51 protein-coding genes and 1 pseudogene (1 of these 52 only partly in view) are annotated in these 57,671 nt (G+C 39.7%); 18 read left to right on the top strand and 34 right to left on the bottom strand.

All coding sequences use genetic code 11. The features are described 5' to 3' along the window. Window positions 1-174 precede the first annotated feature (174 nt). The 4 genes from EP737_RS14600 (at window position 175) to EP737_RS14585 (ending at window position 3,167) form a co-directional block, all read left to right on the top strand. Window positions 175-660: a hypothetical protein gene (locus tag EP737_RS14600; RefSeq protein ID WP_129728704.1), complete on the top strand. Its 486-nt coding sequence runs from the start codon at window positions 175-177 to the stop codon at window positions 658-660. Further along, a complete protein-coding gene (locus EP737_RS14595; RefSeq protein WP_165350805.1) occupies window positions 650-1,810 on the top strand; it encodes a LuxR C-terminal-related transcriptional regulator in 1,161 nt (386 codons plus the stop codon). The genes EP737_RS14600 and EP737_RS14595 overlap by 11 nt, the downstream gene beginning before the upstream one ends. A gap of 82 nt (window positions 1,811-1,892) precedes the next feature. After that, window positions 1,893-2,348, top strand: a complete 456-nt coding sequence (locus tag EP737_RS14590) for a DUF2269 family protein (RefSeq protein ID WP_165350804.1) — start codon at window positions 1,893-1,895, stop codon at window positions 2,346-2,348. A gap of 12 nt (window positions 2,349-2,360) precedes the next feature. Next, window positions 2,361-3,167, top strand: coding sequence for an arylamine N-acetyltransferase (locus EP737_RS14585; RefSeq protein WP_129728701.1), 807 nt, complete (start codon window positions 2,361-2,363; stop codon window positions 3,165-3,167). 175 nt (window positions 3,168-3,342) lie between these two features. Here the strand turns inward: EP737_RS14585 and EP737_RS14580 are convergent, their stop codons facing one another. After that, window positions 3,343-4,578 carry an MFS transporter gene (locus EP737_RS14580; RefSeq protein WP_129728700.1) on the bottom strand — a complete coding sequence of 412 codons (1,236 nt, stop codon included), beginning with the start codon at window positions 4,576-4,578 and terminating at the stop codon, window positions 3,343-3,345. 50 nt (window positions 4,579-4,628) lie between these two features. Continuing rightward, window positions 4,629-5,084 carry a CBS domain-containing protein gene (locus EP737_RS14575; protein WP_129728699.1) on the bottom strand — a complete coding sequence of 152 codons (456 nt, stop codon included), beginning with the start codon at window positions 5,082-5,084 and terminating at the stop codon, window positions 4,629-4,631. 192 nt (window positions 5,085-5,276) lie between these two features. On the opposite strand from EP737_RS14575, the gene EP737_RS14570 reads away from it, so the two are divergent. Next, a complete protein-coding gene (locus EP737_RS14570; protein WP_129728698.1) occupies window positions 5,277-5,699 on the top strand; it encodes a MarR family winged helix-turn-helix transcriptional regulator in 423 nt (140 codons plus the stop codon). 199 nt (window positions 5,700-5,898) lie between these two features. Here EP737_RS14570 and EP737_RS14565 read toward each other — a convergent pair whose 3' ends face one another. Both EP737_RS14565 and EP737_RS14560 read right to left on the bottom strand, forming a co-directional pair. Then, the gene (locus EP737_RS14565; protein ID WP_129728697.1) at window positions 5,899-9,072 is read right to left on the bottom strand and encodes an MMPL family transporter; all 3,174 of its coding nucleotides are present in this window, start codon (window positions 9,070-9,072) and stop codon (window positions 5,899-5,901) included. A 6-nt stretch (window positions 9,073-9,078) separates the two neighbouring features. Further along, the gene (locus tag EP737_RS14560; RefSeq protein WP_165350803.1) at window positions 9,079-9,528 is read right to left on the bottom strand and encodes a MarR family winged helix-turn-helix transcriptional regulator; all 450 of its coding nucleotides are present in this window, start codon (window positions 9,526-9,528) and stop codon (window positions 9,079-9,081) included. 181 nt (window positions 9,529-9,709) lie between these two features. Between EP737_RS14560 and EP737_RS14555 the strand changes: the two genes are divergently transcribed. Together EP737_RS14555 and EP737_RS14550 are read left to right on the top strand one after the other, a co-directional pair. Continuing rightward, entirely contained in the window at window positions 9,710-10,939 is a 1,230-nt protein-coding gene (locus EP737_RS14555) for an aminopeptidase (RefSeq protein WP_129728695.1), read from the top strand. 357 nt (window positions 10,940-11,296) lie between these two features. Beyond that, on the top strand, window positions 11,297-12,421 hold the full coding sequence (locus tag EP737_RS14550; protein WP_129728694.1) for a GerAB/ArcD/ProY family transporter: 1,125 nt from the start codon (window positions 11,297-11,299) through the stop codon (window positions 12,419-12,421). Window positions 12,422-12,720: 299 nt separating this feature from the next. Here EP737_RS14550 and EP737_RS14545 read toward each other — a convergent pair whose 3' ends face one another. The 3 genes from EP737_RS14545 to EP737_RS14535 all read right to left on the bottom strand — a co-directional run bounded on the left by EP737_RS14545 (window position 12,721) and on the right by EP737_RS14535 (window position 16,348). Then, window positions 12,721-13,599 (bottom strand): LysR family transcriptional regulator, encoded by an 879-nt coding sequence (locus EP737_RS14545; protein WP_129728693.1) that lies wholly within the window; start codon window positions 13,597-13,599, stop codon window positions 12,721-12,723. A gap of 398 nt (window positions 13,600-13,997) precedes the next feature. Beyond that, the gene (locus tag EP737_RS14540; protein WP_129728692.1) at window positions 13,998-14,714 is read right to left on the bottom strand and encodes a LytR/AlgR family response regulator transcription factor; all 717 of its coding nucleotides are present in this window, start codon (window positions 14,712-14,714) and stop codon (window positions 13,998-14,000) included. Window positions 14,715-15,148: 434 nt separating this feature from the next. After that, window positions 15,149-16,348 carry an MFS transporter gene (locus tag EP737_RS14535; protein WP_129728691.1) on the bottom strand — a complete coding sequence of 400 codons (1,200 nt, stop codon included), beginning with the start codon at window positions 16,346-16,348 and terminating at the stop codon, window positions 15,149-15,151. Window positions 16,349-17,046: 698 nt separating this feature from the next. Here EP737_RS14535 and EP737_RS14530 point away from each other — a divergent pair. Both EP737_RS14530 and EP737_RS14525 read left to right on the top strand, forming a co-directional pair. After that, on the top strand, window positions 17,047-17,694 hold the full coding sequence (locus EP737_RS14530) for a trimeric intracellular cation channel family protein (RefSeq protein WP_129728690.1): 648 nt from the start codon (window positions 17,047-17,049) through the stop codon (window positions 17,692-17,694). Window positions 17,695-17,923: 229 nt separating this feature from the next. Further along, window positions 17,924-20,113, top strand: a complete 2,190-nt coding sequence (locus tag EP737_RS14525) for a DNA topoisomerase III (RefSeq protein ID WP_129728689.1) — start codon at window positions 17,924-17,926, stop codon at window positions 20,111-20,113. Window positions 20,114-20,223: 110 nt separating this feature from the next. Here EP737_RS14525 and EP737_RS14520 read toward each other — a convergent pair whose 3' ends face one another. The 11 genes from EP737_RS14520 to EP737_RS25640 all read right to left on the bottom strand — a co-directional run bounded on the left by EP737_RS14520 (window position 20,224) and on the right by EP737_RS25640 (window position 32,562). Further along, window positions 20,224-21,333 (bottom strand): GerAB/ArcD/ProY family transporter, encoded by a 1,110-nt coding sequence (locus EP737_RS14520; protein WP_129728688.1) that lies wholly within the window; start codon window positions 21,331-21,333, stop codon window positions 20,224-20,226. 4 nt (window positions 21,334-21,337) lie between these two features. Next, complete coding sequence (locus EP737_RS14515) at window positions 21,338-21,580, bottom strand: hypothetical protein (protein WP_129728687.1); 243 nt, start codon at window positions 21,578-21,580, stop codon at window positions 21,338-21,340. A 7-nt stretch (window positions 21,581-21,587) separates the two neighbouring features. Next, window positions 21,588-22,787, bottom strand: coding sequence for a Ger(x)C family spore germination protein (locus EP737_RS14510; RefSeq protein ID WP_246040265.1), 1,200 nt, complete (start codon window positions 22,785-22,787; stop codon window positions 21,588-21,590). Between the two features lie 19 nt (window positions 22,788-22,806). Further along, the gene (locus EP737_RS14505) at window positions 22,807-24,399 is read right to left on the bottom strand and encodes a spore germination protein (protein WP_129728686.1); all 1,593 of its coding nucleotides are present in this window, start codon (window positions 24,397-24,399) and stop codon (window positions 22,807-22,809) included. A 276-nt stretch (window positions 24,400-24,675) separates the two neighbouring features. Further along, window positions 24,676-25,335 carry a thiamine phosphate synthase gene (thiE, locus tag EP737_RS14500; RefSeq protein ID WP_129728685.1) on the bottom strand — a complete coding sequence of 220 codons (660 nt, stop codon included), beginning with the start codon at window positions 25,333-25,335 and terminating at the stop codon, window positions 24,676-24,678. Between the two features lie 13 nt (window positions 25,336-25,348). Then, window positions 25,349-26,161 carry a bifunctional hydroxymethylpyrimidine kinase/phosphomethylpyrimidine kinase gene (gene thiD, locus EP737_RS14495; RefSeq protein ID WP_129728684.1) on the bottom strand — a complete coding sequence of 271 codons (813 nt, stop codon included), beginning with the start codon at window positions 26,159-26,161 and terminating at the stop codon, window positions 25,349-25,351. A 9-nt stretch (window positions 26,162-26,170) separates the two neighbouring features. Next, window positions 26,171-26,983, bottom strand: a complete 813-nt coding sequence (gene thiM / locus EP737_RS14490; protein ID WP_129728683.1) for a hydroxyethylthiazole kinase — start codon at window positions 26,981-26,983, stop codon at window positions 26,171-26,173. Window positions 26,984-28,333: 1,350 nt separating this feature from the next. Further along, a complete protein-coding gene (locus tag EP737_RS14485) occupies window positions 28,334-29,758 on the bottom strand; it encodes an ATP-binding protein (protein ID WP_425455912.1) in 1,425 nt (474 codons plus the stop codon). Between the two features lie 705 nt (window positions 29,759-30,463). Further along, a complete protein-coding gene (gene desB / locus EP737_RS14480) occupies window positions 30,464-31,558 on the bottom strand; it encodes a Delta(10) desaturase DesB (RefSeq protein ID WP_129728682.1) in 1,095 nt (364 codons plus the stop codon). 513 nt (window positions 31,559-32,071) lie between these two features. Continuing rightward, window positions 32,072-32,302 carry a hypothetical protein gene (locus EP737_RS14475; RefSeq protein ID WP_129728681.1) on the bottom strand — a complete coding sequence of 77 codons (231 nt, stop codon included), beginning with the start codon at window positions 32,300-32,302 and terminating at the stop codon, window positions 32,072-32,074. A 92-nt stretch (window positions 32,303-32,394) separates the two neighbouring features. Continuing rightward, window positions 32,395-32,562 carry a hypothetical protein gene (locus EP737_RS25640; RefSeq protein ID WP_165350802.1) on the bottom strand — a complete coding sequence of 56 codons (168 nt, stop codon included), beginning with the start codon at window positions 32,560-32,562 and terminating at the stop codon, window positions 32,395-32,397. Window positions 32,563-32,879: 317 nt separating this feature from the next. On the opposite strand from EP737_RS25640, the gene EP737_RS14470 reads away from it, so the two are divergent. Together EP737_RS14470 and EP737_RS14465 are read left to right on the top strand one after the other, a co-directional pair. Next, entirely contained in the window at window positions 32,880-33,677 is a 798-nt protein-coding gene (locus EP737_RS14470; protein WP_129728680.1) for a formate/nitrite transporter family protein, read from the top strand. A gap of 436 nt (window positions 33,678-34,113) precedes the next feature. Next, window positions 34,114-35,031, top strand: coding sequence for a glycosyltransferase family 2 protein (locus EP737_RS14465; protein ID WP_246040264.1), 918 nt, complete (start codon window positions 34,114-34,116; stop codon window positions 35,029-35,031). A gap of 180 nt (window positions 35,032-35,211) precedes the next feature. Here EP737_RS14465 and rfbD read toward each other — a convergent pair whose 3' ends face one another. From rfbD to EP737_RS14425, 8 genes are all read right to left on the bottom strand, one after another. Then, entirely contained in the window at window positions 35,212-36,054 is an 843-nt protein-coding gene (rfbD, locus tag EP737_RS14460; protein ID WP_129728679.1) for a dTDP-4-dehydrorhamnose reductase, read from the bottom strand. After that, entirely contained in the window at window positions 36,054-37,076 is a 1,023-nt protein-coding gene (gene rfbB / locus EP737_RS14455) for a dTDP-glucose 4,6-dehydratase (protein ID WP_129728678.1), read from the bottom strand. The genes rfbD and rfbB overlap by 1 nt, the downstream gene beginning before the upstream one ends. A 10-nt stretch (window positions 37,077-37,086) precedes the next feature. Then, the gene (gene rfbC, locus EP737_RS14450; protein WP_129728677.1) at window positions 37,087-37,644 is read right to left on the bottom strand and encodes a dTDP-4-dehydrorhamnose 3,5-epimerase; all 558 of its coding nucleotides are present in this window, start codon (window positions 37,642-37,644) and stop codon (window positions 37,087-37,089) included. A 9-nt stretch (window positions 37,645-37,653) separates the two neighbouring features. Further along, window positions 37,654-38,526, bottom strand: a complete 873-nt coding sequence (gene rfbA / locus EP737_RS14445; RefSeq protein ID WP_129728676.1) for a glucose-1-phosphate thymidylyltransferase RfbA — start codon at window positions 38,524-38,526, stop codon at window positions 37,654-37,656. A 224-nt stretch (window positions 38,527-38,750) separates the two neighbouring features. After that, the gene (locus tag EP737_RS14440) at window positions 38,751-39,464 is read right to left on the bottom strand and encodes a glycosyltransferase family 2 protein (RefSeq protein WP_165350801.1); all 714 of its coding nucleotides are present in this window, start codon (window positions 39,462-39,464) and stop codon (window positions 38,751-38,753) included. A 15-nt stretch (window positions 39,465-39,479) separates the two neighbouring features. After that, a complete protein-coding gene (locus tag EP737_RS14435) occupies window positions 39,480-40,313 on the bottom strand; it encodes a glycosyltransferase (RefSeq protein WP_129728675.1) in 834 nt (277 codons plus the stop codon). Between the two features lie 29 nt (window positions 40,314-40,342). Next, on the bottom strand, window positions 40,343-41,686 hold the full coding sequence (locus EP737_RS14430; protein ID WP_129728674.1) for an O-antigen ligase family protein: 1,344 nt from the start codon (window positions 41,684-41,686) through the stop codon (window positions 40,343-40,345). Window positions 41,687-41,740: 54 nt separating this feature from the next. Beyond that, window positions 41,741-42,523 (bottom strand): glycosyltransferase family 2 protein, encoded by a 783-nt coding sequence (locus EP737_RS14425; protein ID WP_129728673.1) that lies wholly within the window; start codon window positions 42,521-42,523, stop codon window positions 41,741-41,743. A gap of 1,200 nt (window positions 42,524-43,723) precedes the next feature. On the opposite strand from EP737_RS14425, the gene EP737_RS14420 reads away from it, so the two are divergent. Beyond that, complete coding sequence (locus EP737_RS14420) at window positions 43,724-44,440, top strand: M15 family metallopeptidase (RefSeq protein ID WP_129728672.1); 717 nt, start codon at window positions 43,724-43,726, stop codon at window positions 44,438-44,440. Window positions 44,441-44,805: 365 nt separating this feature from the next. On the opposite strand, the gene EP737_RS14415 is transcribed toward EP737_RS14420, so the two are convergent. The 3 genes from EP737_RS14415 to EP737_RS14405 form a co-directional block, all read right to left on the bottom strand. Next, on the bottom strand, window positions 44,806-45,693 hold the full coding sequence (locus EP737_RS14415; RefSeq protein ID WP_129728671.1) for a glycosyltransferase family 2 protein: 888 nt from the start codon (window positions 45,691-45,693) through the stop codon (window positions 44,806-44,808). Window positions 45,694-45,723: 30 nt separating this feature from the next. After that, entirely contained in the window at window positions 45,724-46,977 is a 1,254-nt protein-coding gene (locus EP737_RS14410; RefSeq protein WP_129728670.1) for an oligosaccharide flippase family protein, read from the bottom strand. 298 nt (window positions 46,978-47,275) lie between these two features. Next, window positions 47,276-47,572 (bottom strand): Dabb family protein, encoded by a 297-nt coding sequence (locus EP737_RS14405; RefSeq protein WP_129728669.1) that lies wholly within the window; start codon window positions 47,570-47,572, stop codon window positions 47,276-47,278. Window positions 47,573-48,020: 448 nt separating this feature from the next. Here EP737_RS14405 and EP737_RS14400 point away from each other — a divergent pair, with 448 nt between their 5' ends. From EP737_RS14400 to EP737_RS14380, 5 genes are all read left to right on the top strand, one after another. Next, window positions 48,021-48,815 carry an amino acid ABC transporter substrate-binding protein gene (locus EP737_RS14400; RefSeq protein WP_129728668.1) on the top strand — a complete coding sequence of 265 codons (795 nt, stop codon included), beginning with the start codon at window positions 48,021-48,023 and terminating at the stop codon, window positions 48,813-48,815. A 12-nt stretch (window positions 48,816-48,827) separates the two neighbouring features. After that, complete coding sequence (locus tag EP737_RS14395) at window positions 48,828-49,514, top strand: amino acid ABC transporter permease (protein WP_379947663.1); 687 nt, start codon at window positions 48,828-48,830, stop codon at window positions 49,512-49,514. A gap of 12 nt (window positions 49,515-49,526) precedes the next feature. Then, complete coding sequence (locus tag EP737_RS14390) at window positions 49,527-50,273, top strand: amino acid ABC transporter ATP-binding protein (protein ID WP_129728667.1); 747 nt, start codon at window positions 49,527-49,529, stop codon at window positions 50,271-50,273. A gap of 302 nt (window positions 50,274-50,575) precedes the next feature. Next, the gene (locus EP737_RS14385; protein ID WP_129728666.1) at window positions 50,576-51,022 is read left to right on the top strand and encodes a YsnF/AvaK domain-containing protein; all 447 of its coding nucleotides are present in this window, start codon (window positions 50,576-50,578) and stop codon (window positions 51,020-51,022) included. A 180-nt stretch (window positions 51,023-51,202) separates the two neighbouring features. Next, window positions 51,203-51,619 (top strand): YsnF/AvaK domain-containing protein, encoded by a 417-nt coding sequence (locus tag EP737_RS14380; RefSeq protein WP_129728665.1) that lies wholly within the window; start codon window positions 51,203-51,205, stop codon window positions 51,617-51,619. 165 nt (window positions 51,620-51,784) lie between these two features. Here the strand turns inward: EP737_RS14380 and EP737_RS14375 are convergent. From EP737_RS14375 to ttdA, 5 genes and pseudogenes are all read right to left on the bottom strand, one after another. Further along, a pseudogene (locus EP737_RS14375) lies at window positions 51,785-51,979 on the bottom strand (NCS2 family permease); the annotation flags it as partial. Window positions 51,980-51,992: 13 nt separating this feature from the next. After that, entirely contained in the window at window positions 51,993-53,042 is a 1,050-nt protein-coding gene (locus EP737_RS14370; RefSeq protein WP_129728664.1) for an NAD(P)/FAD-dependent oxidoreductase, read from the bottom strand. Between the two features lie 680 nt (window positions 53,043-53,722). After that, window positions 53,723-54,520 (bottom strand): fumarylacetoacetate hydrolase family protein, encoded by a 798-nt coding sequence (locus EP737_RS14365; protein WP_129728663.1) that lies wholly within the window; start codon window positions 54,518-54,520, stop codon window positions 53,723-53,725. A 334-nt stretch (window positions 54,521-54,854) separates the two neighbouring features. Further along, a complete protein-coding gene (gene ttdB, locus EP737_RS14360; RefSeq protein ID WP_129728662.1) occupies window positions 54,855-55,466 on the bottom strand; it encodes a L(+)-tartrate dehydratase subunit beta in 612 nt (203 codons plus the stop codon). After that, entirely contained in the window at window positions 55,463-56,389 is a 927-nt protein-coding gene (ttdA, locus tag EP737_RS14355) for a L(+)-tartrate dehydratase subunit alpha (protein ID WP_246040262.1), read from the bottom strand. The genes ttdB and ttdA overlap by 4 nt, the downstream gene beginning before the upstream one ends. A gap of 1,181 nt (window positions 56,390-57,570) precedes the next feature. Here ttdA and EP737_RS14345 point away from each other — a divergent pair. Then, window positions 57,571-57,671, top strand: the start of a protein-coding gene (locus tag EP737_RS14345; protein WP_129728661.1) for an MFS transporter. It continues 1,246 nt past the right edge of the window; the window shows 101 of its 1,347 coding nt (coding positions 1-101); its start codon is at window positions 57,571-57,573; its stop codon lies beyond the right edge, outside the window.

Genomic DNA, 57,671 nt, shown 5'->3' with positions numbered 1-57,671 from the left:
CTACTTCCAAAAAACAGGATAACCCACATACAACCACGTTTATTGAACCATGTTTTTTTCATCCTTAGACAGTAATTGTGAGATAATTGTTAAAATTCCCACTACTAATAAACCAACTATAAATAAGTTGTTTGTAATTAAGTTTGCTAGAAAAATATAATTCTGGAGGACTTTATGATTTTAGATGAAACAGTTATCCATTTTTTAACAAAAACAGAACCAATATATATCCACCTTGCTGTCTCCAATTTTGAAGGCCAGTCTTATTCTGTACGCGGATTTGGTTTGAAATGGATTAAGGGGACAGACCATCTTAGTATTTATATACTCAAATCGCAGACAGAGAAAGTCCTCTCCTACATCAAAAATGGAAATAGTATGATAACTTGTTTATTTACAGATGGTTTTTCCAATGAATCCTATCAACTAAAAGGGACTATTATTGGTACGAGAACAGCTTCAATCGAAGATGATCTCGAGTATTTAACCCGTTATCGTAATGGCAGTCTTAAGCTTTTTCCAAAAATGTATTCGAAATTTCCACTTTCACCAGCTCTTTGTGATGTATTTACCTACAAGGTGAAGGAGATATTTATCCAAACTCCTGGTCCATATGCAGGAAGCAGGTACCAAAGGGGGGGAGTTGGGGATGGTTCCTGAAGAGATGAAGCCTGCGCTAATGGGGGTGGTGCCTTCCACTTTAATTACCAGCAGCAAAGCCGGTGTACCAAACATTACAAATATTTCGCGGGTATGGTATGTTGACAGCTCTCATGTCGCCATAGCTAACCACATGCTGAATAAGAGCGTGAAAAATTTAAAGGAAAATCCTTTAGCATTTATTCGAACAATGGATACTGCGACTTTTTCTACCTGGGAGATAGAGGTAGAGTATGTAGGATCGAGGACGGATGGGGAAATTTTCGCTGAAATGAAGAAGCAATATGAAGTCCTCTCGATAATGCTCGAAACGGCGATACCGATTAAAGTAAATAGTGCCGAGCTATTCCGTGTCAGGTCCGCCCGTGTTTGCGAAGAAGAGAATAGCCATCTGTTATCACCTGCGGATTTATATACTCTCCTTTTAGAGCAGTTAGAGCTGAAATTAGGCTGGGATGTATCTGCTGTGTGGATAGTCGAGGAGCCCTCAAACAATTTACAGCTCGCAGCACTTAGAGGATTGGATGAGGAATCCGCCGCACAACTGCTTAAGCGTGTAGCCCAATGGTCTGTTCAACAGGAAAAGCCAGTACGCATTTTTAATATTCGCTCACAATATCAATATGCAATTACTACCTTCCTTCATCAAGAGGATGATAAAAAGAGCTTTTCACATCAGGATTACAGGAATGTAAACCATAACTATATAGCTATGCCAATTATAGGAGAAGATGAAAAGGTTATTGCTGTAATTTGTAGTCAAAGTAATGATTCCCAAGGATTTAGTCATTTTAATGAGGAAATATTATTGGTTGTCTCAAAATTTCTATCCAAACTTATTGAGAGACTCCCCAGGCTTCAAGACCAAATCGAACGAATACGAGCCACTGAACAAGAATTAGAACGGATTCATTTAGAAGTTTCAAAACGAAAAGGCGAGATAAAAACACATTTGAGTCCCCGTGAATTACAGGTATCTCTCCTAATAGCAAGGGGCCTATCAAATGACGAAATTGCAAAAGCTCTATTTTTAAGTAAACGGACAATCACGACACATTTAGAACGCATTTATCAAAAATTAGAGATTAATTCCCGTGCTGCATTAGCAAGCTATGTTATCGAGAATGGTCTTTCAGACTCTTCCAAGTAAAATTACGTATTTCAACCGATATTTTAAATGTTTTACACCACCTATTATAAGTTTAAGACTTATGAATAGGTGGTGTTTTTTGATGAAATGGCTTGTATTGTTGCATGTAATATCAGCAGTCGTTGGGCTGGGCCCTGCATATTCTTTTCCTCTGATTCTAAAAAAGGAAAAGTCTCTAACGGAAGTAAAAAGGATGGTGGATTTGGTAGCTCGTTTAGAAGTTCTTCCAAAAATGTTTGGAGGCTTAACCCTAATTTCCGGGCTGCTGTTAGTTTGGCTTGGTAACTATGGGACATTTTTTACGTTGTGGATTGGTGGAGCATTGGTTCTATTCATTCTAGCCGAAATAGTTATCATTGGTTATTTAACACCAGCAGCTAAAAGGCTTTCCATCTTATTATCAGAGTTATGTAAACAAGGTGAAACTAAAACAAATGAGCATTCGTTGGCATTGTTAGCTAAGGTGCGAAATTATCATATTACTTCCTGTGTGATTGTATTAGTCATTATTGCACTTATGGTAATAAAACCAGTATAAGGTGGGGAAATAATGAATTGTTGGACAGAGCAATATTTAAATTACTTGGGTTTAGAGAAAAGAGAACCTAATTATGTTTATTTACTACGTCTAATCGAAGCACATTTGCAGCGGGTTCCATTCGAAGTCATCAGTAAATACCATTATTACACTTCGAAGAATAGGCATGATTTAATTCCAACTAAAGAAGAATATCTTGAAACCTTACTTAAAAGAGGATGGGGAGGCAATTGTTATATTCTCAATATTCATTTTGGTAATTTACTCCAATCCCTGGGATTTGAGGCAGAGTACGTCCGTGCCAGAGGTGGAAATAATCATCTCGCCTTGATGGTTACCGTCGAGGATAAAGTATATTATACCGATGTCGGTTATATGGCGCCATTATTTGAACCCCTTCTCATTGAAAAGGAACCTTACTTAGTCGGCTGTGGTGAAGAAATCATTATTAAACGGAAAAATAATCGGGAATACTTGATTGATAGAAGGACAGGAGGGCAAAGCTTCGTTACGAAAATAATTGAATGGTTTCCTGTAGAACTTGAGAGTTTTCGTGAGGATATCATCCATTCACACCGGGATGAAGATGAAAATCCTTTTATGAGAAGGATTGTAGCAACAATATTTAAGGACCGTGTCAGCTATGCAGTAATGAATTCTAAATTAATTATAAAATCCAACACAAGCATCCAAGTCAAGGACTATGAGGATAAAAATAGCTGGCTCGAGATGATGGAAATAACCTTCAATCTTCAAAAGCAGGATTTAGAATTCGCTTTAAACTTCTTAGAAAAACGAAGCGTACAGTTGTTTATTTAAAGAAAACTCGCTGATTGGCGAGCTGTTAGGCGAAGCCAGAAGCGTAGTTGCCCTTATACTCTACGTCGAATTGCCTTCCAGCTAGAAATTTATGCTTTCTTAAAGTGTAAAAAGTAGAAAAAGGTGTAAGGCAACATTACTAACCTACACCTTTTTCCATTCTCAATGATAAAAATTAATGCCCTGATTTCACATGATCAACATGCTTCACATGCTTAGCATTCATACCGATAAATACTACTGAAATCATAACAAACACTGCACCTACAATAAATGGAACCTGCGAATTGTACCATTCTGCTAATTTACCTGCAAGAAAGGGAGCTATAGCTCCTCCAATGAAGCGTAAAAAGCTATATGCAGCCGATGCAGTCGCCCGTTCAACAGGAGCTGCATTCATCACAGCGGTTGTAATGAGTGTATTATTATTTCCCAATAATGCCCCAGCTAAAATAACCGCGGTGATAACGACCCATTGCGTAGATGTCCAAATACCCATAGCAACTAGCAACAGCGCAAACAAGGTCAACATCGCACACATCGATTTAATGGTTCCAAACCATTGCTGAAGTTTGGGAGCCATGAAGACCGAAGTAACAGCCAGCAGTATTCCCCAGCCCAAAAATACATAACCAAGTCCATGTTCATCTAACCCCATTACAAAAGGAGCGTAAGCCAGCAAGGTGAAAAATCCAAAGTTGTATAGGGCGGCTGCAATACCGAAGACTAAGAGTGAACGATGCTTCAAAGCACGGAACGGGTCCAATAGAGATATTTTTGATTTTACCGTGTTTTTAGTATTAGATCTTGGCATCAATACAATAAGGCCAATGAAAGCAACTACCATTAGTGTAGCAACCCCAAGAAATGGACCTCTCCATGACATAGCACCCAGCCAGCCGCCAAGAAGCGGTCCTACTGAAATCCCGAGCCCAATCGCTGCTTCATACAAAATAATCGCCTTCGCAGTTCCGCTGTTTGAAAGCGACACAATAGCAGCTAAAGACGTTGCAACAAACAGTGCATTCCCTAATCCCCAGCCGCCTCGCAAGCCTACAAGTGCCCAGATATCGTTCGAAACTCCTCCGAGTGCTGAAAATAAAGCAATAATGACGATACCGGCAAGCAGTGTCCACTTGATTCCAAGTCTCGACGAAACTGCACCAGTAATCAGCATTGCTACCGCCATAACCGCATTATAGCTCGTAAACAATAAGGTCACCTCACTATGCGAGGCATGCAAGTTTTCAGCAATAGCTGGTAAGATCGGGTCAACAAGCCCCAGTCCCATGAAGGCAATAATACACGCGAAAAAAACAGCCCATACAGCCTTAGGCTGCTTTAAAAGACTCGCTTCTTCAGTTTTTATTTTTGATGCACCTGATACTATATTTTGAGTGGTAGACGACATCTACTCTCATCTCCTTAGTTTAAATTTATCGTAAGGCATTCATTTTTTTGCTACATTATGGATTTGAATGACTGCCTGATTACATCGCCGCGGCTAATGATCCCAACCAAGACACCGTTACGCTCAACCGGCAATTTTTTAATTTGTTTTTTTCCTAGGATAGAGGCAATATCCTCAATTTCTGCATCCCATGAAACTGTAATTACCTTTCTTTTCGCAATTTGCAGCACATTCAAATTCAGCAATTCCTTTGCTCGCTCTTCAAACTCCACATCATCGCCCTTGATTGTGACAACATGATAAAAGAAGTCAAGGATCCTATCCTCGTGCTTGCCGATATATCGCATAATATCCCCATCGCTTACATAAGCAACGATTTCGTTTCTGTCATTGACTACAGGAAGACCGCTAATACGATGCTCAATAAATCTTTCAATAACAGACCGTACAGTGTCATCCTCCTTTACTTTATAAACAGGACTAATCATAATTTCATGAGCCTTCATCACTATTCCCCCTAGCCTATATTGCCTACCCGCTCAGAAACAAGTTGTATAATGAAAGTATATAATTGTATTATACAACTATAAACTAAAGTGTCAATGGGCCCTTCATTAAGGGGCACAACTTACAAAAACAAAGATAATTGTGCTATCATAAGGCATAGAAAATACGGATAATAGCGAGGTAGTGAAATCATGGATGAACATGCATTGGAAACCATTGAGCTTGAAATGGCGATTCTCCTTCGCCGTGCCACATCGATTACAACCTCTAAAAAAATCGGCAATCTCGATCGGTCCGCCTATCTTTTGTTACACCAAATAGCCTCTCATGGATCCGCTGGAGTAAAGGCTTTGGCGGATGAATTCCATTTAGATATTTCCACCGTAAGCAGGCAGGCTGCTGCTCTAGAGCAAAAAGGATATGTGTATAGAGTGCCGGATCCATTGGACGGTAGGGCCTATTCCCTGCAAATAACAGATTTAGGAAAGAAGGAATTAAATGAATACAAGCAAGCACGACTTGTAAGATTTGAAGAACTTCTGAAAGACTGGTCTGATGAAGAGCGAGAGGTATTCGGGCAGCTTTTAAAAAAGTTCAATCGTACGTTCATATAAAGTTTCTAATAAAACAATCCTTCTGTATGACAATTAAGAGAATGCCCAAGCTATAGATAACTACCTACGGTAAAAGGGTATCAATATGAGCATCTACTTAAATCAATTGCTGGCGGCTGACAGTTCGTAGAGGCAGATCAAATGAATGTAAGAAAAGAGCAGTCTGCCATATACAGACTGCTCTTTTCTCGGGAAATAATTATCCCGAAATATCTTGGTTGTTATTTTTACGCATCTCTTGATTTCTATCAAATGGAAACCAATTTGCCCGTCCGAAAACTTTCACCATTACCGGGACAAAGAATGGCAGGAAAACGAATGCATACAATACAAGTCCAGCCAAGACAATGGTCGCAATTTGAGCGAGGGACAAGACACCTGCCGGATACATTGCTGCAAATGTTCCTCCCAAGATAATAACAGCGGAGAAAATTACTGTTCCCATGTTTCGCATTGCTGTTAAAATTGCTTCTCCTACTGGCATCTCTTTGTACTCATTAAAGCGATCCATCAAGAAAATGCTGTAATCAACGCCAAGTGCCATCAGAAGCACAAAGCCAAAGAACGGCATTGTCCAGTTGATGCCATCGTAGCCGAGAATGTCTACGAAAATTACTTCATTGATCGCCAATGAGCTGTAGAAGCAAAGCAGGAGCGATACAACTAAGTAAAGAGGCATAACGATAGAACGAAGCAGAATAATTAAAATAATCGAAACACCGATAATCATGTAAATGACTGTTTGCGAGTAATCTTTGTCAGAAGCAGCAAGCATATCGGAGGAAGATGCTGACATACCGGATACCCCGTAATTTGCACCTTTTAACTCAGTTCTGGCAATTGCCCGTTCTACAGTTGTTTTCACCTCACGCGACGCTCTCAATGCTTGGTCAGAATATGGATTGTGTTTTAAAACTACTTCAAACTTTGCAACCTTTTTATCAGTTGATAAGTAACGGTCAAATACTTGCTGGAAGTCGCTGCTTTCAAGCGCCTCACTTGGTACATAAAAACCGCTCATTTCCGGATCAGTATTATTTGTCAGCTTTCCTAGGTAATCCTGTGCGGAGCCGAGTCCTTTGGATACTTCCTGTAAGCCCTCCACACTTTGACCAAGTCCATCCGTTAGAGATTCTAGCTGGGAGGCCATTGCCGCAAAGCCTTTCTGCGCTTGGCGTTGGCCGTTCTCGATTTGGGATAGACCGTTTGAGAATTCTGGAAGCTTGCTGACAACCTGGCCTTGCCCATCAGCTGCCTGACCAATCCCTGTTTCTAAAGCAGCCGCGCCCTTCTCAAGCTCTGCCAAACCAGCAAGCAAGGCCTTTTGACCCTCTGCAGCCTGCTCCATTTGCTGGCTCCCAGCACTTACACCTGCAGCTGCAGCGCTAATTCCTTGATTTAGTTGCTTCAAATTGATAATCAAGCTTTCAGTACCTTGCGTTGTGCCCATTACAGCCTTTTTAATCATTTCATAATTTGGATCAGTAACAAAGGAAGCATAATCCGGGTTCCTCTCAAGTGCAGCAAAGCCGGCATCTTCTTTCAGTACTGCATTAAGCCCAACGGAAAGCTGCTCTAATCCGCCTTCTATGCCTGTATAGCCGTTGCTCAAATTCTGCAGGCCGCTTGCTAGCTTGTTATACTCCTCAATCATTTGTGCGGTACTACCGCTTGATTGTTGGATTTGTGCCTGAATTTGAGCCAAGCCCTCTCTTAGCTTTCCAGCACCGATAGAGCCGTCGCGCATTCCCGATTCAAGCTGAGATAGCGCATCCTGTATTTGAGTGAAGCCATCCCGCAGCTCCTTCGTACCGTCAGCCAGATTGCCGATACCTGTTACTGCTGCATCAAGCTGCGGTTCAGAGGAGGCAAGGGATACCTTCGCTTGATCTAAACCGTCACCAATCTGGTTAATGCCGTTGGCGCCCTCACCAAGGCCATCCTGTAATGTTTTGGCTTGATCCGCAACCGTAAATTCCTTCACCGGCTCGCCAAGCGGCCGCGTTGCGCTTCGCACCTTGTCCACTGCAGAAATGCCCGCCAGTTCACGGCTTACCTTTTCAATCGCCGCTAAGCCCTCTGCAGAATCTAAGTTTTTCTCGCTTTCAATGACAACCTGTACCGGCATGACTTCACCCGGTCCGAAGCTGTCCGCAATCGTATTAAAGCCCTTTACAGATTCGTAGCTTTCACCGATTTCACTTAATGAGTTAAATGATAGCTTGCCATTATAGCTTACAAGAAGCGGTACAACAATAATCGCTACAAACAAAAGGGCACGAAACGGCTTGCTTAATGAAAATTGTCCAAGCGCTCCCCACATTTTGCTTTCGCCGTGACCGCCAACAGACTTGGTTGGCCAAAATAGGCGCGGCCCGAGCACCGCCATAAAGAACGGCACAATCGTTACAAACGCTACAAGCAAAACAGCAATCCCAATCGCCACACCTGTTGCGGAGCGGTATAAGGAAAACTGTGAAAGGCCGATCGATGCAAACCCAATCAAAACAGCAAGGGCACTGAAAAATACCGTTCTTCCTGCTGTTTGATAGGTGCGAATAATTGCCTCCATTACTGTCTCATGCCGCGGCAATTCTTCTTTAAAGCGGCTCAGCAGCAAGATGCAGTAATCTGTTCCAATTCCAAACAATACGGCCACCATAAAGATTTGCGTAAAGTTTGAAAGCGGAAAGTTAAACCACTTTACTAAATATGCTACAATTGCAGCGCTTGCTGCATACGAAATCCCCACCGTAATAAGAGGAATGAGTGGTGCAATAGCAGAACGAAATACGAGAACCAATACAAGCAGAATGAATACAACAGTAATTTTCTCTGTTTTATGTAATCCATTTTGCGAACTAACGACAACATCTTCCCCAATAAAGCTCTCGCCGGTTAAGTAATGCTCTACCTTCGTTTTTCCAATTGCCTTCTGTAATTCCTCACGTACTTCTCCGGCAGTTCGTTTCTTTGGCTCTATCGAAATGGGTGTTAAGATTGTTTTATTATCCTCGGAGACAACCTGCTTTTTCACTTCTTCACTATCTAAATATGTGGTTATCTCGGTAATCCCGAGCTTTTCCTTTTCATCCTTTAAAGTATTAAGTACCTTGTTAATCTCTGCCTTATCTTGTTCACTAATCCCTTGCTTGTCATGGAACACAAGAACAGCGGAGATACTATTTTTCTCTTCTGAATTATGTCTCTGCAAAATTTCTTTTGCATTTACTGAGGAATAGCCTTTCGGGACTGTAATACCGCCTTTATCACGAACGAGCTGCTCCATACTAGGCTGAAAGCCAAGCAGCACAGCCAAAAGGACAATCCAGAAGAAGAGGAAAAACCATCGAAGCTTGAGTAATATTCGCATCGCCTGTTACTTCCCTTCTTTCTCTTGAATAATATTCCAAATCCTTTCATAAACCGAGATAAAACTTTCCAATTCTTCTTCTTCTAATTCATCTAGATACGTTCTAACAAACTGACGCAAATTTTCTTGCCCTGCCTGCAGCACCTGCTCTGCATCTTCCGTTGCCTGAAGCAGGATAACGCGACGATCCTGGGAATCCGGCTGGCGTGTGACGTAGCCCTTCGCAACCAAGCGGTCCACCATTGCCGTGGTAGCACTGCGGTTCACACAATTCCATTCCGATAGCAAACTTGACGTACAAGGACCACGCTCCTTAATAAGACGAAGTGTAAAAAATTGCTCAGCTGTAATATCATCGCTCAGCTGCTCCGCAAACAACGCATGAATTTTACGATTTGCAAACACGAAGATGTCTTCATAACGGCGAATCAGACTGTCGATTTTGTTCGGGTTCACTGTTCTCCTCTCCTTTTTGTTCAATTATGAAATAGTTCAACAGTTGAACTACTTTTCCTAAGTATAAAATAAAAATAAAAACGGTTCAATAAGAAAAGCCTTCCCTGCAAATCATTTCTTATTTCATATCTTTTTTAGTACAATAAGGGGAACCCATTTTTTTACATAAAGGAGAGTGCCTATGTCATTCGAAACATATTTGGAAAAGTATGCTGACTTAGCAGTAAGAGTAGGCGTAAATATTCAAAAGGGACAAACTTTACAAATCAATGCGCCGATTGCAGCTCTGGACTTCGTTCGCCTTGCTGCGAAAAAGGCATATGAAGCTGGCGCAAAGCATGTGTATGTAGATTGGACAGACGAGGTACTTACACGCACAAAATACGATTTAGCTCCCGATGAGGCGTTTCTTGAGTTTCCAGCATGGAAAGCACGGGCAAATGAAGAATTGGCAGAGCAGGGCGCAGCCTTTTTATCCATTCATGCAGTAAATCCGGATTTGCTAAAAGGGGTGTCTTCAGAGCGAATCGCTAATACGACAAAAGCAACAGGCCAGGCATTGGAAACATTCCGCCGTTATATCCAATCTGACAAAGTGAGCTGGACTGTTCTTGCTGTTCCAACAAAGGAATGGGCAGCGAAGGTATTCCCAGAGGCAGAGGAAGAAGAACAGATAGCTAAGCTATGGGATGCGATTTTTTATGCAACGCGTGTGAACCTAGACAATCCGGTACAAGCGTGGCGTGAGCATCGCGCTCATTTGCAAGGCAAGGTTGATTATCTCAATCAAAAGCACTATACAGCTTTACACTATACAGCACCAGGCACTAATTTGACAGTGGAGCTTGCAGAGAAGCATCTATGGGTCGGCGGCGGCAGCGAAAATGAAAATGGCATACCGTTTATTGCAAACATCCCGACTGAAGAAGTATTTACAGTGCCCCTAAAAACCGGTGTGAACGGATATGTAACAAGCACAAAGCCATTAAATTATGGCGGTAATGTAATCAATAACTTTACCTTAACCTTTAAAAACGGCCGAATTGTTGAGATTAAAGCTGAAACGGGTGAGGAAATATTAAAGCAACTTATTGATACTGACGAAGGCTCTCACTATTTAGGAGAGGTTGCGCTCGTGCCGCACAAGTCACCGATTTCCGATACGAATATTATCTTTTACAATACATTATTTGATGAAAATGCATCGTGCCATTTTGCAATCGGAAGCGCTTATGCCTTTAACCTAGAAGGGGGAAAAACGATGGCAAAAGAGGAGCTTGAGAAAAATGGCGCCAATACGAGCATTACACACGTAGATTTTATGATAGGCTCTGCAGAATTAAGCATTGATGGCATCACACAGGACGGGAAGCGTGAGCCTGTATTACGTAATGGAAACTGGGCATTGTAAAGAAAACTCGCTGATTGGCCAACTGTTAAGCAAAGACAAAAGCATCGTCGTACTGTGTTCCTAAAAGGTTCTCGCCGAATTCGCCTCTAGCTGAAGATTTATATTTTCTTCAATTGGAACTACGTGAGTGCACCTCGTATACAAGTAAAGTAATCTAAGACATATATCCCCAATTGGTAGGTTATACTAGCAAGTAGCTATAGACAAGCGCCAAAGGGGATTATTTTTTATGTTTAAAACTGATGTATCCCGCAATCAATGAGCCTCATGGTTTTATTATAAGGTCAGAACTTCTCCCCTATTTTTTAGTTTTTTTCATCCTCATTCAATTCAGCAACATATTCGAGGAGTGTATATATGGAAAGAGGTAAGATTAGTAAAAGGCAGCTCTTTATCCTTATGCTCTTGTTTGAGTTGGGGAGTTCCATCGTTATAAATCTTGGGATGCAGGCAAAACAAGATGCCTGGCTGGCCGTTCTTCTTGGCACAGGAGCGGGAGTATGCCTGTTCCTCGTTTATGATTACTTATATCATCAATATGAGGGGCTGCCTTTGACACAATATGTACGAAGTATATTGGGAAAATATCTTGGCTCACTCCTGGCCCTTCTGTACATTTTTTATTTTTTCTACCTATCTGCTCGGGTACTGAGAGACTTCGGAGATCTTCTACTAACATCTACCTTGGAAGCTACACCTATGCTTGTTATAAATAGTATGTTAATGCTTGTGATTGGCGGAGCTGTCTATTACGGTCTAGAGGTTGTCGGAAGAACAGGGGAAATCATTCTCCCGTTTATGATTTTTTTAGCTTTGATAACAGGGATTGCTATTTTATTTTCGCACATTTTTCATATAAAAAATTTGCTTCCTGTATTAGAAGGAGGGTGGAAGCCGGTGATGAAGGCTACTTTTCCTCTGACGGTAACTTTCCCCTTTGGAGAAATTATTGTTTTTTCGATGATTCTTCCCTATGTCAATGAGCAAGCCCATACTAGGAAAACAGGGGTGAAGGCTATTCTTATAAGCGGTTTTATTTTGATAACCACCATTATTACGAACATTGCCGTACTTGGAGTTGCTCAAGCAAGTACAGAGCAATTTCCTCTTCTGACCACAGTAGGGAAAATTAATGTCGGGGATTTTATTCAGCGGGTAGATGCCGTAGCTTTATCAGCCTTAATACTCGGTGGTTTTTTTAAAATAAGTATTTTTTTCTATGCAGGGATAAACGGTATGAAAGACTTATTTTTAATTCAGAAAAAGAAACATATTCTAATCCTAGTAGCGAGTTTCGTGGCAGTCGTTACAGTTTATTCGGTCAATATGGACAGCAGCTTTACGAGCCACATTGAAATAGGCCTAAAGCAGGTTCCCTATTATTTACATATTCCCTTTCAAATAGGAATCCCTGTCCTGCTCCTCGTTATTACATGGGGCAAGAAATTAGGAAAAAAGCCTTCTCCAGGAAGGATTACATAAAGAAAACTCGCCGATTGGCGAGCCCTGCCCCCCGGCGAAGACAAAGGCGTAGTTGCACTTATACTTTATTCCTAAAATTTCTTACTACGTCGAATGATTTTCTATCTAGAAATTTATGCTTTCTTAAAGTGTAAAGAAAACTCGCCGATTGGCGAGCTCTGCCCCCCGGCGAAGACAGAGGCGTAGTTGCCCTTTACTGTATTCCTACAATTCCCTACTACGTCGAATGAACCTCCAGCCGGGAAGTTATACTTTCTTACAGTACGAAAAAGGACAAGCACGTCTCTCCCTTGTCCTTTCTATTGTTCCGCGCGCAGAAGCTGCAAAAATACATCCACTGAACGAGGCTGAAATTTCGTCGGCTTCGTAATAATAGAAAAGTTCCTCACAAGTGGCAGCCCATCAATCTGCAGAGCGATAAGCGTACCTAGCTTTTGTTCCTTCCGCACTGCTGATTTTGACAGAAGCGTAATCCCAAGCCCTGCTTCTACTGACTCCTTAATCACTTGATTGCTTCCAAACTCCATCATATGCTCCGGTCTAATTTGAGAGGCGTCAAACAGCTTCTCTGCAGCCTCCCGCGTGCCAGATCCAATTTCACGAACAATCCATGTTTCATCCTGTAAATCCCTCATGGACACATTCCTTTTCTGGGAAAGCGGATGCTTTGGAGAAATAAATAAAAGCATTTCATCCTTCGCAAATGGCTCAGTGTGAAGCTTCGGCTCATGCAAATCCCCTTCAATGATGCCAACATCAAGCTGATAGCTTTTCACAAGATGAACAATCTCCTGTGTATTAGCAATCGTAATGGATGGCTGAATAGATGGATACGCATCCCTCAGCCTAGCAATAACATGGGGCAAGATATACTCCCCAAAGGTATAGCTCGCACCAATGAGCAGCTTGCCTCTCGCCTCATGCATCGCATCTTCTACTAAGTCCTTCATTCTCGAATACAGCCCTAAAATCTCCTTGGCATGATAATATACAATATCGCCGGTATGTGTAAGACGAATAAATTTATTATTGCGCTCTAACAGCTTTGCTCCCATATCCCTTTCTAGCATTTGAATATGCTGACTTACCGCCGGCTGCGTCATATGCAGCTCCTTTGCCGCAAGAGAGAAATTTTTCAGCTCCACAACCTTTACAAATACATCTAATTGCTGCTCCATTCCATACCCCCGCTTATAAAACCTTGCTTATCATCATTATTATAACTATTTGTTTTCCTTATAACAAAATTACCGATATTATTCACCCTTCAAAGATAATAATACGGCTAAGCATGAATCCATGATACTAATTCATCGAAATTATAACTATTTTTTATTATGTTTATATAACTCATCTATTAAAGAAAACTCGCCGACTGGCGAGCCCTGCCCTTGAGCGAAGACAGAGGCGTAGTTGCACTTATACTGTATTCCTAAAATTTCTCCCTACGCCGAATTGCCCTCCAGCTAGAAATTTATACTTTCTTAAAGTGTAATTCGAAAAACCCTTATTCTAAACATAATAAGGGCTTTGTTAATTCGATACCTCTTAACAAGCAAGAGTCTCCTGAACGTATTTATATCTCTATCTTATGCCTTAGACGCTTTACATAATTGCGGCTTACCGGAATCGGACAATCCATGCAGCCTGCTAAGTATAAATTGTATGTTCCGTTATAATATGGCCTCAATCCTTTTATATATAACAGATTCACAAGGTAGCTTTTATGCACTCGTAAAAAATGATGCGAGGTAAGCTTATCCTCTAGTTCCTGCAGGGTATAGGCTGATGTAAACTGGGTCTCTTTTGTATAGATGGAGACTGTTTTATTTTCCTTATTCTTACTAACATATATAATTTCATTAGGAAAGATATAAGAAATTCCTTCGTGGTTTTCAATGGGAAGCTTTTGGAGGACACCCCCGCCTTTCTTCCTTCTCTCCTTCTCTATGAGAGAAGCAAGATAAGAAAGTTCATCATTCTGAAACGGCTTGAGCAGGTAATAGAACGCACGCATGCGAAATGCATCTACTGCATATTGTACATCCTCTCCCATCAAGATGACCTGTGCTGCTAAATCAAGCTGCTTGATTAACTCGGCTACCTCAAAACCGCTTCCGTCTGAAAGCTGCACATCAAGAAATAGAAACTCAGGATCGTGTCTCTTCATAAGCTTAATTGCCTCAAATGCAGTAGCCGCTTCTAAGATCTCCTTTTTATTTACTTCCCGCTCGACCGCTTGTAAGATTAGGTTTCTGCTCTCCGCCTGTTCGGTTACAATCAAAATCTTCATTCCTGTTTACCACCTAACTCTTTCTATGTTGTCGACTATACATATACTATACATTCGACTTAAAACGACATAAATCCTCTTAAACTACAAACTGTTTCTATTTTCCATAAAGAAAACTCGCTGATTGGCGAGCCCTGCTCTTGGGCGAAGACAGAAGCGTAGTTGCACTTATACTTTGTTCCTAAAATTTCTCACTACGCCGAATTGGCTTCCTGCTAGAAATTTATACGTTCTTAAAGTATAAAGAAAACTCGCCGATTGGCGAGCCCTGCTCTTAGGCGAAGACAGAGGCGTAGTTGCACTTATACTTTGTTCCTAAAATTTCTCGCTACGCCGAATTGTCTTCCTGCTAGAAATTTATACGTTCTTAAAGTATAAAGAAAACTCGCCGATTGACAACCTGATACGGAAAAAGGAAGCGGCATCCGCTTCCTCTATACAAGCTCCTGCTGGCGGGTTTCTTTCCCCAGCAATACTACAGCAATTACACCGATAATAATTGCCACGCAAAAAATAATAAAAACCGTTGAAATTGCAGTTTTCTGCGCTACAAGATATCCTACAAGCAATGGTCCCAGGATACCGCCGATACGCCCGAAGGAGGCAGCCATACCCGCACCAGTTCCGCGAACTGCTGTTGGATACTGCTCTGGCGTATAAGCATAAAGGGCTCCCCATGCGCCAAGATTGAAGAAGGAAAGAAAAATTCCCGAGGCAATCAGCATCGAAAGTGAATCAGCTTCTCCAAAGGCATAAGCACTTAGTGCTGTGCCAAGTAAGTATGTAACAAGAACAAATTTCCGTCCCGCTCTTTCAATGAGCCACGCAGCTGTAAAATAACCCGGGAGCTGTGCCAGCGTCATAATAAGTACATATTGAAAGCTTTTAATTAAGGTAAAACCTTTCAGCACCATAACGCTTGGAAGCCACAGGAACATGCCGTAATACGAGAATACAACACAGAACCAAAGCACCCAAAGCATAATCGTTGAACGAGCGTACGGCGCCGACCAAACGGTCCCTATTTTCTCCCAAACTGGCTGCTTTGCTTGCTGCGGCTGAAAACGAGGCGAATCAGGTAAACTCCACCGCAAATACAGTGCATAGAAGGCTGGAATTGCGCTTATTATCATAGCGGTCTGCCATCCATACCTCGGGATTATAAAATAGGAAATGAGTGCGGCAATCAGCCAACCTCCAGCCCAAAAGCTCTCTAATAAAACAACAACCCTTCCCCGATCCTTTGCAGGTACACTTTCCGAGACAAGTGTAGATGCAACGGGAAGCTCTCCCCCTAATCCCATACCAATCAAAAATCGAATAATCATAAATACAGTAAGCGTAGTGGCGAGTGCCGACAGCCCGCTTCCAAGTGAAAATAATAGCAGTGTAATAACAAAAACTTGCTTTCGACCAATCCGATCTGATAATAAACCAAATATAAGAGCTCCAACAGCCATGCCAATGGAATTAATACTTCCGATCCATGCCATTTGCTTTGCATCTAAACCCCATTCCTTTTGCAGCGCTGCAATGACAAAAGAGAGAAGTCCTACATCCATTGCATCAAACAACCAGCCAAGACCGGCGACGCCGAGAAGCCTCCGATCGGAAACTACAGTTACTTTACTCATGAGAAACCTCCTGTTGCCAATATTCACTCTTAGCATTTTACACGTATTGCAGTGTATAAGTATACTTTTTTATTGCAGTTTTATGAGGAAGAACAGCGAATAATCGTCTCCTTGGACAAATATACATATAAGAAGTTTTTTACAATTTAGGCCTGTCTAGCTCTCATAAGAGCAAAAACAGATTGCAGCCCTTTTTCCTATTTAGTATGTGACTCCTTCTGCTTCTTATGTGCATTTTTCTCATATAGCAAATCACATATAAAAGAAGGAACTCCTTAAAGAAAGCCTTCACCTTCAAAACGCTTCCTCTCCTTCTAACTCCATTCTTTTTTGCATATGGCAAAACAATTGTTGTACTTTTCCCAAACTTGTTGTATATTTTCTCCTTGTAAAGAAAACTCGCCGATTGGCGAGCCCTGCCCCTGGGCGAAGACAGAGGTGTAGTTGCACTTATACTTTATTCCTGAAATTTCTTGCTACGTCGAATCGTCTTCCTGCTAGAAATTTATAATTTCTTAAAGTGTAAAGAAAACTCGCCGATTGGCGAGCCCTGCCCCTGAGCGAAGACAGAGGCGTAGCTCTACTTATACTTTATTCCTAACATTTCTCGCTCCATCGAATTGTCTTCCTGCTAGAAATTTATACGTTACTTAAAGTGTAAAAAACAAGGAATTAGAAAAGAAAGGAACCTGGAAAGAATGACTGTTATTAATGTATTTATCTTTATCGGTATTATTGCCGCTGCAATATCAGGTTCTTTAGTCGGCATGAAAAAACAGCTCGATTTATTCGGGGTGATTTGCCTTGGCGTTGCAACAGCACTTGGCGGCGGCGTCTTGCGGGATATTATGATTGGGAATCTGCCTCCTGTTGCTCTTATTCAACCTATTTATTTCTTCGTCAGTTTATGTACGTCACTGCTTACATGGTTGTTTTACAAAAAAGTCACTAAGCTACAAAATATAATTATGATCTCAGATGCAGTTGGACTAGGCGTTTTTACAGCGGTCGGTGCAAATGCCGCTCTCACCCATCACATGAATGCACCTTTCCTCGTTGTATCCATGGGAGTTATTACCGGTATTGGCGGAGGAATTTTACGTGATTTATTAGCTAAAGATATTCCATACGTATTTCGAAAGGAAATTTATGCAATTGCCTCTATTATAGGTGCAATGAGTTTATTTATTACGTACGACCTCGTTCCGCATATTATCTCTTTATATATTTGCCTATTTGTTACCTTTATTATCAGGGTAATAGCTGTTAAGTATAATATGAATTTTCCTGTATTTAAAACTGATATGGAAATAAGTAAAGATAAGGGGAAAGGGATGCAGAACTAGTGCATTCCTTTCTTTTGCTTTAGCCTTTGGAAGCCTCTTGCCTTTCAGCGTTAGCTTCGCCAGCGCATAAGCTAACGCTGTATTTAAAGCCTTCCTATCACTATAGGACCTTTGATCAAACTTTGAGGTGGGGGTCTTCTGTCGGAGAATGATAAAGGTGTCCATACATTTTTCACCCTAAAACTATGGTATATTAAACAGTACATAGTTAGTAAAGGAGTTCGGAAACATGGCAAAAAGTTTAGTAATTGCTGAAAAACCTTCCGTTGCACGCGATATAGCAAATGTATTGAAGTGTACGAAGAAGGGAAATGGATTTTTGGAAGGCGACAAATATATCGTTACCTGGGCGTTAGGACATTTAGTGACTTTAGCAGATCCCGACGTATATGATATGAAATATAGAACATGGAATCTAGAAGACCTTCCTATGCTCCCGGAACGCATGAAATTAGTTGTCATAAAACAAACAGGAAAACAGTTTAATGCTGTAAAAGCACAGTTAAGCCGCACTGATGTGAATGAAATAATCGTGGCCACTGATGCAGGGAGGGAAGGAGAATTAGTTGCACGTTGGATAATTGATAAGGCAAAGGTTCATAAGCCTATCAAACGTCTGTGGATTTCATCTGTAACAGATAAAGCTATTAAAGATGGGTTCAATAGCTTGAAGCCTGGTAAAGCTTATGAAAGCTTGTACGCTTCAGCAGTAGCACGTTCAGAGGCAGACTGGTATATCGGTTTAAATGCAACTCGTGCCTTAACAACAAAATTTAATGCGCAATTAAACTGCGGGCGTGTGCAAACACCAACAGTTGCAATGGTTGCAGCACGTGAAGATGAAATTAAGAATTTCAAACCGCAAACGTATTATGGTATTGAAGCCCAAACAGATGGACTTAAATTAACATGGCAGGATGCGAATGGTAATAGCCGTAGCTTTGATAAAGAAAAAATGGATGCAATCGTTAAATCACTTGGACGTAAGGATGCCACTGTGGTTGCGATTGATCGTAAGGCAAAGAAAGCATTCTCGCCTGCTCTATATGATTTAACAGAACTACAGCGTGATGCCAATAAAATCTTTGGTTATTCAGCTAAGGAAACACTCAATATCATGCAAAAACTGTATGAGCAGCATAAGGTATTAACATACCCTCGTACAGACTCACGTTATTTATCTTCAGACATTGTTAGTACGCTTCCAGAGCGTTTAAAGGCATGTGGTGTAGGTGAATATCGTTCACTTGCCCAAAAGGTATTAAAAAAGCCAATTAAAGCAACAAGTGCCTTTGTAGATGATAGAAAAGTCAGTGATCACCATGCCATTATTCCAACTGAAGGTTATGTGAACCTCTCAGCATTTACAGATAAAGAGCGTAAAATATATGACCTTGTTGTAAAACGTTTCTTAGCTGTATTATTCCCTGCTTTTGAGTACGAGCAATTAACAATACAAACAAAAATCGGTAATGAAAAATTCATTGCTAAAGGGAAATTGGTAAATAACGCCGGCTGGAAAGAAGTGTATGAAAATCGTTTCGATGATGAAGAGTCAACTGATGATGTAAAGGAGCAGATATTACCTCGTCTTGAAAAAGATGATGTATTAATAACAAAGCTAATTGTTCAAACATCAGGTCAAACCAAGCCCCCTGCACGCTTTACAGAGGCCTCTTTGCTGTCAGCCATGGAAAATCCTGCAAAGTACATGGAAACAAATGATAAGAAGCTTGTAGATACATTAAAATCAACTGGTGGACTTGGTACAGTTGCAACTCGTGCTGATATTATTGATAAGCTATTCAACTCATTCCTAATCGAAAAACGTGGCGGAAAAGACATCTATATTACTTCCAAAGGGCGCCAGCTACTAGATTTAGTACCAGGAAAATTAAAATCGCCGGCGACAACAGCTGAGTGGGAACAAAAACTTGAGCTGATTGCTAAAGGGAAGCTAAAAAAAGATGTGTTCATAAATGAAATGAAGGAATATACAAAGGAAATCGTTGCTGAAATTAAAGCAAGTGATAAAAAATACAAGCACGATAATATTTCCACAAAATCATGCCCTGACTGCGGAAAACCAATGCTTGAAGTAAACGGCAAGAAAGGCAAAATGCTTGTCTGCCAAGATCGTGAATGCGGTCATAAAAAGAATGTCGCACGTTTAACCAATGCACGCTGCCCTCAATGCAAAAAGAAAATGGAACTTCGTGGTGAAGGTAAAGGTCAAATTTTCGCATGTAAATGTGGGTATCGCGAGAAGCTATCTGCTTTTGAAGAACGACGTAAAAAAGAATCTGGCGGTAAAGTGGATAAGCGTTCAGTACAAAAGTATTTAAAACAGCAAGAAAAAGAAGCTGAACCAATTAATAATCCCTTTGCAGACTTATTAAAAGGGATGAAATTTGATTAAATTACTAAAATGGGAGTGGCTATCTACTGTGATAGCCTCTTTTTTATCCAATTACAATAGGTCCTATATGCACGTTCTTGTAAAATAAGAAGGCTGGGTAAGTAGCCAAATTATTCAGGATTTCCCTTTTTTATGGCTCTCTTTTGTTTGATGCTATCAACAACTAGCAGGATAATTGGAAAAAATAGACCATATGGCATAATACTGGTCGTCCATAGCCCCCTTGCAATCTCCCTGAAATCTACTGTATTTGAAAACATAACTATTGATAAAGAAATAACAAGCATGCCAAGCGGAAAAGTTAAAGGCTTATAATGCTTCAATTTAAAAAGCTGTGCAATTGCGAGCACAGAAGCATAGAAGCAAACCGTTATCTTAAAAAACATTGTAATAAACCAAATGCCACCTACTAATACCTCAATCCTTTGGATAAAGTTTCCGACATTCACTGATCGTGCGAGCTCAAATACAGAATAAATGGACCGCCCTGTAAGATTTGCCCCAAGAACAAGGGTGGACATTAGTGTAACCACTATAATAATTATACTTCCTGCTATCATTGCTACAAAATAAACTTTCTTTGCCTTACGTAAATCTGAAACATAAGGAAAAATCATCAGAAATATGACAAGGTCAAAAAATGGAATTCCCATGTGAATGAAGACACCCTTTGCCATCATATTCAGCGGGCTCTCGAAGATGGGCTGTAAGTTTTTCCATTCAATATGCGGCAATAATGCCACGAACAAGAAAAACAGAAAAGCGAGCACCCAAGGGAAAAAGATCCCCGCCGCTCTCGAGGACACCTCAATGCCAAGTCGGATAGCCGCCACTACAAGCGAAAAAAATAGAAGCTCAACCCATTGAATGGGTGTATCAGTTAATACTAACGTAACAAGCATATCCCCTAACTGACGCAAAAGCGCCGCGGTAATCATTAAGAAATAAAATATAAACAAGCTTGAAACTGCCTTTCCAAACCATTTCCCTAAAATTCTCTCCGTATATTCAATAAGTGTTAAATTAGGATACCGCATTCCTAAGGAAATATACAGCCAGACAACTGGAAGCGCCACAAGCATAGTAATAATTGATACAACCCAAGCATCCTGCTTCGTATAAAAGGTTACCAGAGGCGGGATAAGAAGCGTTGCACTACTAATAATAAACATAAAAACAAGAATGCCAAGCTGCATTGGCGATATCCTTCCTTTTTCCATCTTATCACCTCCTTATCCCTAGCACTCTATCTATGACATGGGCTAACGGTTCAAATATAAATGTAACCACAACTATCGGGTTTGGAATAGGGATGCGCAGAACTTGGAGAATACTGAGAGTCATACCTGCAGCCAAAAAAATAACAAACACTGCCAGGTCTTTTCGCGACTCCTGCTGCAAAAGTGAAGGCAGCTCATACATTGCGATGAAAACAGCCAACAGAAAAATTGAAATGCTTGGCACCATAATGCGTCTACTCCTTTAGCTCCGTTACAAAGGACTTTCCAGTTGTTCCTGTTCTGCGAATTTTTACTGTCGTATGCACTGTAACAGGCAACTCAACAAGCCCTTTTTCATACCAATCCTTCTTCAAGCTTTTCCATGCCTTTGGGGATGCACGATGAATAGCTTCTCCAAAGCCAAAAATATCAGCCCGCAGCTGTTTCGCACGCTTAACAGAATCCTTAATAATCGTTTCATTTGTTTGCTCGCTGGATTTCTCCAATGCTTTAATGCCTTCCGTTGTAGATAAATCTATATCACATCTTACCTCACCAACATTTTCCTCCATGAAGTTATGAATATGGATAGCTGGCTTGCCATTCTGAAAGGTAACCTTTACATTTGGCTTTGCATGAAAAATCTCAATAACCGCGGATCCACCCTTTGGACACTTAATACTGCCAACTGTATTTTTGACATCCCCTAGCACATAATTCAATCCTTTGCTTTCCTCTTCATTTAACCATCCGACTAATTTATCCTTTTTTAACACTGCTATACCTGTGTATTGCAACTGCGCTTCTGGCCATGACTTTTCTACATTTGCCATAGACTGCCCAACCTTCTTATTGCCTGTATACTTAACGCCTGTTAAAACACCCGACTTCCCATCGCTTGTCATGTCTGCGATAAGCTGATCCATTTGCACCGTACGGGTGGGCGCCCAAACACTTTGTGATACCTCGAGCGACTTAGACATTTTTTGTGAAGGAATCTTCTCAATTGGACTTAAAAACTTCAAAATTTGCTCTGCCTTTACATTTCTCGCCAGTACAATATAAAAATCTGAACGAACCATATGATCACGCGACAGCATCTCCAATGATTTTGCAATCCCTTCCTTCGCAACAGATTCTCCGATTACTAAAATCCTCAAATGAGCTAAGTAAATTTTCCTCGGAGCAACAGTTGTAATTTTGCGCAAGGCCTCAAATATTGTATCTGCTTTTGCATGATAGAGCGTGACAGGTGAACGGCCGGTACTTCCCTGCTTTGGAGCAACCTCCGACGGATCAACGACCTGTACGCTAACCATATACTCATTTTCTTTTACTTTATCAATGGCTAATCCAACCGCGATGGCCAGCTCATTGAGTTCCACCCTGTTCCAGCAACCTGTTAAAGGTATCATCATAATAAATAGCAGACTCATCGTTAACACTTTTTTCACAGCTAGCCTCCCTCCTGCTTTAATCTGTTGGACCCGGCTTTTCTGGTTTCGGAGTTGTGTTTCTTATTTTATTTCGTTTTGTCAGCATACTCGGCCTCTTACGAATCGACCAGAGTGGGGCTCGCATGATCATATCCTTCTGGCCCGCCCTATCAAAAGGCGCAAAGGCTGACATGTATGGTACACCAAAGGAGCGAAGGGAGCATAAATGAAGAACAAGTGCCAGCAACGCCATCGTAATGCCAAATAATCCAAAAGAGGCTGCAAACATCATCATAACAAAACGAAGCATCCGAACCGAAATAGCCATATCATAGGCTGGAAAGACAAAGTTGGAAATAGCGGTAACTGATACTACAATAACCATCGCGGCAGAAATAAATCCGGCTTCTACCGCAGATTGTCCGATTACCAATGCCCCAACAATAGATGTTGCTTGTCCCATCGGTCTAGGCATCCGAATTCCCGCTTCGCGCAAAATCTCAAATGTAACCTCCATAACACAGGCTTCAACAAAGGCTGGAAACGGCACCCCTTCCCGCTGCGCTGCTAAACTAATCAACAGCTGTGTGGGCAGCATCTCTTGATGAAAGGTAGTAACGGCGATATAAAGAGATGGACCTAACAGTGCAATGAAAAAGCTGGCATACCGAATTATACGAATTAATGTTGCAATGTCCGGACGCTGATAATAATCCTCTGGTGCTTGAAAGAACTGTCCAAATATAGCCGGTACTAATAAAACGAACGGTGTACCGTCTACAAGAATGGCCACCCTTCCCTCTAAAAGATTAGCTGCTACAACATCTGGGCGCTCTGTATTATAAACGGTTGGAAATGGGGTTAGAGATTCATCTTGAATCATTTCCTCAATATATCCGCTCTCTAAAATGCCATCTATATCAATACGGCCCAGCCGCTCCTTTACCTCTTGAATCACGCCTTCTTCTACAACTCCCTGTATGTACATGATAACTATCGTTGTTTTTGTTTTTCTCCCGAGTATCTGCTGCTCACAACAAAGGTTTTCATCCTTAATTCTTCTCCTTACAAGCGCCGTATTCGTTCGAATTGTCTCAGAAAATGCCTCTCTTGAACCGCGAATAACATTTTGTACTTCAGTCTCGCCTACACCTCGATCTTTCCAGCCTGGTGTGGAAATAGATAACGCCTTATGATAATCCTCTGTCAAAATAACTGTATTTCCTGATAAAACCTCGACAAATAGCTCTGAAAAATCCTTAACACTTTTTATACCGCCACTTGCAACAACAGATGTATATAGAAATTGAAATACCTTTTCCGCACTTTGCGTCTGTATATCATCAAACTTTTCTTCCATATGAACTGTTAATGGCTCTAAAATAGACTCATCGATGACTTGTGTATTCACTAGACCATCTGTGTAAATTAAAACAAGCCGTCTCTTATACTTATTTCCTACCACAACTTCTCGAATCACAATATCGCTGCTTTTAGCAAAAGCAGCGCGTATTTTCTTCATATTGCTCACAAGGTTTTCATCTAAGGGAATAGGCGTATGATTTGTTCTTTCTCCCTCAGTAGGCTTATTTTCTTCTGTTTGGTGACCAAAGCCCTTGAACAGCTTCATACTATCCCCCCTTCCATTTCTTTCATTATTTGCAATAAAGGAAGCTTCTATGAAAAGAAAGCTAATTTTTAATAAAGAAAACTCGCCGACTGGCGAGCCCTGCCCTTGGGCGAAGACAGAGGCGTAGTTGCCCTTATACTGTATCCCTAAAATTTCCTCCAACGTCGAATTCGCTTCTGGCTGGAGATTTATTTCCCAAATCATGAAAAAAGGCAGGTCTCATGATATTATGAGCCTGCCTTTTTTCAGTATAGGAGTTAATACATAGATTTTATGTTAAACAGTCTGAAACACTGCTTCCTTGAGCTTTTTTGCTGCTTCATACACGGAATCAGCCTGGCTAATTGCACTAATAACAGAAACGCCATCTGCACCAGCCTTGATAATAGGCGGAGTATTCTCAGCTGTAATACCACCGATAGCAACAATCGGAGTTTCTATTTTATGATTCTTAAATAGCTCGATTAAGGCTGTTCCTTGTGCATCTCTTGCATCTTCCTTTGATTGTGTAGAGAAGATAGGGCCAACGCCAAAGTAATCTGCACCTTGAGCAGCAGCCTTTTGTGCTTGCTCAAGTGTATGAACGGAAATACCAAGAATTTTATCTCCGATTTTCTCGCGAACGCTCGCAGCAGCTTCATCATCTTGTCCAATATGAACACCGTCTGCATCAAGCTCTAAAGCTAGATCAACATCGTCATTTACGATAAATGGGATATTTTTTCTTTTACACAGCTCCTGAACGCGCTTTGCCATCTCATACTTCGCATCTCCTGTCAAAGCACCATTGCCTTTTTCGCGATACTGAAACAAGGTAACCCCGCCATCAATTGCCTCTTCAACAATAGAAACCAAATCTTTCTTGCAGTTTACACTCCCGGCAATAAAATAGACCTTTAACATTTCACGCATTACATCACTTTGAATTCTCGACATTCACCTTCACCCCTTATCGTTGGACATGCTGCTTCTGTTGATATGCCCAGTGATTCGTTGGGCCGTGACCATTACCGATTCCGAGCTGGTTTTCAATCGCCGCTTGGATGAAATCCTTCGCTGTTTGAACCGCAGTGTTTATGCTGTTGCCTTTTGCCAGCTCAGCGGCAATCGCCGCAGCAAATGTGCAACCCGTTCCATGCGTGTTCTTTGTTTCAATTTTCTTGCTTGTAAAATAAAAGAAATCTTGGCCGTCATACAGTAGATCGATGGCTTCATCCTCGACATCATCATGACCGCCTTTAATCACTACATATTGCACACCCGTTTCAAGCAAACATTTTGCGGCTTCCTTACGGTCCTCCAACGTTTGAATGGACAGACCTGTTAATGCTTCCGCCTCTGGAATGTTTGGTGTTACTACTGTCGCAAGCGGCAGTAAATATTCCTTTAGTGCAGCAATCGCTTCCTGCTGAAGAAGCGGTGCACCGCCCTTGGCAATCATAACAGGATCGACGACAACATTCTTCCAGCCGAATGCTCGAATTTTCTCGGCTACCGCTTGGATAATTTCACTGCTAAAGAGCATTCCCGTTTTCACTGCATCTGTTCCTAAATCTGTACCAATGGATTCAATTTGCTGTCCAACAGCGTCCACAGCTAGCGGATATACACCTTGCACACCAAGTGTATTTTGTGCCGTAACAGCTGTCAAAGCAGACATCCCAAATACCTTTAACTCTTGAAAGGTTTTTAAATCAGCTTGAATCCCAGCCCCGCCGCCGCTGTCAGAGCCCGCAATTGTTAGTGCTTTATATGTTTTCATTTTCATCACCTACTCCGCGATTTTTTCAACCGAACCGTATTGTGCTGCATCAGCTGCGCTTACTTTAGATAATTGATTTAGCAATTCAATTTGGAAGCTCCCTGGGCCCTCTTCTACTGTCTTTTTCGCCGCGATCTCCGCTGCTACCTCATAGCTGACAAGCGCTGCTACTGCTGCTTCCGCAATATCCTTCTCTACAGCTGCAAATGCGCCAATGACAGACGTTAATAGGCAGCCTGTTCCCGTTACCTTTGTCAGAATCGGATGCCCATTGCGGACGATATAGGTTTTTGCTCCATCTGTAACAACATCTTCTTTTCCTGTAATCACAACAGTCGTACGAAGCTGTTCAGCTGCCTTTTGCGCCAAGGCAATAACATCTCCTGCTCCTGCTCCTGCGTCTACTCCTTTGATTGTCCAGTTCTCTCCAACAACGTTTGCGACCTCTGCCGCATTTCCCCGTAAAGCAGCAATTTGTACCTCGCTCACAATTTTACGAGCTGTTTGTGTACGGTACGCTGTTGCTCCAGCTCCCACTGGGTCTAAAATAACAGGAACACCACTTTCATTTGCCGATTTTCCAGCAATAATCATCGCTTCAATTTCAGTCTCATTTAAAGTGCCAATATTAAGTACGAGCGCTCCTGCAATTTTTGCCATATCAGCAACTTCTTCCTTCGCATAAGCCATGACTGGTGATGCACCAAGCGCAAGTAATCCATTTGCTGTAAAGTTAGTCACAACAACATTTGTAATGTTGTGCACAAGTGGATTTACCTCTCTTACCTTTTGTAATGTCTCTCCAATTTTGTGCATATCCATTAAGTTTCAGCCCCTTTTAATTAAATAAGAAACAATGCTGGAGTTAAGTAACACTCCAAAAAGCTATACTTTATTAATGTAACAACAAAAAAGACACCTTGCGCGGGCAAAGTGTCTCTGCATCGATTAAGGATTTTCCTCAATCATAGACTTCTTTTTGCGGCTCTCCCTGCGCTGGCATGACCCAACAGGTTCAAACGGTCTACGGCAGTTCAGCCGTACTCTCAGCCTGCTTCCGCAGGCTCCCGGGCTATTATAATTATATAGGCATCTTACTCCTTTGCTGTGAGAATTTCAAGTGAATTATCATATGTAAAATCGCTTCAATTAAATACTCAAAAATCAATTTTCTAGATAACAATCCAGCATAGCCCTATAAACTCTACCTTTGGTACAGTCAACCTCACACAACCATGCTGTTACATGTTGTTACATCCTGTTTCATTAAATATTTCCCTGTAAATTATCAGATGAAAATAAAATATTCGCAACTTCAAAAACATAATTCCACCTTGCCATCAGAACCCTAAAAAAGTGAATAAAGAGAACTTGCCGATTGGCGAGCCCCGCCCTTGGGCGAAGACAGAGGCGTAGTTGCCCTTATACTTTATTCCTGAAATTTCTCGCTACGTTGAATTGTCTTCTAGCTAGAAATTTATACTTTCTTAAAGTGTAAGAAAAACTGAGTATGGGAAAACCATCCGTACTCAGTCCTTTTCTGTTCCCAGCACAACCGCGTATAGAATCTTCTCACCATCACCGGGAACACAAGATGATAGCATTTCTTAGAAAATGGATCTAGGAATTAGAGCTCAGAAAATATGTAACGGATTTCCGAAAGAATTCCCCTTCTTCAAGCCTGTGAGGGGCAAAGAGGGGGCATTCACGCATGCTTTTACAGAGGGAAATTGTATGCGGTTCTTCACCCGGGAAATATCAGGAGTTAAGGTTACGCAATTGAGTTACCTCCACCTACGCTACGAAATTGAAGTAGGGGTACTCTTTCAGTAAAATCTGATAGATTGTTGCTTGCTGAGTGAAAATTATAATAAGGATATTTTTCATGCACAAACTGAGAGAAGAAACAAAAAATAAATTAGTAAGATAAATCAATATAACAACGGAAAATTTCACCTAATCCTGCTCTAAACTCGTATACAGAACGAAAGGCGCCTTTTGACCTTTCGTTTTTCTTTACAGCAGAAAGTATAAAATTCCCGCAAAAAACAAACTCGATGTGGCGAAAAATTTGAGGAACAAAGTATAAATGTACTACGCCTCTGTCCTCGTCTAACGGCTCGCCAATCATCGAGTTTTCTCTGTATATATTATATTAAAATACAGATAACTTCATCTGTCTCGAAATAAATACGCCTGCTTCGGATGATTTGGTTGATCCGGATATTTTAGTTTTATCTTTTCCTTCTGCAGCAGCTTAGCCAAATAATTATTTCGAAGCCCATCTGACGTCCGCTCCAGCAACCGGGATAATTCCTTTAGCATAAGGGGCTTTTTCATAAGAAGCTGCAAAATAATCTCTTCCATTTTACTTGGACTTAAACGCTTCTTCCTTCTTGCTATTTCCGAAATCTCCCAAAGCTCCTTCTCAATATCCTCTGCTATAACACTTTCCTGTTGCCCGTCTATATTTTCTATCTGTTCTAAAAAGGTTGGCAGCTCCTCTAATATAGGATCATCCTCTTCATTATTCACGGAGCTGTACTCCTTATTCATGGAGTTAGAATCGTTATTCATGGAGTCAACATCGTTATTTACGGAGTTATCCTCTATACTTATGGAGTTTTGTTCCTTATTTACGGAGTTGGAATCATTATTCACGGAGTTATACTCCTTATTTACGGAGTCTACCTCACTATTCATGGAGCTGTACTCCTTATTTACGGAGCTTCTATCAATTTCAAATCCATCATATGTTGAAGCGATTTCATCCATCCATTCCAATTTACCTTCAGCAATACTTTCAGACATGCTAAGTGTTAGGGTCGTCCGCTCCAATTGTGCCTCCTGATCTATATGAGGCCGTGACCATTGCTGCTCTGTCCATAGTGAATACATACTTTTTAAACCAAATCCGGCTCTTTGACAAAGATCGATTAGAATAAACATCTTAAATACATTCGGATTACGTAGATTGCTGATTCCGCCCTCAAAGGCTTGTTCAACAGGTATACGGAAAAGTCCCGGATTAGAAAATCGAATAGCATGTGCATTCCTTTCAATAACAAGTCCGCCCTCAACATAATAATCGGCATGTACAATCATATTAATTAGGGCTTCGTGAAGAGCAAGACATATTTTTTCCTTCATATAACTTACAGGCAGGCCCTTTGAAAAGTGCTCCATCACCTTAAAGTAAAAATCGTATAAATTTCCAGACCAAGTTCCATCCTGGGAGGTGAATCGTTCAGACCAGCAGCTGCTTAAAGTGTCCTGCAAGCTTTCCCTATATTCCAGAAAGTATTGCGGAAAAACTTCTGTTATAATTCTTTCTTCACTAAACATAAGCAAACCTGCGACTGTAAGACCTTCTTTACTTGTATTACGCAGCTTTCCCCATGCACCAATTTTGTATAAAAATTCTTTCGTCTCAAGTCCATTCCACGGATGATTTGGTTTTGTCATAGCAAATTTTTCCCGGTAGCCTTTAACGGATTCAAAGTTTAATTCATTTAATCCGTAGTGCTCCAAAATTACAGTATCCTGAGATGCTGCTGAATGATCAATTGGATGATTCATGTTTGTATGGTTGTTCACTTTTACTCTCCCTTTATTACAAACTCATTACATCTATCGTTCTATGCCATCTGTTCATTTGTATTTTTATTTTACCATCTTTCTTCTTATATCTCTTGTTGTTCTCATTAAAGTGCTGGGGTATGTATCATAAAGCAATAAAAAGTAAGCCCTCCATAGCAAAAATAAGATTGATTACGATTTGCAAGAAGTCTACAGAGCTGTTCCTCAATCCATGCTTATAGATAAAGAAAACTCACCGATTGACGAGCCCTGCTTTTGGGCGAAGACAGAGGCGTAGTTGCACTTATACTTTATTCCTAAAATTTCTCGCTACGTCGAATGGGCTTCCTGCTAGAAATTTATACTTTCTTAAAGTGTAAATAAAACTTAATATTTCCCAAGACGTGATACTGTTATCCCTCAGGTCAATTATATGGATATAAAAAACTTTTCCATTTCCTTCATTTCCAAAAGATATACAATAATAGCTGTATAGCATCTAGATTCCTTCAGCAATTCATCAACCTGTGGATAACTTATTCTTTTTACGATTTATACTTGTGGATAACTTTTGATCCTGCTTTACTTTCGAAAATTTCCATTTGCGTCAGATTATCTGAAGCTGAAAATGTATCCCTTTTTTCAAGTACAAGAAAATACAAATAGACCGTTATAGAAAATCTTTATACAAGATTTTCTATAACGGTCATTTTTTATTACTATTTAATGATTTTTTACCTTTGAATAGATCGGTACAGTAGCCTCTCTATCCTCTGGCTTTTTAGCTTCAATATTGTTAGGATCTAAGCCATTCCCCAACGTACCATACACAGTTCCTGTCTCAGGATCAATGAGCTCTGTATGATTATGATAGATTCTTGGTGTTTGCCATAAAGCAGCTAGTGCTGTTGTGAGTGGCATCTCAAAATAACGATCTGGCCACATTTCTTTCACTTTATCTTTTACCATCGGGAAATATTTTGGATTCATTCCTGGAAATAGGTGATGCTCTGCATGATACGAGAATTGAAAATGCAATACATCGACCCACTTCGGAACAGTTACGCTGAGCGTATTTGCAAGCGGATCATTTACTGTTGTAATCGGGTTTAAACGATGATTCGTTGAGATATAACCCATTACGATTGCGTTTGCAATGAAAAGCGGTATAAGGTAAAAAAAGAACCACTTAGAAGGCCCAAGCCATACTAACAATGCAATCCATGTTGCCCATGGTAAAATAAGCTGCATCCAAACAGCCGGACGATCCTTTGGCTTAAATTCATTGATATATGTTTTGAACATTCTTGATGAATGAAAAGTAAACATTACGGATAGCAAGGTGAAGCTAATAACAGTACGAAGCCACATTGGCAGCTTATAAATCTTCCGCAGCAACGGTTTCTTTTGCAGCTTTTCAAGAGTCGCCCAAGCATCTGGATCATCATGCTCATGCTGTGTATGAATGTGGTGCTCCATATTGTGCCACTTTCTCCAGAGCTTTGGTCCAACGCATAATGGCCAAAAGCCAATAGCACCTATAATATCACGCCATTTTCTGTTTCGTATTACTGTACCATGCAAAACCTCATGGGCAAAAAGGCCTATCCCGCCATAACACAAACCTAACACAATACTAATTGCAATATTCACAATCACAGGTAAATCAAATACTCCAATCGCCGCAATCCCAGAAACCGCTACAATAAGATATGCTAGTCCACCCCAAAGCCGGGAAGGAACAGGCTGAAATGCCTCTTTCGGAAGATGTGGAGCTACACGGGCCGCATACCATCCGAACGTACGCAATTCACTCATCAATACACCCCTTTACTTTTATGACTTATTCCAGAAAAAGCATTATATCTGCTTACTGATCTCTATTACTAATAAACCTTATGTGCTCTTCCAGTAATAGCCATTACATAAGTTTTTTACTCGTCTTCTAATTCTATTATTTGGATATCTATTACGTTTTATGTCCAATTTCCCCCATTAAAATACAGGTAATACATTTTCTGGACACTGAAATAGATAAAATTAAAACCAGCTACTAAGACATGATATTAAACGTCTTTCGCTAAATTGTCAATCTATTTATGGCATCCAAATTTGGAGATGCTATGAAAAGGGCAGGGGAGGACAATATAATTCTTACTTCTCATATGTGTGTTAGATTTTAAAGAAAACTCGCCGACTGGTGAGCCCTGCCTTGGGCGAAGACAGAGGCGTAGTTGCCCTTATACTTTATTCCTAAAATTTTCAACTACGTCAAATTGCCCTCCAGCTAGAAACTTATACTTTCTTAAAGTAGCACAAACTTCCGTCTACTTAACTAAGCCTTTGCTCTAGCCATCTCCCAATAGGGTCAAGTAGCCTTTCTACAGGATAAATAATTGAAATGTGCGGCAATCCCTGCAGTTCAGCAATTCCTTCATAGGTTGTATAAACCATTAATAAAACAAATAGCAGGAGCTCTGTTTTATTTCCGTATTTATACAAATATTTTGATATAAAATAAATTAAACCTATCATTCCCATGCTAAATAACAGTGTCTTCATTTTCATACTCCATTCCAACCAGTTAATCTTCGAAAACTGTTCTGTTTCTCCTCAGAAAAGTTATCAGAAATAGAACGAAGGGAAGCAGAATATTAAGTTGGAAAGGTATAGACACTATAATCATCTAAATGCTGCGTACACAGCCAGAAAGAGTTTGCATACATAACCCCCAGCAACGCAATCGGAAGCAAAATAGCCCCTCTCTGATTAATCTTAAACGGCTCGCAAAGACAGTACACAGCACCAAACATTTTGTCCACGATTGTATGCTCCTCTATATTTAAAAAGATGCACGCGCGATTCTCATTCCCTTGTACCATCTTTCCCTATACTATGGAAATACATGTATAGCCCTTATTGAAGATTTCTGCCTTTATCAAGCCTACAATTAGATTCATCTTTAGTTGAGGCCCCTTTATTTATATACTCTACAACCATACATTTAATCTTTGTGAAAAAGTTCACATAAATGAAACAAGTTACTTTTCATTCTAGCCCAATTTAATGTCATAATGTAAGAGAATTTCACAGATTTCATTACTATCACTAGCGGTCAAAAGAATAGGGGGTACGTCACATGGAAATGAAATCATTAATTGCAGTAGAGAATTTAGCCTTAAAAAAGCTGAAGATCTTCCGGCAAAGTCGTTTACGGTATATATTAAGGTCTATGTTAGCTAGTATGTTTATTGGATTTGGAGTTATTGTAGCCTTTAAAACGGGAAATTTCTTTTATATGGAGCATTCACCAGTTGCCTATCCAATGGCAGCATTAACGTTTGGAGCAGCCATTATCCTAATCTCTTACGGCGGAGGAGATTTATTCACAGGAGATACATTCTACTATACATTCACGGCGCTTCGCAAAAAAATACAGTGGTTGGACGTATGGAAGCTATGGGGCATGAGTTACCTAGGAAATATTTTGGGAGCTGCCGCCTTTGCACTTTTGATTTATACAACCGGACTTTTTAATGATTCCTCCGTAAATAGCTTCTTATTGGCTGTTGTAGAGAAAAAGATGCATGTCTCAACATTTGAATTATTTTTCCGGGCTATCTTGTGTAATTGGCTTGTCTGCCTTGCCTTTTTTATTCCAATGTCCTTAAAAGAGGATGGGGCAAAGCTGTTTATCATGATTCTATTTGTATTCTGCTTTTTCATTTCTGGATATGAACACAGTATTGCTAATATGTGTACCTTTGCGATTGCGCTTGTATTACATCATCCTGGCACAATCTCCTTTGCTGGAGTCATACACAACCTGATACCTGTTACAATCGGTAACTTAATAGGCGGCAGTATATTCATGGGTTGGATGTATTATTACGTAAATAAGCCTTATATGGGAGAACAGGAGAGAGAAGGTCACTGATAAGATTATATGATGCGGCATGCCCCCGTCTAAATTCTAGGCGAGGGCTATTGCTATTAGCTTACAATAGATATGCGCTAGAACACATTGCCTAATCATTCACTTCTTCAGTATAATGATGGAGTTGGGAGCTTACAGAATAATGAATCCAAATTCACAATCGCAAGCTTATTGTTATACATACAGAACCCTCGAGGATAAACTAGCATCCTTTTATAAAATACTTCTATAGTATATAATACTTTAACGATAAAGAAACCTTGCCGATTGGCGAGCCCCGCTCTTAGACGAAGATAGAGGCGTAGTTGCACTTACAATGGATCTCTAAAATTCCCAAATATATCAAATGACTTCTAGCTGGAAATTTATCCTTTCCTACAGTGAAGTAAAATCGTAGAACCGCCTTAAGAATATAGAGATGATAGGAGTAGTTAACATGGAGAAGGTACAGATATTACTGTCGACGTATAATGGAGAAAAGTATATACGTCAACAGCTAGATAGCTTGCTTGGGCAAGATTACACAAATATAAGTATTTTAATTCGCGATGATGGTTCAAAAGATGAGACCGTGTCAATTGTTGAAGCTTACAGCAAGAAGCATAATAACATCACTTTGATAAAAGGGGAGAATAAAGGGGTTATCTCTAGTTTCTTCGAGCTTATACTACACGCCTCTCCTGATGCCTCCTATTACGCCTTTTGCGACCAAGACGACTTCTGGAAGCCAACTAAGGTATCAAGAGCCGTAAGCTTGTTAGGGAAGGAAGATACGCGCACACCGCTGCTCTATTTCTCTCGTTTAGATATCGTAGACGAACAACTGCAACTGTTAAAGCATTCACAAATTCCGCCGCAAGGAGCAGGATTAGAAAATGCTTTAATCCAAAATATTGCTACGGGCTGTACCATTGTGTTTAACCGAACAATGCGCGAGTTGTTCCAAGCCCACACGCCAAGAATTGAAATGGTAACGATGCACGACGCATGGTTTTACTTGTTAGGAACTGCTTTTGGTAAAGTGATCTATGATGAGCAATCTCATTTGTTATATAGGCAGCATTCCTCAAACACGCTTGGGATGGCTGATAGCAAACTAAAGAGTGCTTTAGTACGTTATAAAACCTTTAAGAAGAAGGGGCATCAAAAGCCTTACACAACGCAAACAGCAGAATTTTACCGATTGTTCGAAGGAGAGCTTCAGGATCATCAAAAGAAGCTGATTCACGATTTTCTTTATAAGCGACAATCCCTGCTAGGCAGAATTTCATATGCCGTCAGCACACCTTTGTATCGGCAAAATGAGCGGGATACATTGATTTTTAAGCTGCTGTACGCATTAGATAGCTATTGAGTTGATGTTAGCAAGAAAGGTGGGCCCTGCTCTTGGGCAAGGACAGAGGCGAGTTGCACTTAAACTATATTCCTAAAGTTTCCGGCCACGTCAAATTGGCTCCTGGCTGGAAATGTATACTTTCTTAAAGTGTAAAATAAAAGAACCGTCACACAGCATGACGGTTCTTTTTTATCTGGATTATTTCGCCTCTTCTAAGTAAGCAGCCAGCGCTTCCTTCCAATCTCTTAACGGCTTAAAGCCTTGTTCAGCAATTTTCTTTTTGCTTAACACAGAATATTTTGGACGCGCAGCAGGACGAGGGAATTCCTCTGTCGTTAATGGCTTCACCTTCACATCCATGCCTGCTTGCTTGAAAATTTCTACGGCAAACTCATACCAAGAGCATACGCCTTCATTTGTAGCATGGTAAATACCGTACTTGTCAGATTGCATAAGCTCAATCATAAAGCGAGCTAAATCTACTGTATATGTCGGGGAGCCTACTTGGTCATGAACAACGCCAACTTCTCCGCGCTCTTTTCCAAGACGCATCATCGTTTTCACAAAGTTATTGCCGTATACTCCAAACACCCAAGCTGTACGTACAATGAAAAACTTCTCAGCATATTCCTGGACAAATGCTTCACCAGCCAGCTTTGTTTCACCGTATGCGCCAAGCGGTGCAGTTGGCTCGTCTACTTCATACGGTTTGTTTCCTGTGCCGTTAAATACATAATCGGTGCTGACATACAGCATTTTGGCACCAAGCTTATTAGCGGCCTGAGCTAAATACTTTGCTGCTAGGCCATTTACTTGGTATGCTGTTTCGCGATCTGTTTCGGCACCGTCTACATTTGTATAAGCGGCGCAGTGAAGAATCACATCCGGCTGTATCTTCTCCATGTGAGCTGCAACTGCTTGCTCGTCTGTAAGCTCTAGAGCTGCACGATCAAGCGGATAGACCTCAAAGGCCCCTTCTTCCAGCTGCTTCAGAACATCTTGTCCAAGCTGTCCTTTTGCTCCTGTTACGACAATCTTCATTACTCTGCCCCTAATCTATTGCCATATTGTGTTTCGAAGTAGGATTGGTACTCACCAGAAATGATGTTTTCCCACCAGTCCTTGTTCTCTAAATACCATTTGATTGTTTGCTCAATTCCTGTATCAAATGTATATTTTGGCTGCCAGCCTAGCTCTGTGCGAAGCTTTGTCGCATCGATTGCATAACGGCGGTCATGGCCTGGACGGTCAGTTACATATTTAATTAAAGACTCAGGCTTATCTAACTGTTTTAGAATTGTTTTAACAATTTCAATGTTTGTACGTTCGTTATTTCCGCCAACGTTGTATACTTCACCGTTGCGTCCATTATGAAGCACAAGGTCAATTGCTTGGCAATGATCCTCTACGTGCAGCCAGTCACGTACGTTTAATCCATCTCCATAGATAGGAAGCGGTTTATCATGCAATGCGTTGATAATCATCAATGGAATGAGCTTCTCTGGGAAGTGGAATGGTCCATAATTGTTAGAGCAACGCGTAATATTTACCGGCAAGCCGAATGTTTCATGATATGCGCGCACTAAAAGATCCGCACCAGCCTTACTTGCGCTGTACGGGCTATTCGCTGCTAGCGGTGTTTCCTCTGTGAAGTAACCTGTTTCTCCAAGCGTACCGTATACCTCATCAGTAGAAACCTGCAAGTATTTCTTCACACCAAAGTTTTTTGCAGCATCTAGCAATGCTTGTGTTCCTTGAATATTCGTTTGCACGAAAATATCAGGGTTTGTAATGCTGCGATCCACGTGAGATTCAGCTGCGAAATTCAATACATAATCAAATTTTTGCTCAGTAAATAAATTATTTACGAAGTCACGATCAGCGATATCGCCTTTTACGAATGTATAGTTAGATGCAGTTTCAATGTCCTTTAGATTTTCAAGGTTTCCTGCATATGTGAGTAAGTCTAGGTTTACGATATGATATTCAGGGTATTTGTTTACCATATAGCGCACAAAGTTACTGCCGATAAAGCCTGCGCCACCTGTTACTAATAGTTTCATGTTGTTCCTCCTATTTCTCGTACACAAAATTCAGAGTAGCTTCTGCTAGCACTGGATGCTTTGTATCTTTTTCTGAAAGAATTGGATTTGTTGTTGGCCAATCAATGCCAAGTGCCGGGTCGTTCCACAGGATTCCCCCATCATGCTCTGGCGAGTAATACTCGTCTACTTTATAAGCAACAGTTGTATCTGGAACCAAAGTACAGAAGCCATGAGCAAAACCCTTCGGTACAACCAGCTGACGCTTATTATGCTCGCTCAAAATCACGCCAACCCATTGACCATATGTTGGAGAGCCTTTGCGAATATCAACTGCTACGTCATAAATAGCACCAGTAATACAACGGACTACCTTTGTTTGTGCTTTTGGATTTAATTGAAAGTGCAATCCGCGCAATGTTCCGACCGGTGCGGATAATGATTGGTTATCTTGAATGAAATCATGCTTTAATCCGAGTGTCTCGAAGACATCCTTATTGTAGCTTTCCATAAAATAACCGCGGTGATCACCAAATACCCTTGGTTCTAAAATTACTACATCTTCAATCTTTGTTTTTATAATGTTCATTATTTTCACCTACTTCGATTGGCTTGCGATTTTTAATAAGTATTGCCCATATTGGTTTTTCTTGAGTGGCTCAGCTAGCTCTAATAGCTTTTCCTTTGAAATATAACCCATTCTAAAAGCAATTTCCTCAAGACAAGCAATCTTTAATGTTTGACGTTTTTCAATCGTTTCAATAAATTGAGATGCTTCTAATAAAGATTCATGCGTACCTGTATCAAGCCATGCATAGCCGCGGCCAAGAAGCTCTACATTCAAAGCACCCATCTCCAAATACGCCTGATTCACATCGGTAATCTCAAGCTCACCACGCGGAGAAGGCTTGATGCTTTTCGCAATGTCGATAACACGGTTATCATAAAAATAAAGACCTGTTACTGCATAATTGGATTTCGGTACCTCTGGCTTTTCTTCGATGGAAACAGCCTTTCCTTCTTTATCGAACTCAACAACCCCAAAGCGTTCTGGGTCATTTACATAATAGCCAAACACTGTCGCACCTTCTTGGCGAGCAGCTGCCTTGCATAGCAGATCCGTTAATCCATGACCATAGAAAATATTATCCCCAAGCACAAGCGCAACATTGTCATCTCCGATAAATTCTTCACCGATGAGGAAAGCTTGAGCCAACCCGCCTGGATCTGGTTGAACCGCATAAGAAAGATGGATGCCCAAATCAGAACCATCTCCCAGGATCTGTTCAAAGCGTCCAATGTCCTGTGGTGTAGAGATCACTAAAATATCCTTGATTCCTGCCAACATTAGTACAGAAAGCGGATAATAAATCATTGGTTTGTCGTATACAGGCAAAAGCTGTTTAGACACAACTTTTGTTAATGGGTACAAACGTGTACCGCTTCCACCAGCTAAAATAATTCCCTTCATGCCAAACTTCCTCTCCTTACTATTCAGTTCGTTTTGTCACCATCTGGGGTTAGCCATCAATCGATAATAAAAAACTTGTCCTTCCTATTATCGTATCCTCCAATTATGAAAATGGACCTTTGACAATAACCAACTACATTTTTATACCACTACTCACATCATAATAAAAATAGCCAAAAACCGACAGCATATATTTCGTATTGTGACCATTTAGTAATCAAATTTTAACGTTTAGATGCCATTTTATAACGAAGAATCTCTTGAACCGTTCCCACTCTTCCCTTTAGCTTTTCCCCTAAAGGTCGTTTTCTAGTGCCCGTTACGTTTCCGCCATGCCTTACATACTTCATTAACGGCTCTTTCACGTAGACAATTTTCTTATTTTCCATCATAGATACTAAGGCAATCCATTGGTCATGCATTTCAATCTTTTCAGGAAACGGCACGATATTCGAAACAAGCTCTTTTTTAAAGGCCATACAACAACCAGTGAAACCATTCTTGATAATGTTACCAAGAATTCCTTGCTCTTGATTGTTGTTGTATTTATTCCAAGACGTGCTTAAAATATTTCCTTCCCCATCTGTTACATACGCATCATGCGCCACAAGCGTCGCATCTGTTTGCGCAAATACTGATAATACAGTCTCAACTTTATTCTCTAACCAAATATCATCCTGGTCACATAAAAACAAGATATCTCCAGTTGCCTTAGAAATCGCCTTCTCAAAGCTTTTCATCACACCTAGGTTTTGTTCGTTTACGTACACCTCTACTCGGTCTCCATACGTCTCCTGTATCATCTGAACGGTACGGTCCTTTGAACAATCATCTACTACAACCACTTGGTCATTCTCCCCAAGCTGTGCCAAGACAGAATCCAATTGACGAGTAATGAAATTAGAACCGTTATATGTTGCTATACACACGGATATCATACACGAAAATCCTTTCTATACTGTCAATAATTGACGTAATGTATGAAACGCAATGCTCTTATTCCTTACAAAGACAAGCTGCTTTACAGTTCGCAGCAGCAGCTGTCTTTTATATCGTTTCAACAAGCCTTTTTTGTAATTTTTATAAAAATGTATTTCTGAGCCTAATATACTTTTATATCGCTGCAGAGAAACCGTATCATAATTCATAACGGAGAGCTCATGCTCTAATGTAACATCTAGTACAAAGCTTTTGTATCCTCGCTCATACACTTCATAGAAGAGCCAATGATCCAGAAAATCCAGCGGAAATTCCTCATTAAAACCACCAAGTTGATTTAAGAATTGCATATTTACTGCTGCTCCAGAATTGATTGCCATAATCGGTCGCTGCTGAATCCCTGTTTCGGGTCTTACAGCCTTTAAAGGCTGTAAAGTATCGCTAAATACAGGAGAAATCATAACCTCGTTACAAATAACCTTCGGGACAACAGCCGCGGTTTGGTCCCTATCAACCTTTTCTAGAGAAAGTACCGCATCGGCATAAGCCTGTGTAAGCTCTGTATCATGGTCGAGCAGGATGAGCCATTCACTATTATGCTGCTTTGCAGCCTGCCAGGCATAGTTATATGCGACTGCAATGCCTAAGTTTCTCGGGTCATGCTTGTATGTGAATGCATCCGCATATTCCCTTGGGACACTTTGCGGCTCTGGACTATTATCATAAATAATCACATGAACCTCATCCCTTAGCCGTCCCCCTGTAAAAAAAGTACGGCGTATCGTTTGAAATGTTCGTGATTGTTCTAATTTTTGTTTATATACAACCATTACAACTGTAGTTTTCATATCATTACCTTCTTAACTTATGCCATCCATTAGACGGCTCTTTTCAAAGCATCTCTTTTATTTTTTGAAAGCACTAATACAGTTAATATAAATCCAATTCCTAACGGGTTGTTGATGAAAGGATTAATATTCGTTAACAGCACTAGCGCTGCTATACAGGCTAATAAAGATATATCGGTTGTTTCGACTGATCCTTGCGCCTTATAAACGAGGTGGTAATTATAGAAAATGATAAAGCATACATACAGCCAAAGCGCTAAGCCGATTACCCCTTGTTCAACGAGAATATCTAAAAAGCTCATCTCAATTCCTGAATCTCTTCCGGCAATTTCTGTCCCATAGCCGCTACCGACTACAAATGCTGGGACATTTTTAAAAACAAGATCCTTAGATGCAGAAATAAACTCTAGACGTGAATTTACGCTTACATCATTAACTTGTGGCTCCTCCGGCTTTTCAGCAGGAGCTTTTGGCTTTTGCTGAGAAACAGTTTCTGTACCAAAGCGCTCAATTGTCATGTACTTGTACATAAACGGAACAGCTATCACAATCAATAAGGAAACCACAATTTTCTTGAGAATAAACTTTGAGTTTAACAGATGCACAGCTTTTTTCCATAAGCCTTTTATCTGATCAGTAAATGTTTTCACATCCATCATGACAATGAATAGTATGCCAAACATAATCGCTAATAAAAAGCCCCTTGTCTCTGACCAGATAATCGAAATCAAACAAACGATAATGTTTACTACATCAACCTTTGAACCCTGTTTACTTAAAACAGCATTTAACGAAACCAATAAGCCCATTAAAACAAAGAAATGTCCCTTATAGAAAACACTGTGGCTTGGTCTGAAAAATAAATCATCGTTCATAATAGAGTTAATAAAATTATAAAATACATCGAAATTATTGTTAAATATCGTTTTTCCAGCCAACGAAATTAAAATCGTAAAGACAGCAACAAATAGGGAAGAATATTTTAAAATGCTGATAATTTTACTCTTCCTATAGCGTTCCTCTGATATGTAATAAGCAAGAGGAAAATATAATAAAAAGAAAGATACACGAAAAAAGTCCATTGCAATAGTGGATAAAGCATGCCCGTGTATCAGACCAATTAAAGCGCTGACCCCAAACCAGGTCACAAGCATATAGATAGCTACTGAAGTGATATTAAAGTCAAAAAATGTATTCACATTTCTATCTAAAAATTGTTTGTTCTTTAAAATTCTAAAAACAAATGTACATAATATGAGCAGAAACAATACTTGCCGAATGGATAGAACTCCAAAGTCAATGAGTCTCCCGCCGCCGCCAATAAATAACTCAATAAAAAAAACTGTTAACAGCCATTTTTCAAACCTATTCACCGCAATCCTCACTCCCACAAGCAATATGACAAAATATTATGTTCTGTTCCTTTCTTAAAACAATCTCCAGCCCCATTTATTAAAGAACTTATACATGGATTGCATAAAGATTTTGAATAACCTCGAATTTTTATGAGCCCCTCTCTCATAATAATGAATCACCGCAGAAAATGGAGTATATACAATCCTCTTGTTTTGTTTCTTTAGCTTTAAACAGAGGTCATAATCTTCGAAGTACATAAAATAACGGTCATCGAATCCTGAAACAGCTTGAAAATCCTTCCCTCTAACAAGCATGAAGCATCCTGAACCAATCCGAATATCAACATTTCTGTCATCCGGCAAATTGCGGCATTCGTAGGAATGAAGTCTCCTCCAAAATAGCTTCTTAACAAATTTGAACGGAATAAAGCGCAGGGCATAATCAAATACAGATACACGATCCCTCACTAAGTGCTGAGTTGTTTTATCTGCGTTCAGCACTTTCGGCACCAGCAAAGATACAGAATTGTCATTTTCCATAATCTGAAGCATATCTAACAAGTCCTGCCTGCTCAAGATAATATCCGGATTAAAAACAAGGAAGTACTTCTCATTGGCCCTCAGCAGATTATAGTTGTGACCAAAGCCAAAGCCATTATTTTCATGATAGAAGGTAATATCTACAAAATCCTCATATGTTTTCAAACGTTGTTTATATTCTTCCTCTGAATTATTGTCAAAAATAACAAAACGAAAGCGCTTATCTTCTCCAAATTGCTGCTTAATATTATCAAGAACCTTAAAAATATGCTTACTATTATATGTTACAATGCTAACAGCAACCATTGCACTCATCTTTTCAATCTCCTTTATCCCAAAACTCGATCATCAGAAGAACTAAAAGTAATCCGGTACACCATAAACCCTTATTGCTTTTTCTAGCTTTAAATGTACATTCTGTGAGGTCTAACACAAGATAATATATAAAGTATGAAGGTGGCCGCAGCTTCTCATACACTCTTAGTATAGAAATTCAATTCTGAGTACATAGAAAACTCTCCATCTGATTGAAGTTTGGTAATTCAGCTAAAATCGATGCCTTTTCATGACTATCAGTAAAATAGGCCGCCTCCTCTCATATTCTGTGAATCCATAGGCTTTTCTATATTTATCATAATATCTAGATTCTTATAGGATACCGGCATAACTATTTACACATCAACAAATTATCATTATAGCATTGTTCACTTATAATTTGTACATTAATCTTCTGTACTCCATGCCCTATACAGGTTTGATACTATAAAATTATCCTGCGCCCAGATCTATATTATCAGAAAAATCGAATATACAGAATAAGCACCGAATTACCAACGGGGGATTTGCTGTTGGGCTGCGAACGGGAGGGAATGATTATGATTGTAGCGTTTTCATAGAAGTTCTCATATTGGCAAGTGCAGATAAAGAAAACCCGCCAATTGGCGAGCCCTGCTCTTAGGCGAAGACAGAGGCGTAGTTGTACTTATACTTTACCCCTAAAATTTCCTGCTATATCTAGTTCACTCTTAGCGGAACTTTATATTTTCTTAAAGCACGAAAGAAAAGGGCTGTCTACAAGTCAGTGTAACTGATTTATGGACAGCTCTTTCTTTTTTCTTGCTATGTTTACCCGCCTTTTGTTCAGCATGCACAACAGATTGACCCAAATTCACTAATAATCGATATATATCCAAGGAAAAGAATAAAGAAAACTTGCCGATTGGCGAGCCCTGCCTTTGGGCGAAGACAGAGGCGTAGTTGCACTTACACTGTATTCCTAAAATTTTCAGCTACGTCGAATTCACTCCTAGCTGAAAATTTATGCCTCCTTACAGTGTAATAAAAAAGGAGGGGAACAGCATGCGTTGTGCTTTTCATACTGGTTGGCTTAGCTCTAACGTCCTTTTGATATATGGGCTGTGAGTAGCAACGTGGGGATGTTCAGAATAATGTGTAGATAGTTGCTACAGTTACTTGTTTATGGACATATCATGGAGAAAAAGGAGAGATTGCACAATGGCATTATCCTTACAATGGCTGCTAGATAGAGCTAATCGTAGGTTAAATGCAGAGGGAATGAATCGCGAAACAGCTGTAAAAACACGACAGGTGATTGCAGAAATGCATGCACAAGGAATTTATGTTTGTGTCGCACAAGGATACCGTTCCATTGCGGAACAAAACTCTTTGTATGCACAAGGGAGAACAACAAGCGGATCCATTGTAACAAACGCAAGAGGTGGACAGTCTAATCATAACTTTGGTGTGGCTGTGGACCTTTGCCTTTATACATCAGATGGCTCTGACGTGATTTGGGATGTGAATAGCAACTTTAAAAAGGTTGTCGCAGCTATGAAAGCACGTGGTTTTAAATGGGGCGGAGATTGGGCCTCATTCAAAGATTACCCGCATTTTGAGTTATACAACGTAGTAGATGGAGAAAAAATTAAACCGTGGAATGGGGATGATACGATAGTTTATACCGCAACAAATGTGATTCGGTATATCTATACAGGCGGTTTCGCGGGAGCTGCACTTGGTGAAATCCATGATTATTTATTTAAAGCCGGACATAATTTTGATGTAAAACGTGCTACTGATGGATCTCTCGTTTTCCTGATCGGCCCATTCGATACAGGACTGAAGAATTATGAAGAGTGCAAAGCATATTTAGATAGTAATGGTCACTACAATAAGCTTCTAACACCAGAGGAAGCTGCAAATTGGAAGTAAAGGAAACTCACCTCTAAATGAAAATTTATACCTTGTTAAAATATAAAGAAAACGCTGCTCTTTTTGGAGATCAAAAAGTAATGACCATCCTAATTCAGATATGTACTGAATTGTGATGGTCATTTTTCCCTTTTGTCTCATTTTCTGAACCTGCTAGCTATGGAGAATATTCTTTATTTTACACTGTAAGAAAGTATAAATTTCCAGCTGGAAGTCAATTCGACGTAGTCGGAAATTTTAGGAATACAGTATAAGTGCAACTACACCTCTGTCTTCGCCCAAGAGCAGGGCTCGCCAATCGGCGAGTTTTCTTTATCGATTCTATTTCAGCACCTGATAAGGATAGATTAAGGGCCGCCTTCATCCTAAAGCGCACCTTTTTTCCCTCTTAGCGCATCCCAAACACCTCTTGTCATACTTCCAAGCTTCTTCAATCGATTCTGCTCAAATAACAAAATGATAATAAACTCCTTAGCAGTTGCGATAAAGTCTTCTTTTATCCATTCCTGCTCTGTACGAAAATATTTTTTGTACGTATACAGTCTATTCCTGGTAATATAATACCGGCGGATATAGTTATGGTTGGTTGCCTTTACTCTTGAACCTAGCAATGCGTGCTCTTGTGTATTCCCTAGATTATGCAGCATCGTTACCTGCGGCACAATAAAAATTTTATATCCATGGCTTCTAGCTCGTAAACAAAGCTCATGATCTAGAAAATCGATAAAATAATCCTCTTCAAAGAACCCGATTTTCTGAAATGCCTCCTTCTTCATTAGGCTTCCTGAGGTAATAACAGTACGTTGCTCCTGCAGCTCGAGGTTTTGCTTCCCATGCAGCGCACCATCAGTCTCTAGCTTTTGCTCGATCCAGCTTGGTGCTAGAATCGCCACCGCTTCCTTCTCAGAAAAGCTTTCATAGGACTGCAGCATTTTTTCAAAATAATCTGCTTGCACTGTACTATCCTGATCAAATGTCGCAATCCATTTCACATGACGCAGTTCTTCTGCATTCAGGATAAACTGAATTCCCTGATTTAAGGCACGCCCCAGCCCCACGTTCTCTTTATTCCAAATAATCGTCGTCTTCTGTTCCTTCTCAAGCTCCTGTAAATAGACCTTAGAGTCCGGGTTGGAGCCATTGTCGATAATAATCAATTTTGCACATGATTGCACAATAGATTTAGCATTTTCTACTACATCTGAATCTGGGTTATATGTAACCATAATAGAAGCTACTGTATCTCCAAGCATCGTCGAAAACCCTCTCTATACAACATGAATTTATCTTCTCCACTTCCAAATATGAATCCCTTTACGCCAAAGGAAAATCATCATCAACAGGGTAACAAATCCTTCTGTAAGCACCGCATTCCAGGCTGTTCCATATTCCTTAAAGGTTGGGATAAGGAGAACCATTAGAATAATGCTCAAGATACTTCCCGCAATATAAATACGTGATAATTCCTTTTTGTAATCTAGGTTAATCATCGTTAAAATTCCAAATACATTTGCCCAGCCTAGAATCAATGGAAAAACCGATAAAATTTTCAGCAATGGGATTGTTGGCTCATACTTAGGACTCAAAAAATGCACAAGAGTCTCTGTACTTAATCCTACTAAAAGAGAAAGAATCCCCATAGTTACCGTAACAAGAATAAAAATCCGATTCAGTATCCACATCGTTCTTTCTCTTGAATCCTGCAGCGCACGGCTTAGAAACGGATACACAGTTTGAATAAGCGGTGCAATGACACTAGAAATTGCCTTTACGATTTTCTCCGCACTCGCATAATACCCAACGATCGTGTTGCTCGCGAAAAATCCTAAAATAAATACATTACTAGTTGTATATAAGCTCGTCACAATATTAGAGACAAAAATATGCCAGCCTTCCTTGAGCTGATACATAATGTCATCCTTAGATGGTTTTACCAGCTGTACCTTATAACGAAACAGAATCAAGTATAAGGACACAATGCCAATGGCAATATAACCAAGTGAGTTCAACAATGGCACATATAGAAACTGCGACGGCCCCTTCACAAACACAAAGATACCAACTGTAAAAACAAGCTTAGATATAACATTTAAAATGGAAATAATCTTCATATGCTCAATCCCCTGGAAAAACCATACTGGGAACAGCACATTTCCAATTACCATCCCAAAGGTTAGCACGTAAACAAGGCTGTCACCTTGAAATTTAGGTATTGTATACACAATAATAAGTAGAACAAGGAAGCTAATTAATAGTAATACCGTCCGTACAAGCATAACTGTTGAAAAAATAACCGAAAGTCTTCGCTTATCCTCTCTCGCTAATGATACATCCTTTGTTGCAACAAGGTTGAAACCATAATCAGTAAACTGAATGAAATATTGAATAAAGGCCTGTGCCCAGCTAATCAAACCAAACTTGCTCGGTCCTAACACGGTAGTAAGATAAGGCAAAGTAAGCAAGGGAAGAATAAAATTCAATCCTTGTACACTGGCTAATGACAAAAAATTAGTAATTAATCTTTTTTTTGTAGACATAATGGCAGCACATATACTCCTCTTCTAAATGTTCCTACACCGCAGCTGCAAATTGCTGCTTCTTATAAACCTGATATTCCCTCAAAATCCACTCAATCATTTTATTATAAGTTTTATCCTAATGTATATCAAAACTTGTCAGCAGCTGTTATATGCTGCGTAATTGTTTCCTTTGTATGTTCTGCAATACCCTTAATAATTCTTTACTATATTTTCAATTCCCCTTGATCTCTCACTAAGTGGAGAAATAGTTAAAGACCTAACAAAATAGGTTGTTAGGTCTCAACGGAATAAAAATCTAAACCTCAATATCCACAACAATGCTATCTACCCGGCCTACCTCCCGGATATAAGCAGCAACAGCTTGGTGCTCTGAATTGGAAACATATGCTTCAAGTGCTGCTTGATCTTCAAATCGAACTGAAAGTACCACTTGATAATCCGCCTTACTTTTCTCTGCAAAATTAATCCCTGCTTGAATATCAACAATTCCTGTAAGGTGAGGTCTTAATGCCTTAAAACGGTTTACAACTTCCTGCAATTGGTCCTTCGTTGTTGTCTCTGCGAATTTAATAAAAATAATATGATCTATCATTTGCTATCCTCTTTTCCATCTCAATCTTTCCTTATGTATTCTAACTTGAATGGAACCGAATCACAACTTTTGTGAAAGGCTATAATATTTCCCTACTGTATCCATATCTCCAACAAAGAAACCCGCTAATTGAAAAGCTCTTGAGCAAAAACAGAGGTGTAACTGCATTAAATCATCTCTCAGCTAGAAATATATACACTCCTTAAAACGGAAAAAGCCATTTCTTCTTTCTCTCATTTAAATAATTATAATCAAAGGTGGGAAAATTATATAAAAGAGGTCCTTTTTCTTCCTTTTTGAAGTTGAAATAATCCTCCTAAGGTTTATAAACTAAGGAATTATCCTGTATGGAAAGTCAGGACCTTCTAATTGACTTTGTTATATCGATAAACTATTCTGAGAAAGGTTATTTTCAAATACAATCTATATACGTAAAGGAGATTACAGCATGAAAAAAACATCAGCTTTTTTTCTCATTGTATGTTTGACCCTCTTCCTAACCGCTTGTGGTACAAAAAAGGAAGACACAGCGAACAATAAAACGCTATACGAACAAATTAAAGACAAAGGTGAAATTACGATTGGCACAGAAGGCACGTATTCACCGTTTACATTCCATGACGCATCTGGAAACTTAACAGGATTTGATATTGAAGTCGCACAGGAAGTATTCAAGCGTTTAAATATTAAACCGAAGTTTGTTGAAACAAAATGGGATGGAATGATTGCCGGCCTTGATGCAAAGCGCTATGATATGGTTGCCAATGAAGTAGCGGTCCGTCCAGAGCGCTTAGAAAAATATGATATGTCAGACCCCTACATTGTATCCAAAGCTGTATTGATCGTTGGGGAAAATAATAATGATATTAAGACCCTCGATGATTTAAAAGGGAAAAAGGTGGGGCAATCATTAGATAGTAACTATCGCAAAATTGCGGAAGAGCATGGTGCTACAAATACAGTAGTAGAGGGGTTTAACCAAGCTGTCGATTTAATTACTTCTGGCCGTATTGATGCAACAATTAATGACAGCCTTTCCTACCTGGATTTGAAAAAGCAGCGCCCTGATTTACCTATTAAAAAAGTGTATGAAGAGTCTAATGTAACAAGCAATGCCTTCTTGTTCCGTAAGGACAGCGGTGAGCTTGTGAATAAAGTAAACAAGGCTCTTGCCGATATGAAAAAAGATGGCACATACTTAAAGATTTCTGAAAAATGGTTCGGTACAGATGTATCGAAGTAAGGACTTGAGTAAATGATGTTAGATACTGAACGTACAGAACGAATTATAGGAATCCTTAGCGATTCCTTTTTCCCTATTTTAAAGGCAGGCTTGTATTTTACAATTCCGTTAACGTTAATCACCTTTGTTTTGGGGATTATATTGGCCTTTTTTATTGCGATTGCCCGTTTATCAAGCTTTAAGCTGCTTGTCGCCATCGCAAAGTTTTATGTTTGGATTTTCCGTGGCACTCCTTTATTGGTACAGATTTTTATTCTGTTTTATGGTTTGCCCAGCATTGGTATTACACTCGATCCATTTTCAGCGGCGGTAATAGGGTTTACCTTAAATAAAGGGGCATATAGTTCAGAGATTATTCGTGCAGCCATTCTATCCATTCCAAAGGGGCAATGGGAAGCTGCCTATTCCATTGGCATGACAAAAAGGCAGGCAATGCGGCGTATTATTCTTCCACAGGCGATACGTGTCTCAATTCCGCCATTAGGAAACTCCTTTATCAGTCTGGTGAAGGATACATCTCTAGCTGCCACCATTACAGTTACAGAATTGTTCCAGAAAGGGCAGCAAATTGCCGCAGCTACATATGAACCATTATGGCTATATATTGAAGTCGCATTCATTTATTTACTTTTTAGCACGGTGCTTTCCTATCTACAAACGCTGCTTGAAAATCGATTTGAGCGTAGTGTGGCGAAATAAGGAGGGGCACGTATGATTACAATTCAAGGAATGCACAAACATTTTCACGGACTAGAAGTATTAAAAGGAATTGATCTCACTATTGAAAAAGGAACAACCGCTGTTATTATCGGTCCATCTGGCTCTGGAAAAACAACATTACTTCGCTGCCTAAATTTATTAGAGTTACCCGAGCAAGGAAAAATCACACTCGATAAGCAATCAATCGAATTTTCCAAAACAGCAAAGCTCAAGCATACAACCATTACATCTTTCCGGCAACAAACTGGAATGGTGTTTCAAGGCTATAACCTCTTTCCACATTTAACAGCATTAGAAAATGTAATGGAAGGACAAGTTATTGTGCTTAGACGTTCAAAAGAAGAGGCCCGTCAAAAGGCCCTAACTCTGTTAGATAAGGTTGGTTTAAAAGATAAGGCTAATATGTATCCTCATCAGCTTTCAGGCGGTCAACAACAACGCGTCGGCATTGCACGCGCTATGGCGATGGACCCTAAGATTCTGCTGTTTGATGAGCCTACCTCAGCTCTTGACCCTGAGCTTGTCGGAGAAGTATTGAGGGTGATGAAGGATTTAGCAATGGATGGGATGACGATGGTCGTTGTTACACATGAAATGGGATTTGCCCGCGAGGTTGCAGACCAGATCATTTTCATGGATCAAGGAATGATCATTGAACAAGGAACTCCTGAGGAATTCTTTACAAACACAACAAACACAAGAACCCTACAATTTTTAAATAAAGTGAATATGCGATAAAGAAAAGCGGACAAGGCCCCGAAAAGTTATACTTTCTTATCTTGTAAAGAAAACTCGGCAAATTGTCTTCCGTCTGGAAACTTATACTTTCCCACAGTGTAAAAGCAGCTCCTTAGCTCATCTCTTGTTGCCTTGTGCAGTATGGCATATTAACTTTTAATCGTTTTAGTTTAACTTATACACATGTTGTACTGCTGTTAATTCCCATCCTTAACTGGGCAAGGCAAAGAGAATAACGTACATCCTAACAGAGCACTATATATTATTGAAAGGACCATCACATCAATAACAGGAGGGAAATTATGAGTGACTTAACTGGGCTATCAGAAGAGCGTGATCATGAAGTCGAAATAGATAAAATAGATCATACCGTTAACGAGGGAAAGCTTCTTCTTCATCAGGAAGAGCTTGATATTTCTAAAAATCGTATCCAGGCCGGAGAAGTAATCCTCAGTAAAGGCATCGTAGAAGAGCCAAAAACAGTTGAGGTTTCTGTAGCCCATGAAGAGGTTGTTATTGAAAGAAGACCTGTTGATAATGAACCAAGTGACTCACCGATTAGTTCCGAAGAAGTTATTCGTATACCTGTAAGTGAAGAGCACATTCAAGTAGGAAAGCACACTGTCGTAACAGAAGAAATATCAGCTTATAAGCGCGATGTAGAGGAAACCAGACAAGTACAAGAAACATTAAAAAGGGAAGAAGCCTATATAGAAACGGATGGCCACCCTCACATTATCAAGGATTGAACTAATTCCTTTTATAAGTATTAGCTATAAGGAATGAAAAGACACCCAAAACCCAGGGTGTCTTTTTGAAAACGATTGTATCGTTACAATACTTCAGACAAACTAATCATTACAGAAGTATACTCTCCTTCTATACAAATTTGATATAGGAAACACCAAGGAGGCTATGGAGGGATAAATATGTCAAAACAAAGCATAGATTCGGATAATCAGGTTCAAAAGCTCCAGCTTCATGAGGAACAATTAGATATCTCTAAGACCTGGATACAAACAGGGGAAATAACTGTACGTAGAGAGGTTGTTACAGAAATAAAAAGGATTGAGGTTCCTGTAGTACGTGAAGAACTAGTAATTGAAAAAAAGATTCTTGATGCAAAATCTTTAGATCAACAAGCTGAACATACAGAGACTATTCGAATTCCTATTAGTGAAGAACGAATTGAAATCACTAAGCAGCCGACGGCTCTAGAAGATATTTCAATTTACAAAAATACGTTTGAGGAAATTGTTCAGATTGATGAGACCTTAAAAAAGGAAATATTAGATGTGAATACTACTGGAAGCCCGATCATTATAGAGAGACAGGCAGATGTATAATATGGGTGTAATCGAAAGTACAGAAACCTTTTGACTGCTGAAAATTTATACTTTCTTACAAGTGCAAAAAAAAACAATCTCTAAGCAAAAACTTAAGAGATTGTTCTATAAAGGCTTTACACCTATTGTGAACCTACCTATGCGTAGGACATGTTCCCCCTGCAATTAATGTCCCGGGAAGAAGATCATTTGTATTACAAAAATAGCTCCGAAGACATAAATAATAGGACGCACTTCTTCGCCTTTGCCGCTGACAAGCTTGATTATTGGATACGTGATAAATCCAATCGCAATCCCTGTCGCAATACTTGAAGTCAAAGGCATTGTTAGAATAACTGCAAAGGCAGGAAATGCCTCGTCTAACAGATTTAGATTATTTCATCATCCGTTTCACTAGTTCTCGATTACGCTTTTTAAAGACTTCGTTATGTGAAGAAACCACTCCATTTTTATTAGCATCTGGTTGGATAAATTGTTTTGCTTTGTTTACAGCATTCGCTGCATCTTGAAAAGCACCAGCTATCAAATGTAACTTCCCTTCGTGCTTCAGAATATCTCCAGCAGCATATAGGCCCGGCACTGAAGATGCACTATTAGTATCACCTTCAATATAATAACCGTCTACCATTGCAATATGTAATTCACTATTTTCTAGCAAGGTCGTATCACGTTCATATCCATGGTTAATAATCACTTCTTCAATTGGCAAATACGAAGTCTCTCCTGTCTCATGGTTTGTCAGCTCAACACATTCAATGACCTCGTGATTAACAGAAGCAATTAGTTTCGTGATCGATGTATGAAAGAAACACGTCACAGAACTATTCATAAGCTGCGTTACTTGTGCTTCATGACCTGCTAAAGCATCGTTTCTATACGTTATATACACCTTTTTTGCAACAGGCTCTAATTCGTTTGCCCAGTCTATTGCAGAGTTCCCTCCACCTGAAATGATTACAGTTTTATCTTTAAAATGTTTTAAAGACTTCACTGTGTAATTTAAATTAGACACCTCAAATCTCTCCGCGCCTTCTATCTCTAGCTTTTGTGGTTTTAATATTCCGCTCCCAACAGCAACAATCACTGTTTTAGAAAAATGTTTTTGTCCAGAGCCAGTACGCAGTACAAAAATACCTTCTTCATTACGTTGGATTGACTCTACTTTTTCATTTAACACCACATTAGGATTAAAAGTTAACCCTTGCTCTACCAACTGCTCAATTAATTTTGCTCCTGTAATTGGTGTTTGTCCGCCAACATCCCAAATCATCTTTTCTGGATATACATGTATTTTCCCGCCTAACTTTGGCTGGTATTCAATAAGCTTCGTTTTCATTTCCCTTAGTCCACTGTAGAAGGCAGCGTACAATCCTGCTGGTCCTCCGCCAATTATAGTTACATCAAATAACTCTTCCTGATTCATCACCGTTCACTCCTCATTAACTAAATAAAATTGATTATCATTATCAATTAACTATACATCTTTTCCTTCATTTTCACAAATAAAGAAAACTTGCTGATTGGCGAGCCCTGCTCTTGGGCGAAGACAGAGGCGTAGTTGCACTTATACTTTATTCCTAAAATTTCTCACTACGTCGAATTGTCCTCCAGCTAGAAATTTATGCTTTCTTAAAGTGTAAAGAAAACTCGCTGATTGGCGAACCCTGCTCTTGGGCGAAGACAGAGGCGTAGTTGCCCTTATACTTTATTCCTAAAATGTCCTGCTATATTGAATCAGGCCTTCATATGGAATTTTGTACCTTATAGTGTAAAAAAGAACTGAGTACGGGGGTATCCCTGTGCTCAGTTCTTTTTTAATTCCAGTACATCTTTTAAGAAATTTAATCTCTCTTTAGCATTATCCTTAGTTATGATGTCAACCCCAGTATCAATCCTTTTTACGATGTTACCTCCCTCTCCCATTGGATAATGGTATTCTAAAAGTCCTTATACTCGCTATTCGTCCTGCATTACGAGCAATCATGGCTTTTACATACAGCACAATAGAAAAGGTTAACCAGGAATTTGGCTAACCTCAAATTTGAGTAATAAAAATAAAGAAATAACCAACATTAACAGATAGTTTAGAAAAAAATACATCTGTTATTTTACATAATTACATAACCTGCCGATATTCTCTACTTCCACAGATACAAAGTCGCCTGACCTCATTGGACAACTACCAGAAGGTGAACCAGTAGCTAACACATCACCTGGCTCCAGTGTCATAACCTGTGAAATCCAACTAATGAGGAAAGGAATGGAAAGTGACATCTGGTTGGTATTACCCTCTTGTACGACTTTGCCGTTTAATGTTGTAACAATTCGCAAATTAGTTGGATCTATGCCCTTCACAATACACGGACCCAATGGGCCAAAAGTATCAAAGCCCTTGCCGCGCGTAAATTGGGGATCAGCTTTTGTAAGATCTCTTGCAGTCACATCATTAAATATCGTACAGCCAAACACATAATCTAAAGCTTCTTCTTCTTTTATATTTTTGCCGCGCTTCCCAATAACGAGCGCCACTTCTCCCTCCATTTCTACCTGACTGGTTAAATCGCTTGATGGAAGAATGATTTCCCCCTGATTTGGAATCAAGGATGATGCCGGTTTTAAAAACAAAAACGGTTCTTTGAGATTAGCCTTCCCGCCAGTCTCTTTTGCGTGTTCAGCATATGTCCATCCAAAATTAACCACTTTTGAAGGTGCTACAGGCTCCAAAATTTTCACATTACCATATTTAACTCTTACACCATCATATTTTAGTTCATTGTTTACAATTTCAGTAAAAGTACTAGACAATTGTAAAATTTCGTCATCCTCAACAATTCCGTAATATACTTCACCGTTATAATTCTGATAACGAACTATTGTTTGTGTTTTTTGTAGTACCGGCATTACCACACCAACTCCAACTATAGATTAGATAATCGCAGATCCTCCAACAAATTACAGATCCGTATGAACCATAGTAAAGATATGCCAAATACGGATCTATATTTGAATCATTTTCTTAAGACTGCGACTTCTGTCTTGATCTATTAAAAAATCTCTTTTTAGTGCTAGACTTTGTTCTATGAATTGGGCTTCGTCAAATTCATTTTTCACCTTGGAAAAACTATCATTGCAAATGCACCAGTAGGTAAGAATTTCATAAAGATGTTCACTAGATGAAATAAGACATCAAACACCCTTTGTATCATACTTACAAGATACGATGTTATCGAAGCACTTACTTGATGAATTTTACTTGCTCGCTAATTAACTCATATTGTTCTTCCTTCTTTTTATTGAACTCCACCTTATTTTCTTCATAGATGTTATTTCCTTCTGTATCAATGGAGACAATAAGAGGACCGAACTCATTCACTTCACATACCCAAAGAGATTCGGGCATTCCAAGGTCTTTCCAGTGTACTTCTCTAATTTGCTCAACCTTTGTTGCCGCATAAACAGCATTTCCGGCTGGAAAGACGAGATGCAATGCTTTATGGGTCTTGCATCCTTCTTCAGTGTTCTTCCCCATTCCACCTTTTCCAACAATAAGTTTAACACCTGTTTCTTCGATAAATTCCTTTTCAAACTTTTCCATTCTCATGCTGGTTGTGGGACCAATAGAAACTATCTCGTATTTTTCATTTCCAAGATCTCTAACAATAGGGCCAGCGTGGAAAATGGCTTTACCCTTAAGATCTACAGGTAATGGGATTTTTTCTTCAATGAGTCTTCTGTGAGCAACATCCCTGCAAGTAACCAGTGTGCCGGTTAGGTAGATGATGTCTCCAATTCGTATATCTTTAAGATCTTCATCTTTTATCGGTGTTGTTAATACCTTCTTACTCATAGTGTAACCCCCTCATGAGTGCTAATTTCATAGTTCAAATTGCTGTCAAAGGTAATCTTTCCTCTTCGATGGGACCAGCATCCTGTATTCACTGCAACTCCAATAGTAGAAGGATGTCTTGCCGTATTCACAACATTTACACCCATGACAGATTTAGATCCCTTAAGCCCCTGAGGTCCAAGCCCAATAGCGTTGATTCCGTCCTCAAGAAGCTTTTCCATCTTGGCAGCGTTTTCATTTTCGTTATGACTCCCCACAGGTCTCATAAGGGCTAGTTTTGAGTTTAAGGCTGCTGTTTCAACAGAAGTACCGACACCAACACCGACTAAAAGGGGAGGACAGGCATTGATTCCATAACTTGTCATACGATCAAGTACAAACTTTACCACACCTTCATAGCCTTCACCGGGCATAAGAACTGTTGCCACTCCAGGAAGGGTACATCCGCCTCCTGCCATATAAGTATAGATTTCTACTTTGTCACTGTCTTCTTCAATCTCCCAGAAGATACTAGGTGAACCGTTGCCGATGTTCTTTCCTGTATTGTACTCATCGAATGTCTCTACAGAATTGTGTCGCAAAGGGGTTTCCTTGGTTGACTTATATACGCTATTCTTTAAAATGCTATCTAACTGCCCAATCAACGGGAAGTTCTGTCCACACTTTACAAAAAACTGAAGAACTCCTGTGTCCTGACATGAAGGTCTTTTTAACTCATAAGCCAACTTCTGGTTATCAAACATGGTTTTGTAGATGATTTTTGCAAGAGGATTATTTTCCCCTTCACTCAGCTCTTTCAGTTTATTTTCCACATCGTCAGGGAGCTTGTAGCTGACAAGGGATATAAACTTTGACATCTGCTCAGTCATCTTTTCTATCTGCTGTATTTTCTCTATTTTCTTGATTTCCACCAATTTCTCCATAATAACTCTCCTTATTATTTATTTTTTAGTTTAGTTCCTTAATCGGTTAGTTAAGTAATGATGTGAATGGCTTGTACGTCCATTATTACTCAATGTATACGTTAACGTCAATAGCCTATGTTAAAATTTAATATGATTGCCATTCTAAAAAACTGATTGAGAAATAAGTAATTTGGCTATACATTGTATAAAACCTTTTATTTAAGGCGTTTTTATCAGATGCATCCTATATTCTTTAAATTTAAAACGAACATAATCTTTAATAACTTTTTTAATTTAATGTATACACTATCACAAAATTAAAGTAATGAATTCTAAAAGAGCATGAATCAACAAAGGATAGAAATAGGTGATGAAGATAAGAAAAACTCAAATCGTTTGTACTATTGGATCCGCAAGTGGAGATTCACCTATTTTGAAAAGATTGATTTTGTCTGGAATGAATGGGCAAGACCTCAATATCCAATTATTGATGTCATACCTCTCAGAGATGTAGTTCATTAATAAATGTTGATTTGAGAGATCTATTCAACCCCTTTTGGGCATTCACATAATGCCGACCCAATCACACGCATTAACGTATGCGTTGAAGTGGAATCTAATTTATTTTTCAAAATGATCATTATCAGATAATCCCTTTTATTTATTGATTTAATCCTATATTCGGTGTCTGATTTTATATACAACTAGATAAATTCAAAATAAAAGCATTGACATTAATGTATACATTAAGTGATAATCGTTGTAAGGGTTTTCATAAAAACAAACACATATTCAATACAGGGAGGTTAACAAAAATGTCTAGTAAACGTATCTTTCGTATAGCAACTATCCCGTGAGATGGTAATAGAAAAGAGGTGGTATAAGGGGAGGCTGCCTAACAGATCATCTGGATAAAATATCTAATTATAGATTTGTTAATTGAATTTTAATATACAAAAGGATTAAAGTAGAATATTTAAGGTTTGATGGTGGGAAGTTTCCGAATCTAGATCAGGATAAGAAGTTTTCATCTAATCCGTGACCTTTACTGAATTTAGATTTGTGAACAGATTATTTGTTATGCTTTTGATAGTGCCCGCACTTGCAAAAGAGGGAAAATAACCAGTGTAACCAAGAATAATAATCGATAATACGTTTGAGTTGGTATCTTTTAGGGAGAAATTTTAGGGGGGAAGTTTATGAATGCTCTTACGCAAGATTCAAAAACGGTTACTAAAAAAACCAATGTACGTTATTTGATTTTAAGCATTTTGTTTATCACTACCGCGATCAACTATAT

The organism is Ectobacillus funiculus (assembly GCF_004138295.1).
GTDB classification, from domain to species: Bacteria; Bacillota; Bacilli; order Bacillales; family Bacillaceae_G; genus Ectobacillus; species Ectobacillus funiculus.
The sequence above is the reverse complement of the archived record's forward strand: the minus strand, read 5'-3'. Positions and strand labels throughout refer to the sequence as shown.

Coding starts and splice junctions, on each gene's coding strand:
- EP737_RS14600 (WP_129728704.1), top strand. CDS start 175: ATGATTTTAGATGAAACAGTTATCCATTTTTTAACAAAAACAGAACCA.
- EP737_RS14595 (WP_165350805.1), top strand. CDS start 650: ATGGTTCCTGAAGAGATGAAGCCTGCGCTAATGGGGGTGGTGCCTTCC.
- EP737_RS14590 (WP_165350804.1), top strand. CDS start 1,893: ATGAAATGGCTTGTATTGTTGCATGTAATATCAGCAGTCGTTGGGCTG.
- EP737_RS14585 (WP_129728701.1), top strand. CDS start 2,361: ATGAATTGTTGGACAGAGCAATATTTAAATTACTTGGGTTTAGAGAAA.
- EP737_RS14580 (WP_129728700.1), bottom strand. CDS start 4,578: ATGTCGTCTACCACTCAAAATATAGTATCAGGTGCATCAAAAATAAAA.
- EP737_RS14575 (WP_129728699.1), bottom strand. CDS start 5,084: ATGAAGGCTCATGAAATTATGATTAGTCCTGTTTATAAAGTAAAGGAG.
- EP737_RS14570 (WP_129728698.1), top strand. CDS start 5,277: ATGGATGAACATGCATTGGAAACCATTGAGCTTGAAATGGCGATTCTC.
- EP737_RS14565 (WP_129728697.1), bottom strand. CDS start 9,072: ATGCGAATATTACTCAAGCTTCGATGGTTTTTCCTCTTCTTCTGGATT.
- EP737_RS14555 (WP_129728695.1), top strand. CDS start 9,710: ATGTCATTCGAAACATATTTGGAAAAGTATGCTGACTTAGCAGTAAGA.
- EP737_RS14550 (WP_129728694.1), top strand. CDS start 11,297: ATGGAAAGAGGTAAGATTAGTAAAAGGCAGCTCTTTATCCTTATGCTC.
- EP737_RS14545 (WP_129728693.1), bottom strand. CDS start 13,599: ATGGAGCAGCAATTAGATGTATTTGTAAAGGTTGTGGAGCTGAAAAAT.
- EP737_RS14540 (WP_129728692.1), bottom strand. CDS start 14,714: ATGAAGATTTTGATTGTAACCGAACAGGCGGAGAGCAGAAACCTAATC.
- EP737_RS14535 (WP_129728691.1), bottom strand. CDS start 16,348: ATGAGTAAAGTAACTGTAGTTTCCGATCGGAGGCTTCTCGGCGTCGCC.
- EP737_RS14530 (WP_129728690.1), top strand. CDS start 17,047: ATGACTGTTATTAATGTATTTATCTTTATCGGTATTATTGCCGCTGCA.
- EP737_RS14525 (WP_129728689.1), top strand. CDS start 17,924: ATGGCAAAAAGTTTAGTAATTGCTGAAAAACCTTCCGTTGCACGCGAT.
- EP737_RS14520 (WP_129728688.1), bottom strand. CDS start 21,333: ATGGAAAAAGGAAGGATATCGCCAATGCAGCTTGGCATTCTTGTTTTT.
- EP737_RS14515 (WP_129728687.1), bottom strand. CDS start 21,580: ATGGTGCCAAGCATTTCAATTTTTCTGTTGGCTGTTTTCATCGCAATG.
- EP737_RS14505 (WP_129728686.1), bottom strand. CDS start 24,399: ATGAAGCTGTTCAAGGGCTTTGGTCACCAAACAGAAGAAAATAAGCCT.
- thiE (WP_129728685.1), bottom strand. CDS start 25,335: ATGTCGAGAATTCAAAGTGATGTAATGCGTGAAATGTTAAAGGTCTAT.
- thiD (WP_129728684.1), bottom strand. CDS start 26,161: ATGAAAACATATAAAGCACTAACAATTGCGGGCTCTGACAGCGGCGGC.
- thiM (WP_129728683.1), bottom strand. CDS start 26,983: ATGGATATGCACAAAATTGGAGAGACATTACAAAAGGTAAGAGAGGTA.
- desB (WP_129728682.1), bottom strand. CDS start 31,558: ATGAGTGAATTGCGTACGTTCGGATGGTATGCGGCCCGTGTAGCTCCA.
- EP737_RS14475 (WP_129728681.1), bottom strand. CDS start 32,302: ATGAAGACACTGTTATTTAGCATGGGAATGATAGGTTTAATTTATTTT.
- EP737_RS14470 (WP_129728680.1), top strand. CDS start 32,880: ATGGAAATGAAATCATTAATTGCAGTAGAGAATTTAGCCTTAAAAAAG.
- EP737_RS14465 (WP_246040264.1), top strand. CDS start 34,114: ATGGAGAAGGTACAGATATTACTGTCGACGTATAATGGAGAAAAGTAT.
- rfbD (WP_129728679.1), bottom strand. CDS start 36,054: ATGAAGATTGTCGTAACAGGAGCAAAAGGACAGCTTGGACAAGATGTT.
- rfbB (WP_129728678.1), bottom strand. CDS start 37,076: ATGAAACTATTAGTAACAGGTGGCGCAGGCTTTATCGGCAGTAACTTT.
- rfbC (WP_129728677.1), bottom strand. CDS start 37,644: ATGAACATTATAAAAACAAAGATTGAAGATGTAGTAATTTTAGAACCA.
- rfbA (WP_129728676.1), bottom strand. CDS start 38,526: ATGAAGGGAATTATTTTAGCTGGTGGAAGCGGTACACGTTTGTACCCA.
- EP737_RS14440 (WP_165350801.1), bottom strand. CDS start 39,464: ATGATATCCGTGTGTATAGCAACATATAACGGTTCTAATTTCATTACT.
- EP737_RS14435 (WP_129728675.1), bottom strand. CDS start 40,313: ATGAAAACTACAGTTGTAATGGTTGTATATAAACAAAAATTAGAACAA.
- EP737_RS14425 (WP_129728673.1), bottom strand. CDS start 42,523: ATGAGTGCAATGGTTGCTGTTAGCATTGTAACATATAATAGTAAGCAT.
- EP737_RS14420 (WP_129728672.1), top strand. CDS start 43,724: ATGGCATTATCCTTACAATGGCTGCTAGATAGAGCTAATCGTAGGTTA.
- EP737_RS14415 (WP_129728671.1), bottom strand. CDS start 45,693: ATGCTTGGAGATACAGTAGCTTCTATTATGGTTACATATAACCCAGAT.
- EP737_RS14410 (WP_129728670.1), bottom strand. CDS start 46,977: ATGTCTACAAAAAAAAGATTAATTACTAATTTTTTGTCATTAGCCAGT.
- EP737_RS14405 (WP_129728669.1), bottom strand. CDS start 47,572: ATGATAGATCATATTATTTTTATTAAATTCGCAGAGACAACAACGAAG.
- EP737_RS14400 (WP_129728668.1), top strand. CDS start 48,021: ATGAAAAAAACATCAGCTTTTTTTCTCATTGTATGTTTGACCCTCTTC.
- EP737_RS14395 (WP_379947663.1), top strand. CDS start 48,828: ATGATGTTAGATACTGAACGTACAGAACGAATTATAGGAATCCTTAGC.
- EP737_RS14390 (WP_129728667.1), top strand. CDS start 49,527: ATGATTACAATTCAAGGAATGCACAAACATTTTCACGGACTAGAAGTA.
- EP737_RS14385 (WP_129728666.1), top strand. CDS start 50,576: ATGAGTGACTTAACTGGGCTATCAGAAGAGCGTGATCATGAAGTCGAA.
- EP737_RS14380 (WP_129728665.1), top strand. CDS start 51,203: ATGTCAAAACAAAGCATAGATTCGGATAATCAGGTTCAAAAGCTCCAG.
- EP737_RS14370 (WP_129728664.1), bottom strand. CDS start 53,042: ATGAATCAGGAAGAGTTATTTGATGTAACTATAATTGGCGGAGGACCA.
- EP737_RS14365 (WP_129728663.1), bottom strand. CDS start 54,520: ATGCCGGTACTACAAAAAACACAAACAATAGTTCGTTATCAGAATTAT.
- ttdB (WP_129728662.1), bottom strand. CDS start 55,466: ATGAGTAAGAAGGTATTAACAACACCGATAAAAGATGAAGATCTTAAA.
- ttdA (WP_246040262.1), bottom strand. CDS start 56,389: ATGGAGAAATTGGTGGAAATCAAGAAAATAGAGAAAATACAGCAGATA.